General features: G+C 61.3%; 40 protein-coding genes and 1 other RNA gene (1 of these 41 running past the window's edge). 22 read left to right on the forward strand and 19 right to left on the reverse strand.

The window, feature by feature from the left end; translation table 11 throughout:
* Nucleotides 1-193, forward strand: partial view of a 2-methylcitrate dehydratase gene (gene prpD, locus ACYZUM_RS05630; RefSeq protein ID WP_142579803.1) — the 3' portion only. It extends 1,292 nt beyond the left edge of the window; the window shows 193 of its 1,485 coding nt (coding positions 1,293-1,485); its start codon lies beyond the left edge, outside the window; it ends in the stop codon at nt 191-193.
* A 24-nt stretch (nt 194-217) separates the two neighbouring features.
* Here prpD and ACYZUM_RS05635 read toward each other — a convergent pair whose 3' ends face one another.
* The 3 genes from ACYZUM_RS05635 to ppsR form a co-directional block, all read right to left on the reverse strand.
* Nucleotides 218-1,540 carry an ABC transporter ATP-binding protein gene (locus ACYZUM_RS05635; protein ID WP_108182151.1) on the reverse strand — a complete coding sequence of 441 codons (1,323 nt, stop codon included), beginning with the start codon at nt 1,538-1,540 and terminating at the stop codon, nt 218-220.
* 14 nt (nt 1,541-1,554) lie between these two features.
* Complete coding sequence (locus tag ACYZUM_RS05640; RefSeq protein WP_108182152.1) at nt 1,555-3,300, reverse strand: ABC transporter permease; 1,746 nt, start codon at nt 3,298-3,300, stop codon at nt 1,555-1,557.
* Between the two features lie 442 nt (nt 3,301-3,742).
* Entirely contained in the window at nt 3,743-4,561 is an 819-nt protein-coding gene (gene ppsR, locus ACYZUM_RS05645; protein ID WP_007960912.1) for a posphoenolpyruvate synthetase regulatory kinase/phosphorylase PpsR, read from the reverse strand.
* Between the two features lie 174 nt (nt 4,562-4,735).
* On the opposite strand from ppsR, the gene ppsA reads away from it, so the two are divergent.
* From ppsA to ACYZUM_RS05685, 8 genes are all read left to right on the forward strand, one after another.
* The gene (gene ppsA / locus ACYZUM_RS05650) at nt 4,736-7,111 is read left to right on the forward strand and encodes a phosphoenolpyruvate synthase (RefSeq protein WP_041067660.1); all 2,376 of its coding nucleotides are present in this window, start codon (nt 4,736-4,738) and stop codon (nt 7,109-7,111) included.
* 197 nt (nt 7,112-7,308) lie between these two features.
* The gene (locus tag ACYZUM_RS05655; protein WP_108182153.1) at nt 7,309-8,298 is read left to right on the forward strand and encodes an alpha/beta fold hydrolase; all 990 of its coding nucleotides are present in this window, start codon (nt 7,309-7,311) and stop codon (nt 8,296-8,298) included.
* Nucleotides 8,299-8,524: 226 nt separating this feature from the next.
* Complete coding sequence (rraA, locus tag ACYZUM_RS05660) at nt 8,525-9,016, forward strand: ribonuclease E activity regulator RraA (RefSeq protein WP_108182154.1); 492 nt, start codon at nt 8,525-8,527, stop codon at nt 9,014-9,016.
* A 22-nt stretch (nt 9,017-9,038) separates the two neighbouring features.
* Complete coding sequence (locus ACYZUM_RS05665; protein ID WP_108182155.1) at nt 9,039-10,034, forward strand: zinc transporter ZntB; 996 nt, start codon at nt 9,039-9,041, stop codon at nt 10,032-10,034.
* A gap of 63 nt (nt 10,035-10,097) precedes the next feature.
* Nucleotides 10,098-10,346, forward strand: coding sequence for a hypothetical protein (locus ACYZUM_RS05670; protein ID WP_003223293.1), 249 nt, complete (start codon nt 10,098-10,100; stop codon nt 10,344-10,346).
* Nucleotides 10,347-10,348: 2 nt separating this feature from the next.
* Nucleotides 10,349-11,173: a mechanosensitive ion channel family protein gene (locus ACYZUM_RS05675; protein WP_007916401.1), complete on the forward strand. Its 825-nt coding sequence runs from the start codon at nt 10,349-10,351 to the stop codon at nt 11,171-11,173.
* A gap of 87 nt (nt 11,174-11,260) precedes the next feature.
* On the forward strand, nt 11,261-11,851 hold the full coding sequence (gene sigX / locus ACYZUM_RS05680) for an RNA polymerase sigma factor SigX (RefSeq protein WP_011333251.1): 591 nt from the start codon (nt 11,261-11,263) through the stop codon (nt 11,849-11,851).
* A gap of 107 nt (nt 11,852-11,958) precedes the next feature.
* Complete coding sequence (locus ACYZUM_RS05685) at nt 11,959-13,008, forward strand: OmpA family protein (protein WP_027613290.1); 1,050 nt, start codon at nt 11,959-11,961, stop codon at nt 13,006-13,008.
* 96 nt (nt 13,009-13,104) lie between these two features.
* Here ACYZUM_RS05685 and cobA read toward each other — a convergent pair whose 3' ends face one another.
* The 8 genes from cobA to ACYZUM_RS05725 all read right to left on the reverse strand — a co-directional run bounded on the left by cobA (nt 13,105) and on the right by ACYZUM_RS05725 (nt 24,777).
* Nucleotides 13,105-13,872 (reverse strand): uroporphyrinogen-III C-methyltransferase, encoded by a 768-nt coding sequence (gene cobA / locus ACYZUM_RS05690; protein ID WP_108182156.1) that lies wholly within the window; start codon nt 13,870-13,872, stop codon nt 13,105-13,107.
* Between the two features lie 11 nt (nt 13,873-13,883).
* Nucleotides 13,884-16,598, reverse strand: a complete 2,715-nt coding sequence (locus ACYZUM_RS05695; RefSeq protein ID WP_108182157.1) for a nitrate reductase — start codon at nt 16,596-16,598, stop codon at nt 13,884-13,886.
* Entirely contained in the window at nt 16,598-16,915 is a 318-nt protein-coding gene (gene nirD, locus ACYZUM_RS05700) for a nitrite reductase small subunit NirD (RefSeq protein ID WP_041067740.1), read from the reverse strand. The genes ACYZUM_RS05695 and nirD overlap by 1 nt, the downstream gene beginning before the upstream one ends.
* Nucleotides 16,912-19,365, reverse strand: coding sequence for a nitrite reductase large subunit NirB (nirB, locus tag ACYZUM_RS05705; protein WP_108182158.1), 2,454 nt, complete (start codon nt 19,363-19,365; stop codon nt 16,912-16,914). Before nirB ends, nirD begins: the two co-directional genes overlap by 4 nt.
* A gap of 417 nt (nt 19,366-19,782) precedes the next feature.
* Nucleotides 19,783-21,453: a bifunctional protein-serine/threonine kinase/phosphatase gene (locus ACYZUM_RS05710; RefSeq protein ID WP_108182159.1), complete on the reverse strand. Its 1,671-nt coding sequence runs from the start codon at nt 21,451-21,453 to the stop codon at nt 19,783-19,785.
* A gap of 7 nt (nt 21,454-21,460) precedes the next feature.
* Complete coding sequence (locus ACYZUM_RS05715) at nt 21,461-22,672, reverse strand: nitrate/nitrite transporter (RefSeq protein ID WP_108182160.1); 1,212 nt, start codon at nt 22,670-22,672, stop codon at nt 21,461-21,463.
* A 302-nt stretch (nt 22,673-22,974) separates the two neighbouring features.
* Nucleotides 22,975-23,550: an ANTAR domain-containing response regulator gene (locus tag ACYZUM_RS05720; protein WP_086794916.1), complete on the reverse strand. Its 576-nt coding sequence runs from the start codon at nt 23,548-23,550 to the stop codon at nt 22,975-22,977.
* A 15-nt stretch (nt 23,551-23,565) separates the two neighbouring features.
* Nucleotides 23,566-24,777 (reverse strand): CmpA/NrtA family ABC transporter substrate-binding protein, encoded by a 1,212-nt coding sequence (locus tag ACYZUM_RS05725; RefSeq protein ID WP_108182161.1) that lies wholly within the window; start codon nt 24,775-24,777, stop codon nt 23,566-23,568.
* Between the two features lie 222 nt (nt 24,778-24,999).
* Here ACYZUM_RS05725 and ACYZUM_RS05730 point away from each other — a divergent pair, with 222 nt between their 5' ends.
* A complete protein-coding gene (locus ACYZUM_RS05730) occupies nt 25,000-26,019 on the forward strand; it encodes a quinone-dependent dihydroorotate dehydrogenase (RefSeq protein WP_108182162.1) in 1,020 nt (339 codons plus the stop codon).
* 300 nt (nt 26,020-26,319) lie between these two features.
* Here ACYZUM_RS05730 and rmf read toward each other — a convergent pair whose 3' ends face one another.
* Nucleotides 26,320-26,535, reverse strand: a complete 216-nt coding sequence (rmf, locus tag ACYZUM_RS05735; RefSeq protein ID WP_003223300.1) for a ribosome modulation factor — start codon at nt 26,533-26,535, stop codon at nt 26,320-26,322.
* A gap of 532 nt (nt 26,536-27,067) precedes the next feature.
* Between rmf and rlmKL the strand changes: the two genes are divergently transcribed.
* Together rlmKL and ACYZUM_RS05745 are read left to right on the forward strand one after the other, a co-directional pair.
* Entirely contained in the window at nt 27,068-29,338 is a 2,271-nt protein-coding gene (rlmKL, locus tag ACYZUM_RS05740) for a bifunctional 23S rRNA (guanine(2069)-N(7))-methyltransferase RlmK/23S rRNA (guanine(2445)-N(2))-methyltransferase RlmL (protein WP_108182163.1), read from the forward strand.
* Between the two features lie 148 nt (nt 29,339-29,486).
* Nucleotides 29,487-31,874: a sensor domain-containing diguanylate cyclase gene (locus ACYZUM_RS05745; protein ID WP_108182164.1), complete on the forward strand. Its 2,388-nt coding sequence runs from the start codon at nt 29,487-29,489 to the stop codon at nt 31,872-31,874.
* Between the two features lie 158 nt (nt 31,875-32,032).
* Here the strand turns inward: ACYZUM_RS05745 and dacB are convergent, their stop codons facing one another.
* Complete coding sequence (gene dacB, locus ACYZUM_RS05750; RefSeq protein WP_086794912.1) at nt 32,033-33,493, reverse strand: D-alanyl-D-alanine carboxypeptidase/D-alanyl-D-alanine endopeptidase; 1,461 nt, start codon at nt 33,491-33,493, stop codon at nt 32,033-32,035.
* 235 nt (nt 33,494-33,728) lie between these two features.
* On the opposite strand from dacB, the gene ACYZUM_RS05755 reads away from it, so the two are divergent.
* Nucleotides 33,729-34,073, forward strand: coding sequence for a YggL family protein (locus tag ACYZUM_RS05755; RefSeq protein WP_003223308.1), 345 nt, complete (start codon nt 33,729-33,731; stop codon nt 34,071-34,073).
* A gap of 128 nt (nt 34,074-34,201) precedes the next feature.
* Here ACYZUM_RS05755 and ACYZUM_RS05760 read toward each other — a convergent pair whose 3' ends face one another.
* Nucleotides 34,202-35,392 carry a benzoate/H(+) symporter BenE family transporter gene (locus ACYZUM_RS05760; RefSeq protein WP_041067769.1) on the reverse strand — a complete coding sequence of 397 codons (1,191 nt, stop codon included), beginning with the start codon at nt 35,390-35,392 and terminating at the stop codon, nt 34,202-34,204.
* Between the two features lie 355 nt (nt 35,393-35,747).
* Between ACYZUM_RS05760 and ACYZUM_RS05765 the strand changes: the two genes are divergently transcribed.
* Nucleotides 35,748-36,512, forward strand: coding sequence for a GntR family transcriptional regulator (locus ACYZUM_RS05765; protein WP_007961054.1), 765 nt, complete (start codon nt 35,748-35,750; stop codon nt 36,510-36,512).
* Between the two features lie 182 nt (nt 36,513-36,694).
* On the opposite strand, the gene guaD is transcribed toward ACYZUM_RS05765, so the two are convergent.
* From guaD to xdhA, 4 genes are all read right to left on the reverse strand, one after another.
* Nucleotides 36,695-37,999, reverse strand: a complete 1,305-nt coding sequence (gene guaD, locus ACYZUM_RS05770) for a guanine deaminase (protein ID WP_108182165.1) — start codon at nt 37,997-37,999, stop codon at nt 36,695-36,697.
* Nucleotides 38,000-38,012: 13 nt separating this feature from the next.
* Nucleotides 38,013-38,870 carry a xanthine dehydrogenase accessory protein XdhC gene (gene xdhC, locus ACYZUM_RS05775; protein WP_108182166.1) on the reverse strand — a complete coding sequence of 286 codons (858 nt, stop codon included), beginning with the start codon at nt 38,868-38,870 and terminating at the stop codon, nt 38,013-38,015.
* A 143-nt stretch (nt 38,871-39,013) separates the two neighbouring features.
* A complete protein-coding gene (gene xdhB / locus ACYZUM_RS05780; RefSeq protein WP_108182167.1) occupies nt 39,014-41,413 on the reverse strand; it encodes a xanthine dehydrogenase molybdopterin binding subunit in 2,400 nt (799 codons plus the stop codon).
* A complete protein-coding gene (gene xdhA / locus ACYZUM_RS05785; protein ID WP_108182168.1) occupies nt 41,406-42,860 on the reverse strand; it encodes a xanthine dehydrogenase small subunit in 1,455 nt (484 codons plus the stop codon). Before xdhA ends, xdhB begins: the two co-directional genes overlap by 8 nt.
* A 267-nt stretch (nt 42,861-43,127) precedes the next feature.
* Here xdhA and ACYZUM_RS05790 point away from each other — a divergent pair, with 267 nt between their 5' ends.
* The 7 genes from ACYZUM_RS05790 (at nt 43,128) to ACYZUM_RS05820 (ending at nt 54,664) form a co-directional block, all read left to right on the forward strand.
* Entirely contained in the window at nt 43,128-43,787 is a 660-nt protein-coding gene (locus ACYZUM_RS05790; protein ID WP_041067784.1) for a GntR family transcriptional regulator, read from the forward strand.
* Between the two features lie 2 nt (nt 43,788-43,789).
* Entirely contained in the window at nt 43,790-47,278 is a 3,489-nt protein-coding gene (gene smc, locus ACYZUM_RS05795) for a chromosome segregation protein SMC (RefSeq protein WP_108182169.1), read from the forward strand.
* Nucleotides 47,279-47,537: 259 nt separating this feature from the next.
* Nucleotides 47,538-48,401, forward strand: coding sequence for a cell division protein ZipA (gene zipA / locus ACYZUM_RS05800; RefSeq protein ID WP_047293036.1), 864 nt, complete (start codon nt 47,538-47,540; stop codon nt 48,399-48,401).
* A gap of 147 nt (nt 48,402-48,548) precedes the next feature.
* Complete coding sequence (gene ligA / locus ACYZUM_RS05805; protein ID WP_108182170.1) at nt 48,549-50,906, forward strand: NAD-dependent DNA ligase LigA; 2,358 nt, start codon at nt 48,549-48,551, stop codon at nt 50,904-50,906.
* A 171-nt stretch (nt 50,907-51,077) separates the two neighbouring features.
* Nucleotides 51,078-52,241 carry a zinc-binding metallopeptidase family protein gene (locus ACYZUM_RS05810; RefSeq protein WP_108182171.1) on the forward strand — a complete coding sequence of 388 codons (1,164 nt, stop codon included), beginning with the start codon at nt 51,078-51,080 and terminating at the stop codon, nt 52,239-52,241.
* 147 nt (nt 52,242-52,388) lie between these two features.
* An RNA gene (gene ffs / locus ACYZUM_RS05815) (signal recognition particle sRNA small type) lies at nt 52,389-52,485 on the forward strand.
* A 229-nt stretch (nt 52,486-52,714) separates the two neighbouring features.
* A complete protein-coding gene (locus ACYZUM_RS05820; protein WP_108182172.1) occupies nt 52,715-54,664 on the forward strand; it encodes a hypothetical protein in 1,950 nt (649 codons plus the stop codon).
* Between the two features lie 38 nt (nt 54,665-54,702).
* Here the strand turns inward: ACYZUM_RS05820 and ACYZUM_RS05825 are convergent, their stop codons facing one another.
* Entirely contained in the window at nt 54,703-55,452 is a 750-nt protein-coding gene (locus ACYZUM_RS05825; protein WP_108182173.1) for a substrate-binding periplasmic protein, read from the reverse strand.
* Nucleotides 55,453-55,595: 143 nt separating this feature from the next.
* Between ACYZUM_RS05825 and dnaX the strand changes: the two genes are divergently transcribed.
* Nucleotides 55,596-57,662 carry a DNA polymerase III subunit gamma/tau gene (gene dnaX, locus ACYZUM_RS05830; protein WP_108182174.1) on the forward strand — a complete coding sequence of 689 codons (2,067 nt, stop codon included), beginning with the start codon at nt 55,596-55,598 and terminating at the stop codon, nt 57,660-57,662.
* Nucleotides 57,663-57,671 lie beyond the last annotated feature (9 nt).

A 57,671-nucleotide genomic window follows, 5' to 3' on the forward strand; every position in this document is an offset into this window, starting at 1 on the left:
GGTGGTCGAATACCCGATCGGTCACCGTCGCCGCCGCGCCGATGGCATCCCGTTGCTGGAGGACAAGTTCAAGGCCAACCTGGCGACGCGTTTCACCGCGCAGCGCAGCAACGAGATCTTCACCCTGTGCAAGGATCAGCAAGCGCTCGAAGCCACACCGGTCAATCGCTTCGTCGATCTGTTCGTGATCTAGACGCAGTGCCCGAGATGACGAGGGCTACAGGCTGCCCTCGACATCCTCCAGGCTGAAGGTTTCGGTGTGGTCGTCGTAGGAGAAAATTTCCGCGTAACGGCCCCAGGCGATCACCACTTCCAGGGTTTTCTCGACGAACGCTTCGGTCAGCGAATCCTGCAGTTCCTGCTCGAAACGCACCCGTGGCGCGCGGTGACCGTTGCGCTCCAGCAGTACCTGGCGGATGCGCGCGGCCAGCGGCACATGGCGAATCAGATGTTCGGCGAACAGGGTTTTGCGCTCTTGGGTGCCGTAGTCAGCGAACAGTTTGCCGGCCTCGGTCAGGGTGATGTCGGCGCCCTTGAGTTCGGCAAAACCGAGGTGTTCGATCATTTCGGCCACCGGAAACAGGTCATCGACCTCCAGCAAGCGCCGTTCGGCCACGGTGGGCAGGCCGGCATGGCCGTTGTAGGGTTCGGCGGCGATCGTTTCGATCAGGCCGGCCATCAGGTTGGTCGAGACCTCCGGCAGCGGGCTGCTCATTTTCAGCTCGGGCTTGCCGGCGCTGGCGTCGGCGCTGCGGCGGTCGGTCATCTGCGCGTAAATGTCATCGACCATCTGCCGGAAAGTCGGATCGAGACGATTGCGTGGGTGGGTGAACGGTACCTTGATTTCCGCCACTACACGTCCGGGGTTGGACGACAGCACCAGAATGCGGTCGCACATCAGCACGGCCTCCTCGATGTTGTGGGTGACGATCAGGATCGATTTGATCGGCAATTGCTTGCCGCTCCACAAGTCCAGCAGATCGGTCCTCAAGGTTTCGGCGGTCAGAACGTCCAGCGCCGAGAACGGTTCGTCCATCAGTAACAAAGTCGGGTTGACCACCAGGGCGCGGGCGAATCCGACGCGCTGGCGCATGCCACCGGACAGCTCGCGAGGGTAGGCGTTTTCGAACCCGTCGAGGCCGATCAGGTCGATGGCGGCCAGCGCGCGCTTGCGCGCAGCTTTGCGTTCGACCTGCAAGGCTTGCAGGCCGGCCTCGACGTTTTCCAGTACGGTCAGCCACGGGAACAATGCAAAAGTCTGGAACACCATGGCCACGCCTTCGGCCGGGCCGTGCAGCGGCTGGCCGTTGTACAGGACTGTGCCTGACGACGGTTCGATCAGTCCGGCGATAATCCGCAGCAACGTCGACTTGCCGGAGCCGGAGCGGCCGAGCATGCCGACGATCTCGCCTTCGCGCAGGGTCAGATCGACCCCGCTGAGCACTTGCAGTTCTTCCTTGCCCTTGCCAAACACCCGGTTCACGTCGTTGAGCGCATAGATTTCCGGGCTGGCGGCGGTTGGTTCGGTGTAGGTATTCATCGCAGCGAATCCCGTTAATTCAGTCGGAGTTTGTTTTCGGCGACGGCGTACATCGGTCGCCAGACCAAGCGATTGAAGGCCACGACGAAGATCGCCATCACCACCACGCCCAGAGTGATTTTCGGAAAGTCGCCGGCGGCGGTGGTCTGGGCGATGTAGGCGCCCAGACCGTGGGCGACGACCTTGTCCTGCCCCCAGGAAACGAATTCGGAAACGATGCTGGCGTTCCACGCACCGCCCGAAGCGGTGATGGCGCCGGTCACGTAGTACGGGAAGATCCCCGGCAGCATCACCTTGCGCCACCACAGCCAGCCGCGAATGCGGAAGTTGGTTGCGGCCTCCTTGTAATCATTGGGGAAGGCGCTGGCCCCGGCGATCACGTTGAACAGGATGTACCACTGGGTGCCGAGCACGATCAGCGGGCTGAGCCAGATGTCCGGGTTCAACTGGTAGCGCAGGATGACGATGACGAACACCGGAAACAGCAGGTTGGCCGGGAACGCGGCGAGAAACTGCGCCAGCGGCTGGATCTTCTCCGCCAGCGCCGGGCGCAGGCCGATCATCACGCCAAGTGGCACCCAGATCAGCGAGGCGATGAAAATCAGCCCCGCGACCCGAAGCAGGGTGAAGAACCCCAGCAGCAACACGTGACCGACTTCAGCGATCGTCACCTCGGTGCCGACATACAGCACGATGTGGTACAGCGCATAAGCGGTCAGCAGCGCGATCAGCGCGCCCCAGATCCAGTCGATTCTCCTGGATGTCGCCGGGTTGTCAGAGGTCATCGCCTGACGCGCCGCGCGCGGCAGGTTCAATCGCATGTTGCCCAGCCGGCTGATGGCGCGGCTGAACGGGCGCAGCAGGCGTTGGATCAAGCGGGTGCGCTGGATCAGGTTCAGCACCCACGACTCCGGTGCGGCGGTCTGCGAGGCGGTGTTCTCCATGCGGAACTTGTCGGCCCAGGCCACCAGCGGGCGGAACAGGAACTGGTCGTAGATCAGGATCACCACGATCATCGTCAGGATTACGCAGCCCACCGCGTGCAGGTCTTTCTGTGCGATTGCCAACGCCAGATACGAGCCGATGCCTGGCAGGGTGATGGTCTGGTCACCGACGGTGATCGCTTCCGACGCCACCACGAAGAACCAGCCGCCGGACATGCTCATCATCATGTTCCAGATCAATCCGGGCATGGCGAACGGCACGTCGAGTTTCCAGAATCGCTGCCAGCCTGACAGTTGCAGGTTGGTCGACACCTCCACCAGATCCCGCGGCAGCATGCGCAGCGACTGGTAGAAGCTGAAGGTCATGTTCCACGCCTGACTGGTGAAAATCGCAAAGATCGCGGCGAACTCTGCGCCGAGCACCCGGCCGGGAAACAACAGCAGAAAGAAGGTCACGGTGAACGAGATGTAGCCCAGCACCGGCACCGATTGCAGGATATCCAGCACCGGCACCAGCAGTTTTTCCGCGCGGCGGCTTTTTGCGGCCAGGGTGCCGTAAAGCAGGGTGAACACCAATGCCGCGACCATCGCCGCAAGCATGCGCAGGGTAGTGCGCATGGCGTATTCCTGCAGGTTGCCTGGGTCGAGGGAAATCACTTCGCTCTGCAAGGTGGCGATGGGCGCCCAGGTTTCCCGGGCGGTGATCGAGAAAAACAGCAGGAAGCCGATCACCAGCGGCATGGCGATCAGGTCCCAGCGATTGGGCAGCAAGCGCCGGGCCGTGGCCGGGATGTAGTGACGGAACACTTTCTTCATACGCAGTGATTCCAGCGGTTTCCAAAGGGGCGCGGCAGTCTGAGCGTAGCTTCTGTCTGCACGACCCACCGAGAATGAGCGGATGCTCGTTCTTCAGGTTCAAGTGGGAAGTGGATGTTGCGGACCTGGCGCATTCGACAGGCCGGAAGGGCAGGCATAGCGGGGTTTTCAGCCCGGATGCGCTGCTTGCGCGGATTGTATGTTTTGCGATGTTACAAAGACGTAAAGAACCTGTCGGTTTTGGGTGAAGAAATTTTCACGTGCAGGGTGCCGCGTCGCGAGCCGCCGGACCGACAGCGGCATGGCCGAGGGCTTGCTGAATGAGCGGATCAGCGAGATTGGCCGTGGCGAGCAAGCCCCCTCCCGCGGTTTGATCGAGTGGAATGCGGTCCAGTGTGGGAGCGAGCGTGCTCGCGAAGGCGCCAGAGCAGGCACCGCAACGCTATTTGAAACGCCGCTCGACGCCTTTCTCCACCAGAATCTTCGCCGAAATCTCTTCCACCGAAAAATGCGTGGAGTTGATGTGCGGGATGTTCTCGCGGCGGAACAGGTTTTCCACTTCGCGCACTTCGAATTCGCATTGGGCGTAGCTCGAATAGCGGCTGTTGGGCTTGCGTTCGTTGCGAATCGCGGTGAGGCGGTCCGGGTCGATGGTCAGGCCGAACAGTTTGTGCTGATGGGCGCGCAGGGCGGTTGGCAGGGTCAGACGCTCCATGTCGTCTTCGGTCAACGGGTAGTTGGCCGCGCGGATGCCGAATTGCATCGCCATGTACAGGCACGTCGGCGTCTTACCACATCGCGACACGCCCACTAGTATCAGGTCGGCCTTGTCGTAATAGTGGGTGCGTGCGCCGTCATCGTTGTCGAGGGCGAAGTTCACCGCCTCGATACGCTCCATGTAATTGGAGTTGTGGCCGATCGAATGCGACTTGCCGACGGTGTAGGAGGAATGCTCGGTCAGCTCCTGTTCGAGCGGGGCGAGGAAGGTCGAGAAGATGTCGATCATGAAACCATTGGACGTTGCGAGAATCTCACGGATGTCCTGATTGACGATGGTGTCGAAGATGATCGGGCGGAAGCCGTCGGTTTCAGCGGCTTTGTTGATTTGTTGTACCATGGCCCGCGCTTTGTCCGCGTTGTCGATATACGGCCGCGTGAGCTTGGTGAAGGTAATGTTTTCGAACTGCGCCAGAAGGCTTTGACCCAGGGTTTCGGCGGTAATGCCGGTGCCATCGGAGATAAAGAAAGCAGATCGTTTCATTTGCACCTTGGGCCTTAAGCTAATGAGCATTCTTGGATATGATAGGCGCGATTTGCCGGCCGCCATTGGCCCGCATTCTCACTTATTTTCCAGGTCCAGGCCATACAGCCGGCCAACGCTCCCCCGAGCTGCCGGTTTCTGAGCTTTTCCAACACAGTTAGTGGAGAGATCACCTTGGTAGAGTACGTAGTTTCCCTCGATAAGCTCGGCAAACACGATGTTGAGCATGTGGGGGGCAAGAACGCATCCCTGGGCGAGATGATCAGCAACCTGGCAGGTGCCGGTGTGTCGGTCCCCGGCGGCTTTGCCACCACCGCGCAGGCCTATCGCGACTTTCTCGAACTGAGCGGCCTCAACGACCAGATCCACAAGGCTCTCGACGCCCTGGACGTCGATGACGTCAACGCGCTGGCCAAGACCGGTGCACAGATCCGTCAATGGATCATGGAAGCCGAATTCCCCGAAAAACTGAATACCGAGATCCGCACCGCGTTCGCTGCGCTGTCGGCCGGTAACCCTGACGTGGCCGTGGCCGTGCGCTCTTCCGCCACCGCCGAAGACTTGCCGGACGCCTCGTTCGCCGGTCAACAGGAAACCTTCCTGAACATCCGTGGCGTGGAAAACGTTATCCGCGCCGCCAAAGAGGTGTTCGCTTCGCTGTTCAACGACCGCGCCATCTCCTACCGCGTGCACCAGGGCTTCGACCACAAACTGGTCGCCCTGTCGGCTGGCGTGCAGCGCATGGTGCGTTCGGAAACCGGTACCGCCGGTGTGATGTTCACTCTCGATACCGAATCCGGTTTCCGTGACGTGGTGTTCATCACCGGCGCCTACGGTCTGGGCGAAACCGTCGTCCAAGGCGCGGTCAACCCGGATGAGTTCTACGTGCACAAAGGCACGCTGGAGGCCGGTCGCCCGGCGATCCTGCGGCGCAACCTGGGCAGCAAAGCCATCAAAATGATCTATGGCGACGAGGCCAAGGCCGGTCGTTCGGTGAAGACCGTCGATGTCGACAAGGCTGAACGCGCACGTTTCTGCCTGACCGACGCTGAAGTCAGCGAGCTGGCCAAGCAGGCGATGATCATCGAGAAGCACTACGGCTGCCCGATGGACATCGAGTGGGCCAAGGACGGTGACGACGGCAAGCTGTACATCGTGCAGGCCCGTCCGGAAACCGTGAAGAGCCGCACCCAGGCCAACGTCATGGAACGTTACCTGCTGAAAGAAACCGGCACTGTGCTGGTGGAAGGTCGTGCCATTGGCCAGCGCATCGGCGCCGGTAAAGTGCGGATCATCAAGGACGTCTCGGAAATGGACAAAGTCCAGGCCGGTGACGTGCTGGTCTCCGACATGACCGACCCGGACTGGGAGCCGGTGATGAAGCGCGCCAGCGCCATCGTCACCAACCGTGGCGGCCGTACCTGTCACGCGGCGATCATCGCCCGTGAACTGGGGATTCCGGCGGTGGTGGGTTGCGGCAACGCCACCCAACTGCTGAAGGATGGCCAGGGCGTGACCGTGTCCTGCGCCGAAGGCGACACCGGTTACATCTTCGAAGGCGAACTGGGCTTCGACGTCAAGAAAAACTCCGTGGACGCCATGCCGGAGCTGCCGTTCAAAATCATGATGAACGTCGGCAACCCGGACCGCGCCTTCGACTTCGCGCAGTTGCCGAACGCCGGTGTCGGTCTGGCGCGTCTGGAGTTCATCATCAACCGCATGATCGGCGTACACCCGAAAGCGCTGTTGAACTACGACGGCCTGCCGCAGGAAATCAAGGACAGCGTCGACAAGCGCATCGCCGGTTACCACGATCCGGTCGGTTTCTACGTCGAAAAACTGGTGGAAGGCATCAGCACCCTCGCGGCCGCGTTCTGGCCGAAGAAGGTCATCGTGCGTCTGTCGGACTTCAAGTCCAACGAGTACGCCAACCTGATCGGCGGCAAGCTGTACGAGCCGGAAGAAGAAAACCCGATGCTCGGCTTCCGTGGTGCTTCGCGCTACATCAGCGAATCGTTCCGCGATTGTTTCGAGCTTGAGTGCCGCGCGCTGAAACGCGTGCGCAACGAGATGGGCCTGACCAACGTCGAAATCATGGTGCCGTTCGTCCGTACCCTGGGCGAAGCCAGCCAGGTGGTCGATCTGCTCGCCGAAAACGGCTTGGCCCGTGGCGACAACGGCCTGCGCGTGATCATGATGTGCGAACTGCCATCCAACGCGATTCTCGCTGAAGAATTCCTCGAATTCTTTGACGGTTTCTCCATCGGTTCCAACGACCTGACCCAGCTGACCCTGGGCCTGGACCGTGACTCCGGGATCATCGCGCACCTGTTCGACGAGCGTAATCCGGCGGTCAAGAAGCTGCTGGCCAACGCGATTGCCGCGTGCAACAAGGCCGGCAAGTACATCGGCATTTGCGGTCAGGGCCCTTCGGATCACCCGGACCTGGCCAAATGGCTGATGGAGCAGGGCATCGAAAGCGTGTCGCTGAACCCGGACTCCGTACTGGAAACCTGGTTCTTCCTCGCCGAAGGCCAAGCGCAGGCGTAATCAGGTGTGAACGGCCCGTTCCCCTTGTGGGAGCGAGCCTGCTCCGGGCGGCGTTCCGACGAAGACGTAGCAACATTCATCAGTGATGTTGGCTGACACTCCGCTTTCGCGAGCAGGCTGGCTCCCACGGGAGGCGGGTTTGAGATTTTAGTAGGGCGGGCTCCTGTAGATGCCGCCCTTTTTTGTGCAAGAGCATTATGCAAAGCAGCAGCAACCTGTTTCCTGTCGCCCTGATCAGCGCCGAACGTCGCGGTGATCTGAGCGAAGATGTCTATCGACTCAAACCCGGCAACAGTCCCGACTGGTCCGTGGAGATCGCCGTGACCCGCTTGGGCATGGCGGATGACACGGCGCCGCGCGGCGTGCCGGTGATTTTGCTGCATGGCAGTTTTTCCAACCGGCGCTTCTGGTTTTCCCCCAAAGGCCTGGGCCTGGGCGCTTACCTGACGCGTCTGGGCTTCGACGTGTGGATCCCGGAGATGCGCGGCCACGGCCTGTCGCAACGCAACGAGGACTACCGGCGCAACCGCGTGGCCGACTACGCCCGTTACGATCTGCCGGTGATTGCCGCGTTCGTCCGTGAGCAGAGCGGGCAGGTCCCGCACTGGATCGGTCATTCGCTGGGTGGCATTACCCTGGCGGCGGCGCTCGGTGGCGAATACCTCGGCGAGCCGGCGGTGGCCTCGGCGGCGTTTTTCGGCACGCAGGTCAGCCGCACTTATTGGCCGTTGAAGATTCCGCCGGTGGAGTGGAGCGGGCGCTTCATTCTCAAGCGTTTCGCGCAATTGTCCGGCTCGCGCCTCAAGCGCGGCCCGGAAGACGAACCCATCGGTCTGGCGCTGGAAAGCATGCGCTGGTACGGCCTGTTCGGGCGGTTTGGCGACAAGGACAAGGATTGGTGGGCAGGGCTTGCCGAGGTGCAGGTGCCGGTGCTGGCCGTGACGGCAGCGGGGGATCACCAGGATCCGGCGTGGGCCTGTCGCAAACTGTTCGAGCAGATCGGCTCCGAGCACAAACAGTTCGTCAATCTGGGGCGCGAGCAGGGCTTCAGCGACAACTTCGGGCATGTCGAGATGCTGGTGAGCAAAGCGGCGCAGGCCGAGGTCTGGCCACTGGTGGCGCGTTGGTTGAGCGATCAGCAGACGCCGTTGCTCGGCGACAAGCCGGATCTTGCTGCTGCGGTCTGAGCCGGGTGCTCTGAAAAGGGCATTTCGTTCAGGTCGGCTTGCGGCTAAGATATGACGCATTGTGCGGTTCTGGTCATATTTGGTGGCTGTTTAGCTATTACGTTTCAGCGTTTGTTCAGGTTCGTTCAGCGACCATTGCATGAACTAAGGTAAACAGCGACCGCCGGGACTCGTTTCAACAGAGTGCGACATCCTAGATCGTCTTCCTTTTTACAGGAGTTTTTCGATGAACCATTACCTTACGCCTGACCTGTGCGACGCCTATCCGGAGCTGGTTCAGGTGCTGGAGCCGATGTTCAGCAATTTCGGCGGCCGTGATTCCTTCGGCGGCGAAATCGTGACCATCAAATGTTTCGAAGACAACTCGCTGGTCAAGGCGCAAGCCGAACTCAAGGGCAGCGGCAAGGTGCTGGTGGTCGATGGCGGCGGTTCGCTGCGCCGCGCGCTGCTGGGCGACATGATCGCCGAGAAAGCCGCGAAAAACGGCTGGGAAGGGATGGTCATCTACGGTTGCATCCGTGATGTCGACGTTATTGCCCAGACCGATCTCGGCGTTCAGGCGTTGGCCAGCCATCCGATGAAGACCGAAAAACGTGGCATCGGTGACCTCAACGTAGCGGTGACTTTCGCCGGCGTGACGTTCCATCCGGGCCATTACATCTATGCGGACAACAACGGCGTGATCGTTTCGCCAAGTCCGCTGCAGATGCCCGAATAAGTTTTTCGACAAAGGGATGCGGATGTTCGAGGAAGAAAACGCGCAGTGGGGGCTGGTGCACGCCCTGGTGCTGGACGGTAAAGGCGGTGCGCGTTCGATTGCCCGGACTGAACTCGACGATCTGCAGCTGCAGGCCCATGAGAGCCTGTGGCTGCATTGGGATCGCAGTCATCCGCAAACCCAGACCTGGCTGCGCAAATCCAGCGGCCTGAATGAATTCGCCTGCGACCTGCTGCTGGAAGAGAACACTCGGCCGCGCCTGCTGCCGTTGCCGGATGCCGAGTTGCTGCTGTTTCTGCGCGGGGTCAACCTCAACCCGGGGGCCGAGCCGGAAGACATGGTCTCGGTGCGGATTTTCGCCTCCGCCCAGCGCGTCATCTCGCTGCGTCTGCGCCCGTTGCGCGCCACCGATGAACTGCTGGCGCTGCTGAACGAAGGCAAAGGCCCGAAAACCTCCTCTGAGCTGATCCTGTATCTGGCGCAATTCCTCACCCACAAGGTGCAGGATCTGGTCACGTGCCTGTCGGAACTGGTCGATGAAGAGGAAGAAAAGCTCGATGCCGACGAACGGTATACCCCCGAACATGGCTCGATTTTGCACATCCGTCGCAGGGCGGCCGGACTGAAGCGTTTTCTGGCGCCGCAGCGGGATATTTTCGGACAACTGACGCGGATAAAACTGCCGTGGTTTGTCGATGATGATGCTGACTACTGGAACGAATTGAACAACAGCCTGACCCGCTATCTCGAAGAGCTGGAACTGACCCGAGAGCGCATGGGGCTGGTGCTGGAGGCCGAAGACCGGCGTTTGAACGTGCGCATGAATCGCACGATGTACCGCTTCGGCATCATCACCTGCATCTTTTTGCCGATGAGTTTTCTCACCGGTCTATTGGGTATCAACGTGGGCGGCATTCCGTTCTCGAGCAGCCCTTATGGTTTCCTGATTGCCTGTCTGACAGTGCTGGCGATGGCCATCGGTCAATGGTGGTTATTCCGCCGTTTGCGCTGGGTGTGAATATGCAACATGTGACCCGACCAAATTTGCCCGCGTCTTTCACAGACATCACGAGAGGTGCGTATGCACGATCCGTTTGAACAGTCTTTGCGCGACATGCTCAACGCCTCGCCGTCCAGCCGCGACGACGATGCCTGCCTGGGTCGCGTACTCAAAACCGCCAACCGCCAGGTGGGCGCCGGTGATCTGTTCAGCCTGCTGGGCCGCTGGTTGCCCGCGCTGATGATCGCCCTGAATAACGGATCGGCCCACGTTTCGCCGGTTTCCCGTCTTCGTAAAACTACTGCACGCACTGCTGATAAGGCTGATTGAATATGGAACTTGATCTCTGGACTCAGAGCCTCGTCACTGCAATGACTGCGTTGTGGACCAAAGTCGCCAATTTCATCCCGAACCTGTTCGGCGCACTGGTCGTGCTGCTGTTGGGCTTCGTGGTGGCCAAGTTGCTCGATACCCTGCTGTCCAAGCTGCTGGCCAAGCTGGGCCTTGATCGCCTGATGGGCGGCACCGGTCTGACCAAATTGATGTCGCGAGCCGGCCTGCAAGTGCCGATCTCGACCTTGATTGGCAAGATCGTTTACTGGTTCGTTCTGCTGATTTTTCTGGTTTCTGCAGCAGAGTCCCTTGGACTTGAGCGAGTTTCAGCTACGCTGGACATGCTGGCGTTGTATTTGCCGAAAGTTTTCGGCGCCGCGCTGGTGTTGCTGGTGGGTGTTTTGCTCGCGCAATTGGCCAACGGCCTCGTGCGCGGGGCGGCAGAAGGTGTAGGGCTGGACTACGCTTCGGGTTTGGGCCGCATTGCCCAGGGGCTGGTGATCATCATCAGCATCTCGGTCGCGATCAGTCAGCTTGAGGTCAAGACCGACCTGCTGAACCACGTAATCGTCATCGTATTGATTACCGTTGGTCTGGCCGTAGCGCTGGCCATGGGGTTGGGAAGCCGGGAAATTGCCGGTCAGATTCTTGCGGGAATCTATGTGCGTGAGTTGTACCAGGTTGGGCAACAAGTGCGTGTTGGTGAGGTCGAAGGCCAGATCGAAGAGATCGGCACGGTTAAAACCACATTGCTGACCGATGAGGGTGAGCTAGTCTCACTTTCCAATCGGATCCTGCTGGAACAGCATGTGAGTAGCCGCTAACCCGGCAAACCCTGCTAATGTATGCCGCCGCAAAATGCCCTGAAAGGGGTGCGGCGGACATTGACCTGACTGTCGGCACGACTTGTTTTGAATAAAGCCCAAACGCTATCCACGCGCTATGACCCCCGTGAGCTCTCTGATGAGGAGCTGGTCGCGCGCTCGCATACCGAGCTGTTTCACGTGACGCGCGCCTATGAAGAGCTGATGCGGCGTTACCAGAGAACATTATTTAACGTTTGTGCGAGATATCTTGGGAACGATCGCGACGCAGACGATGTCTGTCAGGAAGTGATGCTTAAGGTGCTGTATGGCCTGAAGAACTTCGAGGGGAAATCGAAGTTCAAAACCTGGCTCTACAGCATCACGTATAACGAATGCATCACGCAGTATCGGAAGGAACGGCGAAAGCGTCGCTTGATGGACGCCTTGAGTCTGGACCCGCTGGAAGAAGCGTCGGAAGAAAAGGCGCCGAAACCCGAGGAGAAGGGCGGACTCGATCGCTGGCTGGTGTATGTGAACCCGATTGACCGTGAAATTCTGGTGCTACGATTTGTCGCAGAGCTGGAGTTTCAGGAGATCGCAGACATCATGCACATGGGTTTGAGTGCGACAAAAATGCGGTACAAACGTGCTCTAGACAAATTGCGTGAGAAATTTGCAGGCATTGCTGAAACTTAGTTCAGCGCAAATATCTCTTACGTGTAGGCAAGTTCTGATAGACTTGCCGCCGAGTTGTCCCCCGGTTTGCGGGACTGCTTCACAATCACCAGATGGGGATTTAACGGATGAAACTGAAAAACACCTTGGGCTTGGCCATTGGTTCTCTTATTGCCGCTACTTCGTTCGGCGCACTGGCACAAGGCCAAGGCGCAGTTGAAGGCGAGATCAACTACAAGAAGCAGTACAACGACAGCATTGATCATGTCGAAGACGGCTTCAACCCAGGCGCCAAAATCGGTTACTTCCTGACCGATGACGTCTCGATCAACTTCGGCTGGGATCGTAACAACCACACCCGTTCGAACGACGGTACCGGCAGCCAGAAACTGCGTGGTGACAACTTCGGTCTGACCGCTCAATACCACTTCAACAACGCTGGCGACGCTCTGCGTCCATACGTTGAAGGTGGCGTTAAGCATGGCAACCTGACCAACGTAGCTGCTGACGGCCACACCGGTCGCGACCAGTCGACTTTCCTGACTGCTGGCGCTGGCGTTAAGTACTACTTCGCCGAAAACTTCTTCGCCCGTGCTGGCGTAGAAGCTGACTACAAACTGGACAACGGCCGTTGGGACTACGCTCCATCGGTTGGTCTGGGTGTGAACTTCGGTGGCGGCGGCAAGCCAGCTGCTGCTCCAGTTCCAGCTCCGGCTGAAGTCTGCTCCGACAGCGACAACGACGGCGTTTGCGACAACGTTGACAAGTGCCCGGACACCCCAGCCAACGTAACTGTTGACGCTGATGGCTGCCCAGCAGTTGCTGAAGTTGTTCGTGTAGAGCTGGACGTGAAATTCGACTTCGACAAGTCGGTCGTCAAGCCAAACAGCTACGCTGACATCAAGAACCTGGCTGACTTCATGAAGCAGTACCCAGCCACTCACACCACTGTTGAAGGTCACACTGACTCCGTCGGTCCTGACGCTTACAACCAGAAACTGTCCGAGCGTCGTGCAAACGCCGTTAAGCAAGTTCTGACCCAGCAGTACGGTGTTGAGTCGTCCCGCGTTCAGTCGATCGGCTACGGCGAATCCCGCCCAGTTGCTGACAACAAAACTGAAGCTGGCCGTGCTGTTAACCGTCGCGTAGAAGCGCAGGTTGAAGCTCAAGCTAAGTAATTAGCTGCCGCTACGAGAAAAGCCCGGCTCAGGCCGGGCTTTTCTTTGCCTGCGATTTGGCTTTGAAGCTATAAAGATCGCAGCCTGCGGCAGCTCCTACACGGTATCCGCACACATCCTGTAGGAGCTGCCGAAGGCTGCGATTCTTTGATTTTCAGCAACTGCGGCCACCGCGCCAATGACCAGAATGGCCGGGCTCTTCAGTCCAAACCTGCAAGCGTCGTCACCCATGCTCATCAGATCACTGCGGCACTCGCGCTGTTCTGGCAGAGAGGCATTTTCGATCATCGCCACTGGCATATCCGCCGCCATCCCGCCCGCCAACAACTGATCGCGGATCTCGTCCAGTTTGGCCACCCCCATGTAGATCACCAGTGTCGTACCGCCTTGCGCCAGCGCCTGCCAGTTCAATTGGCTATCGTCCTGGGTATGCGCGGTGACTAGCGTCACCCCGCGCGCCACACCGCGCAACGTCAGCGGAATATCACACTGTGTCGCGCCAGCAAGGCCGGCGGTAATGCCGTTGACCAGCTCGACCTCAACCCCACGTTCGCGCAACCACTGCGCCTCCTCACCACCACGGCCGAAAATGCACGGGTCACCGCCCTTGAGCCGCACCACGCATAGGCCTTGGCGGGCATAACGCAGCATCAGCCGATGGATGAAGGCCTGCGGCGTCGAGCGACAGCCACCGCGCTTGCCCACGGCAATGATTCGCGCCGTAGGGCAATGCTCCAGCAGGGCGTCATTGACCAGGTCGTCAATCAACACCACCTTTGCTTCGCGCAACGCGCGTACCGCTTTGAGCGTCAGCAACTCGGGATCACCGGGGCCTGCGCCCACCAGCCAGACTTTTGCATTCATGGTGTTTTCCTTCAGATGACCGATACCGGCTGCAGATCAGCGGCCAGCAAACGCTTGATTTCAGGGACACACGAGCCGCATTGCGTGCCGCACCCCAGTTGTTGTTTGAGACCTTGCAGATCCAGGCCTTGGCGAATTCCGGCACACACCGCGCTGTGACTGACGTTTTTGCAGTTGCACAGGGTTTTGCCCGGATTGGCCTGAATGCCGGCATTGCCGGGTGGCGCACTCATCGGCGCCAGAAGCCAGCGGCGCAGTTGTTCATCGGCGCGACCCTCCAGCCACAAGCCTTGCAGCCAGTGCTGAGCCAGGGTTTCGCCCGCGAGGCGGATTGCGGTGATTCGGCCGTTTTCGATGCGTACCCGTTTGCCAATGGCGCGGCGCGGGTCGTCGTAGGCCAGCACTGGACCGTCGAGCAGCGTCAGGCACTGGTCGATGTCGCGCAGCCGTTGCGGCTCTGGCGGCGTGACGCTGGCAGCGCGTATCAGCAGCGCGGGCCGCTCACGTCCGACAAGGCTGAGGCTCACATAGGAAAACGCCTCGCAGAGAGGTCGTAGCGTCTCGAAATGCCGTTGAACATCGCCCTCGATCAGGGCGAACAAGTGCCATGGCAGATTTACCGCTTCCAGACGCACGCCGCTGTGTTTGAGTTCGGGCTGTTTCGACAAAGGATCGAAGGCCGGCAAGGTCAGACTGTTGACCCCGCCCTTGAGAAACCGGTCGCCCCAATGCATCGGCAGAAATGCCTGACCGGGGCGCACGCCGTCATCGCTGTCGACCGCGACGATCACGGCACCGCGCCGACTCTTCAGGTTGACCAGATCCCCCGGCTGCAAGCGCTGCCGGCGTAACTCGTCCGGGTGCAGGCTTAACACGGCTTCGCTGACATGCCCGAACAATTGCGCTGCCGTGCCGGTGCGGCTCATGCCGTGCCATTGATCGCGCAGGCGGCCGGTGATCAGCGTCAGTGGGAACCGTGCATCGCGTTGTTCTTTGGCGGCGCGATAAGGATCGGCGACGAACTGCGCGCGACCGTTAGCCGTGGGAAAAATCCCGTCGCCATACAAGCGTGCCGTGCCTTGCCGGGCGCCGGCCGGAAAAGGCCATTGCTGCGGTCCCAGTTCATCAATCAATTGATGGCTGAGGCCCGACAAGTCCAGATCGCGTCCACGGGTCAGTTGTTTGTATTCGTCGAACAACTGCGCCGGCTGCTCGAAAGCAAACAGGCTCGGCTGAAGTGGGCGCAGACGTTTCTCCAGCCGCTGTGCGAAATCCACGGTGATCGCCCAGTCCGGCCGTGCTTCGCCCGGTGGGAGAATGGCCTGCCGTACGTGGGAAATGCGCCGTTCGGAGTTGGTCACTGAGCCTTGCTTCTCGCCCCAACTGGCTGCGGGTAACAACAGGTCGGCGAAGGCGGCGGTCTCGGTGGTGCGGAAGGCTTCCTGCAACACCACGAACGGGCAGGTCTGCAGCGCCTCGCGCACCGCCTGTTGATCAGGCATGGACTGTGCGGGATTGGTGCAGGCAATCCACAGCGCCTTGATCTGCCCGCTGCGCATCCGCTCGAACAGCTCGATAGCGCTGAGGCCGCTGGTTTGAGGCAGTTGATCGACACCCCAACAGGCTGCCACTTCGTCGCGATGCTTAGGATTGGCCGCTTCACGATGACCGGGCAGCAAATTGGACAGGCTGCCGGTTTCCCGCCCGCCCATGGCATTTGGCTGACCGGTCAAAGAGAAAGGTCCTGCACCCGGGCGGCCGATTTGCCCGGTGGCCAGGTGCAGATTGATCAGCGCGCTGTTTTTTGCGCTGCCAGCGGTGGACTGATTCAGGCCCATGCACCACAGCGACAGGAAACTTGGCGCGGTGCCCACCCATTCGGCGCACTGCTGCAATTGCTCGACACTGATCCCGCACAGTTGCGCAACCATTTGCGGGGTGTAGTCGCGCACCAGATTTTTCAGCTCAGGCAAACCGTCGGTGTGCGCCTTGATGAAGTCGCGGTCGATCCAGTCTTCCCACAGCAGCAGATGCAAAATCCCATGGAACAGTGCGACATCGGTGCCGGGCAGAATCGCCAGATGCAAGTCGGCCAACTCACAGGTGTCGGTGCGCCGGGGATCAATGACGATGACTTTCATCTGCGGCCGGCGCGATTTTGCCTCTTCCAGGCGTCGGAAAAGGACTGGATGGGCGTAGGCCATGTTACTGCCGGCGATCATCACGCAATCGCTCAGCTCCAGATCCTCGTAACTGCACGGCGGCGCATCGGCGCCGAGGCTGCGCTTGTAACCGACCACCGCCGACGACATGCACAGCCGGGAATTGCTGTCGATGTTGTTGGTGCCGACCAGTGCTCGTGCCAATTTGTTGAAGGCGTAATAGTCCTCGGTCAGCAACTGCCCGGAAATGTAAAACGCCACGCTGTCCGGGCCGTGTTCGGCGATGGTTTGGGCAAAGACCTGAGTTGCGTGATCCAGCGCCGTGTCCCAGTCGCAACGGCTGCGCGCCAGGCCTTTGCCCAGGCGCAGCTCCGGGTACAGCGCCCGGGCAGCCAGATCGCCGGTCACGTGCAGGGTCGAGCCTTTGCTGCACAGTTTGCCGAAGTTGGCCGGGTGCGCCGGATCGCCGCTGACGCCGAGGATGCGCTCGCCGTCATGCTCGATCAGCACGCCGCAGCCGACGCCGCAGTAGCAGCAGGTCGAGGCGGTCGTCTGGCGGTTCATCAGACCGCTTCCCGCAGTGCCAATTGCACGCGGCCGTTTTCGACCCGGGCCGGATGATGGTGCGCGCAGCCGATGTCCGGAGCCTGGGCCTCGCCGGTTTGCAGGTCGATCTGCCAGTTGTGCAGCGGGCAGGCCACGCGTTTGCCGTAGATCAAACCTTGTGACAGCGGCCCACCCTTGTGCGGGCAGCGGTCGTCAAGGGCGAAAACCTCGTCATCGCTCGTCCGAAAAATCGCGATGTCGCCTTTCGGCCCGGCAATGATCCGCGAACCAAGGGCATTGATCTCTTCCAGGGCACAGATATCGAGCCAGTTCATGCCGGCACCTCCAGGTTTTTCACGGGGATCACCTCGAATTCTTTCTTCAGTTGCGGCTGCGCGAGGCGCTCTTTCCACGGGTCTTGTTCGAACGACAGGGAGAACTGCAGGCGCTCATTCAGGGCCTTGCGGCGCTCGGGGTCTTCCAGCACGGCTTTCTTGATGTGCTCCATGCCGACCCGTTGCAGGTAGTGCACGGTGCGTTCGAGGTAGAAGGCTTCTTCGCGATAGAGCTGCAGAAACGCGCCGTTGTACTCGCGGACTTCCTCGGCGGTTTTCAGCTTGACGAAGAACTCGGCGACCTCCGTCTTGATCCCGCCGTTGCCGCCGATGTACATCTCCCAGCCGGAGTCGACGCCGATGATTCCTACGTCCTTGATCCCCGCTTCCGAGCAGTTGCGTGGGCATCCGGAGACAGCGAGTTTCACTTTGTGTGGCGACCACATGTTGAACAGGTCGTGCTCAAGCTCAATGCCCAACTGCGTCGAATTCTGCGTGCCGAAGCGGCAGAACTCGCTGCCGACGCAGGTTTTCACGGTGCGGATGGATTTGCCGTAGGCGTGGCCGGAGGGCATGTCGAGGTCTTTCCAGACGCCCGGCAAGTCCTGCTTCTTGATCCCCAGCAGGTCGATGCGCTGACCGCCGGTGACCTTGACCATGGGTACGTTGTACTTGTCGGCCACGTCGGCGATGCGCCGCAATTCCGCAGGGTTGGTCACGCCGCCCCACATCCGTGGCACCACCGAATAGGTGCCGTCCTTCTGAATGTTGGCGTGGGCGCGTTCGTTGATCAGGCGCGATTGCGGATCGTCCTTGGCTTCGCCGGGCCAGGTGGAAATCAGGTAGTAGTTCAGCGCAGGACGGCAGGTGGCGCAGCCATTCGGGGTGCGCCAGTTGAGGTAGCTCATGGTGTCGGCGATGGTCAGCAGATGCTGTTCGCGGATCGCCTGGCGGATCTGCCCGTGGTTGAGGTCGCTGCAACCGCAGATGGCTTTTTCGCTTTTCGGTTTGACGTCCGCCGCGCCGCCGACGGTGTTGATCAGGATCTGCTCGACCAGCCCGGCGCAGGAGCCGCAGGAACTTGCAGCCTTGGTGTGCTTCTTCACGTCATCGACGCTGAACAGGCCGTGTTCCTGAATCGCCTTGACGATGGTGCCCTTGCACACGCCGTTGCAGCCGCAGACTTCGGCGGTGTCGGCCATGGCCATGGCTTTGTCCTGGCCCTGATGTCCTACGTCGCCGATAGAATTTTCACCGAACATCAGGTGATCGCGGATCTCGCCGATGGCGTGATTCTCACGAATCTGTCGGAAATACCAACCGCCATCTGCCGTATCGCCGTACAGACAGGCGCCGACCAGCACGTCATCCTTGATCACCAGTTTTTTGTACACGCCGCCGATCGGGTCGGAGAGGGTGATGGTTTCGGTGCCTTCGCCGCCCATGAAATCGCCGGCGGAAAACAGGTCGATGCCGGTGACTTTCAATTTGGTTGAGGTCACCGAACCCTGATACCGGGCGAAACCCAGTTGCGCGAGGTGGTTGGCGCACACCTTGGCCTGTTCGAACAGCGGCGCCACCAGGCCATACGCGATGCCGCGATGGCTGGCGCACTCGCCAATGGCATAGATGCGCGGATCGTAGGTTTGCAGGGTGTCGTTGACCAGAATCCCGCGATTGCACGGGATGCCGGCGCGCTCCGCCAGTTCGGTGTTGGGGCGGATGCCGGCAGCCATCACCACCAGATCGGCAGGGATGATCTCGCCGTTCTTGAACTGCACCGAGCCGACCCGGCCATTGCCCGCGTCGTGCAGGGCCTGGGTCTGCTCGCACAAGCGAAAGTGCAGGCCACGGGCTTCGAGGGCGCTTTGCAGCAGTTGCCCGCTGGTCTTGTCCAGTTGCCGCTCCAGCAGCCATTCGCCGATGTGCACCACCGTGACGTGCATGCCGCGCAGCATCAGGCCGTTGGCGGCTTCGAGGCCTAGCAGGCCGCCGCCGATGACCACCGCGTGCTTGTGGGTTCTGGCGGTGTCGATCATCGCCTGGGTGTCGGCGATGTCGCGGTAACCGATCACACCCTGCAAGTCATTGCCGGGGATCGGCAGGATGAACGGTGTCGAACCAGTGGCGATCAGCAGGCGATCATATTCGGCCTCGGTGCCGTCTTCGGCAATCACCCGGCGTTTGACCCGGTCGATCTGCACCACCTTGCGGTTGAGCAGCAACTTGATGTGGTTTTCCAGGTACCAGTCGAGGTCGTTGAGCACGATCTCTTCGAAGGTCTGCTCACCGGCCAGCACCGGCGACAGCAGGATGCGGTTGTAGTTGGTGTGCGGTTCGGCACCGAAGACCGTGATGTCGTACAGCTCGTTGCTCAGCTTGAGCAGTTCTTCCAGGGTGCGAACCCCGGCCATGCCATTGCCGATCATCACCAGTTTGAGTTTTTTCATCAGGTTCTCCGGGGAGCGGTGGCTGGCCTCTTGTGGGCAGTCAGGCCGTGCTCGACAAATGTTGCGCAAACAAAAAAAGGCGTCCCGCTAGTTGCCTAGCGAGGACGCCTTTGTCCTGGTCCCGTTCTCTCGGGAAGCGCAACCTTCGTCGTTGAAGGTTGGGCTTTATGTATGGTGAAACGGGTAATGCAGTGGTTGTGCCAAGTGGCAGGATGGCGTGTTTATTAGGCGGAAGCGGTTATAGACGGGATTTTTTGCACCGAATCGACGCGGGTTGCTCGTTCGCGGGGCATTCAGGCAGACAGAATTGCTGTGATTGGAGTGGCCTCTTCGCGAGCAGGCTCGCTCCCACAGTGGATCGGTGTCGTTCACAAATCCCCTGTGTGCGAGCCTGCTCGCGAAGGGCGCGACGCGGTATCAGCGGTGAAACACCACCACCAGCAGCACCAGATTTCCCAACAGCGCCAACAACGCCACCGTCCGCCAGACCTTCAACGGCTCGCGCTCCAATAAAGGTCTGGGCCGCACACTCAAACTGCGTCGCTCACCCTGTTCCAGCACCAGCAACCATTCTTCAGCCGTTTCAAAGCGCTGTTGCGGATCGGCAGCCACGCCTCGCTCCAGACTCTGCGCAAGCCATTCCGGCACGTCCGGGCGGTAGCGACCGGCACTCACCGGCACGCCGAAGCGCGGCCGTTGAAAGGCTTCGATTTCGCCATAGGGAAAATGCCCCGTGAGCAGGAAGTACAAGGTCACGCCCACCGCGTACAGATCCTGTTGCGCACTCGGTGGCTCACCGCGAAACGCTTCCGGGGCGATATAACTCGGGGTTCCCGGCAGCGTTGACGGTGCGTCTTCGGACAGGCCGGGGCAATACGCCAGACCGAAATCCAGCAGGCGCAACTCGCCATCGTCGCCCAGGTGCAGATTCTCCGGTTTGATGTCGCGGTGCAGAATCTGCCGCCGATGCAGCAGGCCCACCGCCCGCAGCAGACGCTCGGCAATGTCCTGCCACTGTGCCAACGGTAACGGGCTGCTGTGTTGAAACAGCCGCGCCAGGGTCATCCCGGAATATTCGCGCATCACATAGTACAAATGCTGACGCTGGGTGCCGCTGTGGACTTCAGGAAAATGCCGCCCGGCGACACGCCTGAGGAACCATTCTTCCGACAACAAGGCCTGCCCGGCCTGTGGATCATCGGCCAGCCGTGGCGGCAGGGTTTTCAACAACCAGCTCCGACCTTGCCCGTCCAGCACTCGATACAGCAGCGATTGCTGGCTCTGAGCGACAACGTTCTGCACCTGCCAGCCTTCGAACATCTGCGCGGTTTTCAACGCTGGCGGCAGTGGCCATTGCTGCAAATGGATCAGCGCGTCGCCAATGCTCGCCTCGCCCAGCACATCGACCCGCACCAGCAACGCACTGGCGTTGTCCTGGCTGCCGGCCAGATGCGCGGCATTGACCAGCGTGTGTGCGGCACGGTCGAGATCCGGTTGATCGCGCAGGATCGCCGCGATTGCGGTATCGCCCAAGGTCGACCACACGCCATCGCTGAGCAGCACGAAACATTCGCCCTCGCGTAATTCACCGTCGAGAAAATCCAGCACCAGATGCTGATCCAGCCCCAGCGCGCGTTTGAGCACGTGCTGCATGCCCGGCTGCTCCCAGACATGATCCTGCGAAATCCGCTGCAAAGCGTCGGCCTGCCAGCGATAGACCCGGCAATCGCCGACGTGGGCCAGGGTGAAACGCCGACCGCGCAGAACCAGCGCGCTGACCGTGGTCAGCAACGGTTGCCCGCCGCCATTGGCCTGTAACCAGCGATTTTGCGCGAGCAGCAGGCGATCCAGCGCCTGCGGCACGCTCCAGGTTTGCGGTGTGGCGTAGTAATCCAGCGCCAGTGCCTGCAGGGTCGAGCGTGCAGCCAGGCCGCCGTCGGCGCATTGGCTTACGCCGTCGGCAATGGCGACCAGATAGCCTTTGCTCGCGGCCAGCGCCGGGGCGGGTGTCACCAGGCGCAGGGCGTCCTGGTTTTCCGCGCGCGGTCCGGTGGCGCTGGCCTGGGCAAAGCTCAGTTGCAGGGGCATTGCCGCCTCACACGCGTGCAGCAGTGACCGCCGCCGAACCCCAGGTGGTTCTCCAGCGACGTTTGACCCCGTGCAGGCCGAACCACGCCAGCACGCCGAGGCTGGCGAACAACCACAGCGCCAGTTGATAGCTGCCGGTGCTTTGCTTGATCGCGCCCATGCCGGCCGCCAAGGCAAAACCGCCGATGCCGCCGGCCATGCCGATCAGCCCGGTCATCACGCCGATCTCCAGACGGAAGCGTTGCGGCACCAACTGGAACACCGCGCCATTGCCGGCGCCGAGCCCGAGCATGGTGCAGACGAACAGCGCCAGTGCGGCGTAGGAGCTGGGCAGGTTGAAACCGACGGCGGCGATGCAGATCGCCGCCACGGTGTACATCGCCAGCAAGGTGCGGATGCCGCCGAAGCGATCCGCCAGCGCACCACCCAGCGGGCGCATCAGGCTGCCACCGAACACACAGGCAGCGGTGTAGTAACCAGCGGTTACCGGGCTCAGACCGTACTGATCGTTAAAGTAGCCGGGCAGGGCGCTGGCCAGGCCGATGAAGCCGCCGAAGGTCACGCTGTAGAAAAACATGAACCACCAACTGTCGCGGTCGCCGAGGGCCTTGAAGTAGTCGGCCATGGCTTTGGCCCTGGGCCGCTGCGGCGCGTTTTTCGCCAGCCAGGCGAACAGCACCAGCGTCAGGATCAACGGAATCAGGGCAAAACCGAACACGTTGCTCCAGCCGAACGACGCGGCCAGCACCGGGGCGATCAGCGCGGCGAACACGGTGCCGGAGTTACCGGCGCCAGCGATGCCCATCGCCTTGCCTTGATGTTGTGGTGGATACCATTGCGAGGCCAGCGGCAGGGCCACAGCAAACGAGGCACCGGCCATGCCGAGGAATAGCCCCAGCAGCAGCGCCTGTTCATAACTGTGGATACCGAGTTTCCACGCACCGAACAGCGCGCAGATCACGATCACCTGGCCGATCAGCCCGGCGGTCTTCGGCGACAGACGATCAGCCAGCATGCCCATCACAAATCGCAGCACCGCACCGGCGAGTATCGGCGTCGCCACCACCAGCCCGCGTTGTTGGGTGCTCAGGTGCAGGTCGGCGGCGATCTGCACCGCCAACGGGCCGAGCAGGTACCAGACCATGAAGCTCAGGTCGAAATACAGGAACGCTGCGAACAGGGTCGGGGTGTGGCCGGATTTCCAGAAGCTTGAATTCATCGCGCACCTCAGCTGAAAAGAGTCTCGAAAGGAGTCACAGCAGGTGGCGCGCCGCCACGGCCGCACCACCGGCCCCGGGCTGTGGGGCCAAAACGCAAAAACGCCGCTACCTGGTTCGCCGATGGGGCGAGCGGGGTGAGCGACGTCTTTGTCGTGGGTGGGGCAACCGCCGTTGGTTACCTGTGCTGAATGCTTAGCCAGATTTGTGCCAAGGATCAAAAGATCGCAGCCTTCGGCAGCTCCTACAGGAAATTGCGTGCCTTTGTAGGAGCTGCCGAAGGCTGCGATCTTTTGCTCTTCAATCAGCCGAGCAACTCACTCATGGCAATGATTTGCTCCGCCACCTGAATCAGTTTCTGCTGGCGGCTCATGGCCTGGCGGCGCATCAGGGTGTAGGCCTCTTCTTCGTTGCAGTCCTTCATCTTCATCAGCAGCCCTTTGGCCAGCTCGATGCGTTTGCGCTCGGCCAGTTGCTGGTCGCGGGCCAGCAGTTGCGCGCGCAAGGCCTGATCGCTTTCGAAGCGGGCCATGGCCACATCGAGAATCGGCTGCAGGCGCTGGGCGTGGATGCCTTCGACGATGTAGGCGCTGACCCCGGACTTGATCGCCTGACGCATCACCCCCGGGTCGTGTTCGTCGGTGAACATCACGATCGGTCGGGGCTGGTCACGGCTGACCAGCACCACTTGCTCCATCACATCGCGGCCCGGTGACTCGGTATCGATCAGGATCACGTCCGGGCGCACCGTTTCGACGCGGGCCGGCAGGTCGATGATCAGGCCGGACTCATCGATGACCTCGAAACCCGCCTCGATCAGCGCGGCTTTCAGGCGCCCGACTTTTTTCGCGGTGTCGTTGATCAGCAGAATGCGCAGCATATTGGCGGTCTCCTGTCAGCGGCGGGCGAGCAGAGGAGCGGCGTCGCTCAGGGCGTGCAGCTTGAAACTGCGGGCGTAAGCGGCCGGATCACTGCCGTCCCAGACTTTGCCATCGAGCAACTGGCTGCTGCGCATCTCTTTGCCCCACGCGGCGACACCGACGGCGGTGGCGGCTTCGCGGTAGATGTCCAGTTGCTGAACCTGGCGGGCCACCGCGAGGTAGTCGGGATCCTCGCGCAACAGGCCCCAGCGACGGAATTGGGTCATGAACCACATGCCGTCGGACAGATACGGCAAATTTACCTCGCCGTTGCCGTGAAAACGCAAGGCGTGCGGGTCCTGCCAGCGGTTGCCGAGGCCATCGGCGTAATCCCCGAGAAAACGCGGTTCGATGCAGGACAGCGGGGCGTCGAGATATTCCGGGGCGCTCAGCAACTGCGCGGTGCTGCGGCGGTTTTCCGCGCTTTGTTCAATGAAGCGGCTGGCCTCGAGAATCGCCATTACCAGCGCCCGGGCGCTGTTGGGGTATTGTTCGACGAACGCGCGGGTGCAGCCGAGGACTTTCTCCGGATGATCGGGCCAGATGCTCTGGCTGGTCGCCAGGGTGAACCCCAGATCCTGCTGCACGGCGGCTGCCGCCCACGGCTCACCGACGCAGAAACCATCGATGCGCCCGGCTTGCAGGTGCGCGACCATTTGCGGCGGCGGCACCACCACGCTGTCGACGTCCTGCAACGGATGAATGCCCTGACTCGCCAGCCAGTAATACAGCCACATCGCGTGGGTACCGGTGGGAAAAGTCTGGGCGAAGGTCAGTTTTGCGCGGGTTTGGTGCGCGTGCCGATCCAGCGCTTCAGGACTGGTCACGCCCAGTTGCTGCAAGCCGTGGGACAGGTTGAGGCTCTGGCCATTCTGGTTCAGCCCCATCAGCACCGCCATGTCACTCGGCGCCACGCCGCCGATGCCCAGATGCACCGCGTAAATCAGCCCGTACAGGCTGTGGGCGACATCCAGTTCACCGCTGACCAGTTTGTCGCGCAACGTCGCCCAGGACGCCTGACGCTTGAGGTTGATTGTCAGGCCGTAGGGCTGGGCAAAGCCTTGCGTGGCGGCCACGACCACCGAGGCGCAGTCGCTCAAGGCCATGAAACCGAGATTGATCACGCTTTTTTCCGGGGCATCACTGCCGTTGACCCAGGCCAGTGGCCCGACGGACGAATCACTCATATAAAGCCACCCTCAAAAAAACGCCGTCCCAGGTTTTGCTCAGGCAAAACCTGCGAACGACGCCATTGTCCGTGCCCGCACGCCGTCATTGGCCTGGGGGCTGATAACCCTGAAAGTGCAAGGCATATGCCAGTCAGGCTGATTTGCCTGTGCGCCTCGCGCCGGGGGGCGATGCCCGGCTATAATCGCCGCCTCTTTTCGCCGCCCGAGTCATCGCCGCCCATGTACACCCTGGCCCGTCAGCTGTTGTTCAAACTTTCCCCGGAAACCTCCCACGATCTGTCGCTGGATCTGATCGGCGCGGGTGGGCGTTTGGGCCTCAACGGCATGCTGTGCAAGAAGCCGGCGAACCTGCCGGTGACGGTCATGGGCCTGGACTTCCCGAATCCGGTGGGTCTGGCGGCGGGTCTGGACAAGAACGGCGCGGCCATCGACGGTTTCTCGCAACTGGGTTTCGGCTTTGTCGAAATCGGCACCGTGACCCCGCGTCCGCAGCCGGGCAACCCGAAACCACGGATCTTCCGCCTGCCGGAGGCCGAGGCGATCATCAATCGCATGGGCTTCAACAACCTCGGTGTGGATAACCTGCTGGCGCGGGTCGCGGCGGCCAAATACAAGGGCGTGCTGGGGATCAACATCGGCAAAAACTTCGACACTCCGGTCGAGCGCGCGGTAGATGACTACCTGATTTGCCTGGACAAGGTGTATGCCCACGCCAGCTATGTCACGGTCAACGTCAGTTCGCCCAACACCCCGGGCCTGCGCAGCCTGCAGTTCGGTGATTCGCTCAAGCAGTTGCTGGCGGATCTGGCCACGCGCCGTGCCGAACTGGCCCTGCGTCACGGCAAACATGTACCGCTGGCGATCAAGATCGCTCCGGACATGACCGACGAAGAAACGGCGCAGGTGGCTCAGGCGCTGATCGAAACCGGGATGGACGCGGTGATCGCCACCAACACCACCCTGAGTCGCGTCGGCGTCGAAGGCATGGAGCACGGTGACGAGGCGGGCGGTTTGTCCGGCGCCCCGGTGCGCGACAAGAGCACGCATACCGTGAAGGTGTTGGCTGAGGAACTGGGTGGTCGGTTGCCGATCATTGCGGCGGGTGGCATCACTGAAGGCAAGCATGCGGCCGAGAAAATCATGGCGGGTGCGAGTCTGGTGCAGATTTACTCGGGCTTCATCTACAAAGGCCCGGCCTTGATTCGTGAATCGGTCGACGCGATTGCCGCGCTGCGCTGAGGCTGTTGAGGACTCGTGATGAGGGGCTTTTGTGGCGAGGGGATTTATCCCCGATCGACTGCGCAGCAGTCGTAAAATTTGCATCCGCCGTTCGCCTGGCTCACTCGGGTGGATGGATTCGGGGCCGCTTTGCAGCCCATCGGGGATGAATCCCCTCGCCACAGGGATCTGTATCGTCCGGGGCAAGCATAAAAAAGGGCTCCTCGAAGGAGCCCCTGGGCCGTAGCCCGCCGTCCGGGAAGGACGTGCATGGTAAGTCGCTAGAAATTCAGATTGTCGTGTTGCAATAAGTGCCCTGTGTCAGCCGACGGCGTGAAGTTCGTTGAGTCTGTGGATCCCCGCAGTGCCGGTCATACCGTCCCAGTTGTCGCCGCGTCCTTCTCGCCAGCCGTTGATCCAGGCTTGGCGTACCGACGGTAGAGTAAATGGGCAAAGCTCGCGGGATTTGCCACCAACGCCATATTGATATCCGCGCAAAAATGCTCTTTCCAACGGATCACGCTTAAGTCTTCTCATAGGGTGTTTCCCTCACTTGTTGACTGTTTTCGTCGCGTTGACCTCAATCGAGGTCTGGCAGAAAAAACTCTGCCGTTGGGCGGCTCGCTGCCGGCGTGGCGAGCCAAGGTGTTGACGCCGTTGCGACGTCAACCTGTGGTCAGTTCTAACCAATGAGTCACAGCGAGGGAATGATCGTTTTGTCATAAGGACGTAACGAAAGTAGTGCTACAGCCATAAGTAACGACGGGTTTCATGAAGGTTTCTGCAGCAAACCCCGGTATGATCGGCCCCGCGCTGGATGATGGGGTTAATCCTTTAGTGAGAATGACCCACGTTTGCGCTTGGGTAATATGCGACGAAGGGTCGCTTTAAGACTTTTTGTTTCATCAACTTTTTTATCTGTCCCGGCATCTAAGCTCTTTTAACCCGAGCAGCGGGGATGGAACGGCACACCTTCGTGCCACGCGGGCGTTCTTGTGGAAAAGCGCCTGATTGAAAACCGGATCGGCAATGTGTTGCCGGTTCACTAGCCAAAGGCTCTGGAAATACCATGTCCGATCGTTTCGAACTCTTCCTCACTTGCCCCAAAGGCCTTGAAGGCCTGCTCATCGAGGAAGCCGTCGGGCTTGGCCTTGAAGAGGCCCGCGAGCACACCTCTGCCGTGCGTGGCATGGCGACCATGGAAACCGCTTATCGCCTGTGCCTGTGGTCGCGTCTGGCCAACCGGGTGCTGCTGGTGCTCAAGCGTTTCCCGATGAAAGACGCTGAAGACCTGTACCACGGCGTGCTTGACGTCGAGTGGCAGGATCACATGCTCGCCGACGGCACCCTGGCCGTGGAATTCAGCGGCCACGGCTCGGGCATCGACAACACCCACTTCGGCGCGCTGAAAGTCAAAGACGCCATCGTCGACAAACTGCGTACCCCGCAAGGCGACCGTCCGTCAATCGACAAGCTCAACCCGGATCTGCGCATTCACCTGCGCCTGGATCGCGGCGAAGCGATTCTGTCCCTCGACCTGTCCGGTCACAGCCTGCACCAGCGCGGCTACCGCCTGCAGCAGGGCGCGGCGCCGTTGAAGGAAAACCTCGCGGCAGCGATCCTGATCCGTTCCGGCTGGCCGCGCATTGCGGCCGAAGGCGGCGCGCTGGCTGACCCGATGTGCGGTGTCGGTACGTTCCTCGTCGAAGCCGGGATGATCGCCGCCGACATGGCGCCGAACCTGCGCCGTGAGCAGTGGGGCTTTACCGCCTGGCTGGGCCACGTCCCGGCGCTGTGGAAAAAACTCCATGAAGAAGCCGTCGAGCGTGCCGCTGCCGGTCTGGCCAAGCCGCCGCTGTGGATTCGCGGTTACGAAGCCGACCCGCGCCTGATTCAACCGGGTCGCAACAACGTCGAGCGTGCCGGTCTGAGCGAGTGGATCAAGATCTATCAGGGCGAAGTCGCGACCTTCGAGCCGCGTCCGGACCAGAACCAGAAAGGTCTGGTGATCTGCAACCCGCCGTACGGCGAGCGTCTGGGCGACGAAGCCAGCCTGCTTTACCTCTATCAGAACCTTGGCGAGCGACTGCGTCAGGCCTGCCTGAACTGGGAAGCGGCGGTGTTCACCGGCGCGCCGGATCTGGGCAAGCGCATGGGCATTCGCAGCCACAAACAGTATTCGTTCTGGAACGGCGCGTTGCCGTGCAAACTGCTGTTGATCAAAGTGCTGCCGGATCAGTTCGTCACCGGCGAGCGGCGGACCCCGGAACAGCGTCAGGCCGAGCGTGAGCAAGCTGCTTACGATCAAACCCCGAACGAGCCGCAAGAGCGCAAGTTCAACAAGAACGGCAACCCGATCAAACCGACGCCAGCCCCGGCCCCGGTGATCGAGCAGCCGCGCCTGAGCGAAGGCGGGCAGATGTTTGCCAACCGCCTGCAGAAAAACCTCAAGGCGATGAGCAAGTGGGTCAAGCGCGAAGGCATCGACTGCTACCGCGTCTACGATGCCGACATGCCGGAATACGCCATGGCCATCGACCTGTATCACGACTGGGTGCACGTGCAGGAATACGCCGCGCCGAAGTCGATCGATCCGGAAAAGGCCTCGGCACGCATGTTCGACGCCCTGGCCGCGATCCCCCAGGCGCTGAACGTCGACAAGAGCCGCGTGGTGGTCAAACGCCGCGAGCGCCAGAGCGGCACCAAGCAATACGAACGTCAGGCGGCGCAGGGCAAGTTCAATGAGGTCAGCGAAGGCGGCGTCAAGCTGCTGGTGAACCTCACTGACTACCTCGACACTGGGCTGTTTCTCGATCACCGGCCAATGCGCATGCGCATTCAGAAAGAGGCGGCCGGCAAGCGCTTCCTCAATCTGTTCTGCTACACCGCGACCGCCAGTGTGCACGCGGCCAAGGGCGGTGCGCGCAGCACCACCAGCGTCGACCTGTCGAAGACTTACCTCGACTGGGCGCGGCGCAACCTGTCGCTGAACGGCTTCTCCGACAAGAACCGTCTGGAGCAGGGCGACGTGATGGCGTGGCTGGAAAGCAGCCGCGACGAGTACGACCTGATCTTCATCGACCCGCCGACCTTCTCCAACTCCAAGCGCATGGAAGGCATCTTTGACGTGCAGCGTGACCAGGTGCAGTTGATCGACCTGGCCATGGCACGTCTGGCTCCGGGTGGCGTGCTGTACTTCTCCAACAACTTCCGAAAGTTCCAGTTGGAGGAGAACCTCGCCGAGCGTTACGCGGTCGAGGAAATCAGCGCGCAGACCATTGATCCGGATTTCGCCCGCAATACCAAGATTCACCGCGCCTGGAAAATCACGGCGCGTTGACACTTGCCATGGTTGGATCCACAGAGCCTTGATTTTTAAAGGCTCTTGGATCCGATCAGCGCTAGCCAAATTAATGGCTAATAGCTATAACTCAACGCATGGCCAATGGGGTTTTCCCCCCGAAACAATGGCGTCGTGAGTTGCCCCTATGTCGTTGCACCCCGTGCGCCCAAAGATTCTGGGTTTTATCAGTGAAGACGTCTCGGCCTGGCTGGTCGCGATACTGGTATTGCTCGCCGGCGGGATTCTCACGGGGCTGCTCGCCTGGGCCACCCTCAATCAGTTTCACCATCAACTGCGCCAACGCTTTCAGCTGCTGGCCAATGAGCGTTACAGCCGCATCGAAGAACGTTTCCAGGATCAGGAACAGCGTCTCGACGGCCTGCGCCGTTTTTTCGCCAACTCCGATTCGGTCTCACGTAGCGAATTCGACGGCTATGCCAAACCGCTTCTGTTACGCACCCAGGCCTATTCCTATGCGCCGCGGGTCAGCCATGCCGAGCGTTCGGCGATCGAACAAGCGGTGCGTAGCGAAGGGTTCAGCACCTTCACCTTTCGCGAGCTGAATGCTGACGGCCAGTTGCAGACCGCCGGTGATCGTCCCGAATACGTTCCGGTGATCTACACCCAGAGCCAGAGCCGCTTGCCCACCCCGCTGGGCTATGACCTGCTGGCGCAACCGTTGCGCCGGGCGACGCTGGAACGCGCCGACCGCAGCGGGCACATGGCGGTGTCGCAGCCGTTGCATCTGGTGGGGATTGATCCGGCCTATGCCCGGGGCGTCTTGCTGCTGGCGCCGGTCACCGAGGAGGGCGCGGCGAAAGGTTCTGCGCAAGGGTACGTGATGGCGGTGATCAGCATGCAGCAGTTGCTGGCCGACGGACTGCCGGAGGAAACCCAGGATTTCCTCACGGTGCGTATTCTCGACCTGTCCACCGACGATCAGCATGAAGTGCTCTACGAGTCCGCCAACAAGGCCGGGGCCAGCGACCTGTCCGCGACACGTCTGGTTCGCATGGCCGACCATGATTATCAAGTGGACATTCAGCCCAGCGAGGCATTTTTACAGGCCAACCATTCTTCCATCAGCAGCCTAGTGGTGCTGGGCGCGCTGCTGAGCCTGTTGCTCAGCGCGTTGCTGTATGTGCTGGTCAGTCAACGCCAGCGCGCCCTGCGCATGGTTGAACTGCGCACGCAGGAACTGCACGCCCGCGAGCAGGAGTTGCGCGGCACCCACGGTCAGTTGCGCGGGGTGCTGAATGCCGCGACCCAGGTGGCGATCATTGCCACGGATCTGCGCGGGGTGATCAACACCTTCAACCCCGGCGCGGAACAGATGCTCGGCTACAGCAGCACCGATGTGGTCGGCCACATGACCCTGGAAAACCTGCATCTGCCGCGAGAGCTGGCTGCGCGTTCCGCGGAGTTGAGTGCGCGTTACGGCAAGAGCATTCCGACCTGCCACGCGATGTTGGTCGAGGGCGGTGAAGTGGGCGGTCACGAGGCGCGCGAGTGGACGCTGGTGCGCAGCGACGGCAGTTATCTGCCGGTGAACATGCTTGCCACCCCGGTACTGGATGAGCAGGGTTTGTGGGTCGGGCATCTGGCGATCTGCATCGACATCACCGAGCGCAAGCGCGTGCACGAAGCACTGGCGGCGCGCGATGTATTGCTGAAAAAACTCAGTGCTCATGTGCCCGGCGGCATCTACCAGTTCAAGATGGAGTTCGACGGGCGTTTCAGCGTGATTTATGCCAGCGACGGCATCCGCGAGATCTACGAGCTGGAGCCGGACGTGCTGCTGCTCAATGCCGAGGCGATTTTCACCCGCATTCATCCGCAGGACGTCTCGCGAGTGCGCAGCTCGATCCGCGCTTCGGCGGACAGCCTCAGCCCATGGCGCGAGGAATACCGCGTGCAGTTGCCCGAGCGTGGCCTGCGCTGGGTGCGCGGCGAGGCGACGCCGGAGGAACTGCCGGGCGGCGGCGTGCTGTGGCACGGCTACATCTCGGACATTTCCGACTTGAAACGGGTGGAAGAGGAACTGCGGGCGCTGTCGGTCACCGACTCGCTGACCGGCATCCACAACCGCCGCTACTTCCAGGAACGCCTGACCACCGAAATGGCCCGGGTCGAGCGCGGCGGCGGTGAGCTGTCGGTGATCATGCTCGACATCGACCACTTCAAACGCATCAATGACCAGTACGGTCATGCCGTCGGCGATCGGGTGCTGCAGGCGGTGTGCGAGCGCATCGGCCATCGCTTGCGGCGGACCGATGTGTTCTGTCGTCTCGGTGGCGAGGAATTCATGGTGCTGTGCCCGGACATCGACGGCGAGCACGCGTACATGCTGGCGGTGGAATTGTGGCAAGGCCTGCGCAGCGCGCCGGTGGACGTGGTCGGGGTGGTGACGGCCAGTTTCGGCATCGCCAGCTGGCGTCCGGGGGAAGGCGCGGATGCGCTGCTGCTGCGGGCGGATTCCGGGGTGTATGCGGCGAAGCAGGGTGGGCGCGATCGGGTGGAGCAGATGAGCTAAGCCGTTACACCAATCCCCTGTGGAACCCTGTTTTGTGGCGAGGGAGCTTGCTCCCGCATGAGTGCGTAGCGCTCACAAAATCATTGGGGCCGCTGCGCAGCCCAGCGGAAGCAAGCTCCCTCGCCACAGAGAGTTGCGTCCACAGGTTCAACGGTGGTTTACAGGGCCGAAGCGGTCTGCGGCAAACGTGGCTGCTTGTACAGATCCAGCAGCACCTGATCCAGCACCGACGACGCGCCGAACGGGGCTTTGTCGTTGAGGATCGCCACCACCGCCCAGGTATTGCCGTTGACGTCGCGGCTGAAGCCGGCGATGGCGCGCACGGTGTTCAGGGTGCCGGTCTTGACGTGGGCTTCGCCGCGCATCGCGGTGGTTTTCAGGCGTTTGCGCATGGTGCCGTCGGTGCCGGCAATCGGCAGCGAGCTGATGTACTCGGCAGCGTATGGGCTGTGCCAGGCCGCTTGCAGCATGTTGGCCATCTCGCGGGCGCTGACGCGTTCGGCGCGCGACAGCCCGGAGCCGTTTTCCATCACCAGGTGCGGCGCGGTGATGCCTTTCTTCGCCAGCCACTGGCGGACTACGCGTTGTGCGGCCTTGGCGTCGTCACCGTCGGCTTCGTTGCGGTACTTCTGACCGAGGCTCAGAAACAGCTGCTGGGCCATGGTGTTGTTACTGTATTTGTTGATGTCGCGGATGATTTCCGCCAGATCCGGCGAGTAGGCGCGGGCCAGCAGCTTGGCGCTGCTCGGGGTCGCGGCGAGGCGATCCTTGCCCTGGATGCTGCCGCCCAGTTCTTTCCAGATCGCGCGCACGGCGCCAGCGGTGTAGGTCGCATGGTCGAGCAGTGACAGATAAGTCTGCGAGCTGCAGCCATCGCCCAACTGACCGGCGACGGTCACGGTCACGCTGCCGTCAGGCTGGGTCACCGGGTTGTAGCGCACGCCGCCGGTGCATTGCTTGGAGTTGAGCGCCTTGACCGTGTTTTCGATGCGCACGCTGGCAATCGGCGGTTCCACCGAGATCAGCACCCGGCCACCGTCATTGCGCGCGACGAAGCGCAGGGCCTTGAGGTTGACCAGCAGCGAGTCGGGTTTGACCAGGAACGGTTTGTTCTCGTCGTTGCCGTCGTCGTTGAATTCCGGCAGTTGTGGCTGGATGAAGAAGCTGCGGTCGAGGATCAGGTCGCCGGTGACCTGGGTCACGCCGTTGGCGCGCAGGTCGCGCATCAGCAGCCAGAGTTTTTCCATGTTCAGCTTCGGATCGCCGCCACCCTTGAGGTACAGGTTGCCATTGAGGATGCCGCCACTCAGGTCGCCGTCGGTGTAGAACTCGGTTTTCCACTGATGGTTGGGGCCGAGCATTTCCAGCGAGGCGTAGGTGGTGACCAGTTTCATGGTCGAGGCCGGGTTGACCGAGACGTCGGCGTTGTACACGGTCGGATTGCCCGGGCCGTCGAGCGGGATCATCACCAGCGACAGCGCGGTCGGCTGCAGTTTGCTGGCCTTGAGGGCTTTTTCGACGTTAGGGGTGAGGGCGGTATTGATAGTGGCAGCGGCAACCGGCAGGGCCAGGGGCAGAAGAAGGCCGGCAAGAAACAGAGGACGCAACGATTTGATCATATGAAATAAAACCCTGCAGAAGAGGGGAAAAATAACGAGGGCATGGATGAAAAAGCCCTCAGTGGTCATGAAAGTGTCGGCATTATGCCCCAAGGTGTAACAGCTTGTGCCTTGCCCGGAGCGGCCATTTCGTTATTTTTTTTACAGGCGGTCGGCCACCGTACCCAGAGAGTCGGGCAATTGACCGCTTAAACTGGTAAAGTGCCGGCCGTTATTACTTAAGAGGATTGTTCCAATGGCGACTAACCGTTCCCAGCGTCTGCGCAAAAAACTGTGCGTTGATGAATTCCAAGAGCTGGGTTTCGAACTGAACCTGGACTTCAAAGAAGACTTGTCCGAAGAAGCCATTGACGCTTTCCTCGAAGCATTCATCAAAGAAGCCATGGAAGCCAACGGTCTGGGTTATGTTGGCGGCGATGACTTCGGTCTGGTTTGCCTGCAGAAGCGTGGCTCGGTCAACGAAGAGCAGCGCGCTGCCGTTGAAGCCTGGCTGAAAAACCGTAGCGAACTGACCGGCATGACCGTCAGCCCGCTGCTGGACGTCTGGTATCCGGAAAAGCCGATCAACGCGGCCAAGTGATACTGAAAAAAACGGCGACCTTCGGGTCGCCGTTTTTTTGCAAGATCAAAAGATCGCAGCCTTCGGCAGCTCCTACATCGGGATATGCGTTTCCCTGTAGGCGCTGCCGAAGGCTGCGATCTTTTGCTTTAAGCTTTACGCCAGTTGAGTATCAGCAAGGTCAGCACTCCAGCAACAATTCCCCAGAACGCCGAACCGATGGAAAACAGCGTCAACCCCGACGCCGTGACCATGAACGTGATCAGCGCCGCCTCGCGTTCTTTCACCTCGGTCATGGCAATGCTCAAACCGTTGATGATTGAACCGAACAGCGCCAATGCGGCAATCGACAGCACCAGTTCTTTCGGCAGCGCGGCAAACAGCGCCGCCAATGTCGCGCCGAACACCCCGGCAATCCCGTAGAAAATCCCGCACCAGACCGCGGCGGTGTAGCGTTTGTTGCGATCTTCATGGGCGTGCGGCCCGGTGCAGATGGCTGCGCTGATCGCCGCGAGGTTGATGCCGTGGGAGCCGAACGGCGCCAGCAACAGCGAGGCGATGCCGGTGGTGGTGATCAGTGGCGAGGCCGGGACGTTGTAGCCGTCGGCGCGCAGCACGGCGATGCCGGGCATGTTCTGCGAGGTCATCGCCACCACGAACAGCGGAATGCCGATGCTGATGGTCGCCGCGAGGGAGAAGTGCGGCGTGGTCCAGACCGGCGTCGCCACTTCCAGATGAAAGCCGCTGAAATCCAGCAGCCCCATGAAGCCCGACAGCGCGGTGCCGATCAGCAATGCAGCGAGCACCGCGTAACGCGGCGACAGGCGCTTGACCAGCAGATAGGTGAAAAACATCCCCAGCACCAGCCCGGTACGGTGTTGTGCGGCGACGAAGATTTCGCTGCCGATCTTGAACAGAATCCCCGCCAGCAACGCCGCCGCCAGCGATGCCGGGATTTTTTTCACCAAGCGTTCGAAGCTGCCGGTCAGCCCACAAATGGTCACCAGTACTGCGCAAGTGATGTAGGCGCCGATGGCCTCACCGTAGCTGACACCGCCCAGGCTGGTGATCAGCAGGGCTGCACCGGGGGTCGACCAGGCGATGGTGATCGGTGTGCGATAGCGCAGCGACAAGCCGATCGAACACACCGCCATGCCGATCGAGATCGCCCAGATCCACGAGGAAATCTGTCCGCTGCTTAGGCCCGCCGCTTGCCCGGCCTGGAACATCAGCACCAGCGAACTGGTGTAGCCGGTCATCATTGCAATGAACCCGGCAACGATCGCTGAGGGCGAAGTGTCGGCGAGAGGGCGCAGGCGGGTGTAGGTGGCGTCGTTCATGACGGCGGTGTTCCTTATACAGATGAAGATCCCCGCAATTACGCTGAACTGTGTAGGAGCTGCCGAAGGCTGCGATCTTTTGATTTTGATGTTTGAAAGCAAGATCAAAAGATCGCAGCCTTCGGCAGCTCCTACATAAGAGCAGGTGTGCGCAAAGGCGGATTCTGCGATCAAGCCTAAACTCAATCGTAACGGATCGTTGCAATACAGCCGTGGTCACAAACAGCCATACAGTCGTGTTGCCACCATCCATTGTGTACAATCGCGCTGTTTTTTACGCGATACTTGCCAGCGACCTACTGTGCCGTATTACAGTCACGGTCTATTCGCCGCAGTTCTCCCGACTCGAGTGCCCATGAACGAACAGTTGCAACCCCTCAAGAAACAACCGCGAGCAGGCAAAGCCGGCCGCAGCGGAACCCAGGACGATATTGTCTACGCGCATATCTTCGAGGCCATCCTCGAACAGCGTCTGGCGCCCGGCACAAAATTGAGCGAAGAAGCGCTGGGGGAAATCTTCGGGGTCAGCCGCACCATCATTCGCCGCGCGCTGTCGCGTCTGGCCCATGAAGGCGTGGTGCTGTTGCGGCCGAACCGTGGCGCCGTCGTCGCCAGCCCGAGCGTAGAAGAAGCGCGCCAGGTGTTCATGGCCCGCCGTCTGGTGGAGCGCGCGATCACCGAACTGGCCGTGCAGCACGCCACCGCCGAGCAGATCGCCGAACTGCGCCAGATGGTCAACGACGAGCGTGACAGCTTCTCCCGTGGCGATCGTGGTGCCGGTATCCGTCTGTCCGGCGAATTCCACCTGAAACTGGCCGAAGCGGCGAAGAACGCGCCACTGATCAGCTTCCAGCGCAGCCTGGTCTCGCAGACCTCGCTGATCATCGCCCAGTACGAAAGCGGCAACCGCTCGCATTGCTCCTACGACGAGCACACCCAGTTGATCGACGCCATCGAAGCGCGCAACGGTGAGCTGGCGGTGGACCTGATGATGCACCACATGGATCACATCGACAGCAAGCTCAACCTCGATGAGGAAAGTGCGTCGGATGACCTGCATGCGGTGTTCTCGCATCTGTTGCAAACCAAGAAGCCTGGGCGCCCGGCGGCCAAGCTTTGAGCTGACACCGAGTCGCCCCAATCGCTGGCAAGCCAGCTCCCACAGGGATTTGTGGTGTTCACCGAATCTGCGATACACCGGAAAACCTGTGGGAGCTGGCTTGCCAGCGATAGCAATCTGACAGGCAACAAAAATCCCCCAGGCTGAAAAGCGCTGGGGGATTTTTTATGCCTCGGAAAAACTCAGCGCTGATGCACCAAAGCCCCCGCCGCATACGTCTGCTGCACCGTGCGGTCATCCCCGAGCGTCATCAGCACAAACAACGTTTCGGCAATGTTGTTGGCCTGTTTCAGGCGATAGCTCAGCAGCGGCGTGGCGTTGTAGTCGAGTACCAGGAAGTCCGCATCAGAACCCGGTTGCAGGTTGCCGATCTTGTCTTCCAGGCGCAGTGCCCGCGCACCGCCCAGGGTCGCCAGGTACAGCGACTTGAACGGACTCAACCGCGCACCCTGCAATTGCATGACTTTGTAGGCTTCGTTCAGGGTTTGCAGCAGCGAGAAACTGGTACCGCCGCCGACGTCAGTGCCCAGACCGACGTTCAGTTTGTGCTTCTCGGCCATCGGCAGGTTGAACAGGCCGCTGCCGAGGAAGAAGTTCGAAGTCGGGCAGAACGAGATCGCCGAGCCGGTTTCCGCCAGCCGCGCGCATTCGTCGTCGCACAGGTGCACGCCGTGGGCGAATACCGAGCGCTCGCCGAGCAGCTGGTAGTGATCGTAGACGTCCAGATAGCCCTTGCGCTCCGGGAACAGTTCCTTGACCCACTCGATTTCCTTGAGGTTCTCGCTGATGTGGGTCTGCATGTACAGATCCGGGTATTCGGTCAGCAGTTGGCCGGCGAGGGTCAGTTGTTCCGGGGTGCTGGTCGGGGCGAAGCGCGGGGTAACCGCGTAATGCAGGCGGCCCTTGCCGTGCCAGCGCTCGATCAGCGCCTTGCTCTCGACGTAGCTGGATTCGGCGGTGTCGATCAGATAGTCCGGCGCGTTGCGGTCCATCATCACCTTGCCGGCGATCATCCGCAGGTCGAGCTTCTCGGCGGCCTCGAAAAACGAATTCACCGACTGCGGATGCACGCTGCCGAACACCAGCGCAGTGGTGGTGCCGTTGCGCAGCAGTTCCTTGATGAAGATATCGGCCACGTCGTCGGCGTGGGCCTTGTCACCGAACTGGCTTTCGCACGGGAAGGTGTAAGTGTTGAGCCAGTCCAGCAGTTGCTCGCCGTAGGCCCCGACCATACCGGTTTGCGGCAGGTGGATGTGGGTGTCGATGAAGCCCGGGGTGATCAGCGCGTCCTGATAGTGGGTGATCTCGATGTCCGCCGGCAGGGTCGGCAGCAATTCGCTGGCGTGGCCGAGGGCACTGATCTTGCCGCCATCGACCACCAGCAGGCCGTCCTCGAAATATTCGTAGGAGGCTTCGATCCCGACCTCGGCGGGGTCGGCGATGCTGTGCAGGATGGCGGCGCGGTAGGCTTTGCGAGTCAGAGGCATGAGGGTTCTCTAATCAGTTTGAGGCTTTGAGTGTGGCGGCCTGACTGCGCCGGGAAACCGGCAGCAGTTTGGCAATCGGTTCGGCGCTGGCGCTGTGCTGGCCGAAATTGGCGTTATAGGTGGCGATGATTTCGCCGGCGATGGAGATGGCGATTTCCACAGGCAGTTTGCCTTTGACTTCGCCAATGCCCATCGGGCAGCGCATGCGTTGCACGACGCCGCTGTCGAAACCGCGATCCCGCAGGCGATGTTCGAACTTGGCCCGTTTGGTCTTCGAACCGATCAGGCCGAAGTAAGCGAAGTCGTTGCGCTTGAGGATCGCGGCAGTGAGTTCCAGGTCGAGCTGATGGTTGTGGGTCATGACGATGCAGTAGCTGCCGGCGGGCAGGTCATCGATTTCATCCACAGGCTCTTCGGCGACGATTTTACGCACGCCATGGGGGATCTGTTCGGGGAATTCCTCTTCCCGCGAATCGATCCAGCGTACCCGGCACGGCAGGCTGGCGAGCAGCGGCACCAGCGCGCGGCCGACATGCCCGGCGCCGAACACGGCGATCTGCGCCTGCACCTGGCCCATCGGTTCGAACAGCAGCACGGTTGCGCCGCCGCAGCACTGGCCGAGGCTGGCACCCAGGCTGAAACGCTCCAGATGGGTGTCCTGCTTGCCGCTGGCGAGCATCTCGCGGGCGATCTGCATGGCTTTGTATTCCAGATGCCCGCCACCGATGGTGTCAAAGGTCTGTTTCGCGCTGACGACCATCTTCGAGCCGGCGTTGCGCGGGGTCGAGCCGAGTTCTTCGATGATCGTCACCAGAACGCAGGGTTCACCCTGGTTCTGCAGGTCGGCGAGGGCGTCGATCCAGTTGTACATGTTCACCTCGACATCTGTCGTTGTCTGTTCGGGCCGCATCGCTGGCAAGCCAGCTTCCACAGGTTTTGTGGTGTACCGCAAATCCTGAAATCACCACGGATCACTGTGGGAGCTGGCTTGCCAGCGATTGGCCGCGCCTCGGTCTAGAGCGGAGCCAACTCGGTTTCAGCTTCGACCGCTTTCACCGTCTTGAGCTGGCGCATCTGCTCACACCCCCACAACACCCGCTCCGGGGTCGCCGGTGCGTCGATCTGCGGCTGATGCTTATAGTCACCGAGGCTCGCCACCGCGTCCTTGATCGCGCACCACGCGGCAATCCCGAGCATGAACGGCGGCTCACCCACAGCCTTGGAATGGAACACCGTGTCTTCCGGGTTCTTGCGGTTTTCCACCAGCTTCACCCGCAGGTCCAGCGGCATGTCCGCCACGGCCGGGATCTTGTAGCTGGCCGGGCCGTTGGTCATCAGCTTGCCCTTGTTGTTCCAGACCAGCTCCTCCATGGTCAGCCAGCCCATGCCCTGGACGAAACCACCCTCGACCTGACCGATGTCGATCGCCGGGTTCAGCGAGGCACCGACGTCGTGGAGGATGTCGGTACGCAGCATCTTGTACTCGCCGGTCAGGGTGTCGACGATCACTTCGCAGCACGCCGCACCGAAGGCGAAGTAGTAGAACGGCCGACCACGGGCCTGGCTGCGGTCATAGTAGATTTTCGGGGTCTTGTAGAAGCCGGTGCTCGACAGCGAGACCTGATTGAAATACGCCAGTTGAATCAACGCTTCGAAGGTCATGATGTGGTCACGCACGCGCACATGGCCGTTGTGGAATTCCACGTCTTCTTCGCTGACCTTGTAGTGCCGCGCGGCGAATTCCACCAGACGCTGCTTGATGATCTCGGCGGCGTTCTGCGCAGCCTTGCCGTTGAGGTCGGCACCGCTGGAAGCCGCAGTCGGCGAGGTATTCGGCACTTTGTCGGTGTTGGTCGCGGTGATCTGCACCCGATCCATTTCCACCTGGAACACTTCGGCCACCACCTGCGCGACTTTGGTGTTGAGGCCCTGGCCCATTTCCGTGCCGCCGTGGTTCAAGTGGATGCTGCCGTCGGTGTAGACGTGGATCAGCGCACCGGCCTGGTTGAGGAAACTGGCGGTGAAGGAAATGCCGAATTTCACCGGGGTCAGCGCCAGGCCTTTTTTCAGGATCGGGCTGTTGGCGTTGTAGCGGCGGATCGCTTCGCGGCGCTCGGCGTACTGGCTGCTTTCTTCCAGCTCGGCGGTCATCTCTTCGAGCATGTTGTGCTCGACGGTCTGGTAGTAGTGGGTGACGTTGCGCTCGGTCTTGCCGTAGTAGTTAGCCTTGCGCACCGCCAGCGGATCGAGGTTGAGATGACGGGCAATCGCGTCCATCACTTCTTCGATGGCGACCATCCCTTGCGGGCCGCCGAAACCACGGTAAGCAGTGTTCGACGCGGTGTTGGTCTTGCAGCGGTGACCGTTGATGGTCGCGTCGCCGAGGTAATAAGAGTTGTCCGAGTGGAACATCGCCCGGTCAACGATCGAGGCGGACAGGTCCGGCGAACAGCCGCAGTTGCCGGCCAGGTCCATGGCGATGCCGTGCAGGCGCCCGCTGCTGTCGAAGCCAACGTCGTACTCGACATAGAACGGGTGGCGCTTGCCGGTCATCAGCATGTCTTCGACCCGTGGCAGGCGCATCTTGGTCGGCTGGCCGGTGAGGTGCGCGATCACCGCGCACAGGCACGCCGGGCTCGCGGCCTGGGTTTCCTTGCCGCCAAAACCACCGCCCATGCGGCGCATGTCGACGACGATCTTGTTCATCGACACGTCGAGCACTTCGGCCACCAGCTTCTGCACTTCGGTGGGGTTCTGCGTCGAGCAGTAGACGATCATGCCGCCGTCTTCGGTGGGCATGACCGAGGAGATCTGGGTTTCCAGATAAAAGTGTTCCTGGCCGCCGATGTGCAGCGTGCCTTGAATGCGGTGTTCGGCGGTGGCCAATGCCGAGGCCGAATCGCCGCGCTGATGGGTGTGGCTGTCGAGCACGAAGTGACGTTTGCGCAGGGCTTCGACCACGTCGAGCACCGGTTCGAGATCTTCGTATTCGATGATCGCCGCCATGGCCGCTTTGCGTGCGGTTTCCAGGTCTTTCGCCGCCACGGCCAGTACCGGTTGCCCGACGAACTGCACGTCATCGATCGCCAGCAGCGGATCGCCCGGCAGCAGCGGACCGATGTCTTTCAGGCCCGGCACGTCTTCGTGGGTGATCGCAATGCGCACGCCTTCGAAGGCGTAGCAGGGGCTGGTGTCGATGCGGAGGATTTTCGCGTGGGCGCGGTCCGACAGCCGTGCGTAAACGTGCAGTTGATTGGGGAATTCCAGGCGATCATCGATGTACTGCGCTTCACCGGACACATGCTTGGCGGCGCTGTCGTGCTTGACGCTGCGGCCGACGCCGGTGGTCAGGTCCCTGGCGAACAGTTCCGCCAGTTCGGCTTGAGTCTTCTCTACGGCGTGATGGTTAGACATAAGCGGTCACCCGAGTCTCGATGTGCGGTGTTTGCAGTTCGATGAAGTATTTGCGCAGCAGGTTCTGCGCGCTGAGCAGGCGATATTCCTTGCTGGCGCGGAAGTCCGAGAGCGGCGTGAAGTCTTCGGCCAGTGCGGCGCAGGCGCGTTCGATCACAGCGTTGTTGAACGGCTGGCCGAGCAGCACGGCTTCGCAATGCGCGGCGCGTTTGGGGATCGCGGCCATGCCGCCGAACGCCACGCGTGCGTCAGTGATCACGCCGTTTTCGACGCGCAGATTGAAGGCGGCGCAGACGGCGGAAATGTCATCGTCCAGACGCTTGGAGACCTTGTAGGCGCGGAAACGCTGCTCGGCCGTGGCGCGCGGGACGATGATCTTCTCGATGAACTCGCTTTCCTGACGGGCGGTGACCTTGTAGTCGATGAAGTAATCTTCTAGGTTCAGCGTGCGCCGGGTTTCACCTTTGCACAGCACCACCTGCGCGCCGAGGGCGATCAGCAGCGGTGGCGAGTCACCGATCGGCGAGGCGTTGCCGATGTTGCCGCCGAGGGTGCCCTGGTTGCGGATCTGCAGCGAGGCGAAGCGGTGCAGCAGTTCGCCAAAGTCCGGATATTCGGCAGTCAGCGCTTCGTAGCAATCGGAGAGGGCGGTGGCGGCGCCGATTTCGAGGCGGTCATCGAAGCTTTCGATGCGCTTCATTTCGGCGACGTTGCCGACGTAGATCATCACCGGCAGGGTGCGGTGAAACTGGGTGACTTCCAGCGCCAGATCGGTGCCGCCGGCCAGCAGTCGCGCTTGTGGGTAAGCGTCATACAGATCGGCCAGATCGGCGACGGTCAGCGGCACCAGGCAGCGCTTGTCGCCACTGTTGAGTTCACCGATATCGGTCGGGGCGATGGCTTTGAGGCGGGCGATGGTCTCGGCTTCGCGGGCGTCGAACTGGTCCGGTTGCTTGCCACAGCACGATTGCTCGGCGGCGGCGAGGATCGGCCGGTAGCCGGTGCAGCGGCAGAGATTGCCGGCCAGCGCTTCGTGCGCCTTGGCCTGATCCGGTGCATCGCTGTTCTTTTGCAGGGCGAACAGCGACATGACGAAACCGGGGGTGCAGAAGCCGCACTGCGAGCCGTGGCACTCGACCATGGCTTTCTGCACGCTGTGCAGTTCGCCCTGGTGCTTGAGGTCTTCGACGCTGATCAGTTGTTTGCCATGCAGCGACGACACAAAGGTCAGGCACGAGTTGAGGCTGCGATAGCGAATGTATTCGCGGCCGGCGTCATCGGTTTGCAACTCGCCGACCACCACCGTGCAGGCGCCGCAGTCGCCGCTGGCGCAGCCTTCTTTGGTGCCGGATTTACCTACATGCTCACGCAGGTAATTGAGCACGGTCAGATTCGGGTCCAGGGCGTGCTCGCTACGGAGTTCCTGGTTAAGTAAAAACTGGATCACGGAAGGCCTCGCAGACTCATTATTGTTGTTAACCGACGTGAGCCGAATTTAGCAGGTCTGACTTTTCGGTCAATGGTTTTCTGACTTAAAGGTCAGGAAAATCGGTTTTGTCGATTAACGCGTGCTCTATTGAGTATTGACCCTGAGCGGAACCACTGCTTTTTTGCTTGAATCGTGCCAAAAAGCGCCGTGCGGGCACTCCGCCATGCACGTGCATTTGCGCTACACTGCGCCGCTTGTGCAGATCGAAGAGTTTGAAGGACAACCATGACGTTCAAGGCGCCGGACAGCCTCGCCGAGCAAATCGCTCACCACCTCGCCGAACGCATCATTCGCGGCGAAATGAAGCCGGGAGAGCGCATTCAGGAACAGAAGGTCACGCTGGCCCTCAATGTCAGCCGCGGATCGGTCCGCGAAGCCTTGCTGATCCTCGAACGCCGCCACCTGATCGCGATCCTGCCGCGACGTGGCGCCCATGTCACCGAACTCACCGCGCACAAGGTGCAGAGCCTGTGCACGCTGATGAGCGAGCTGTACATCCTGCTCGGCAATGCGGTTGCCAACGGCTGGCAGACCCAGGCCGACATGGCGCCGTTCGTGCAGATCCAGCAGCGCCTGACCGCCAGCTACGAGCGTCAGGACATCCGCACCTTCGTCGACGACAGCTTCGCCGTGATGCGCGCGGCGTACCCGTTTGCCAACAACCCGTACCTGCAAGAGACCGTCGAGAATCTGCAGCCGGCCATGAGTCGCGCCTACTTCCTCGCCCTCGAACAGCGCAAGGCCGAAATGAGCGAGTTCCTCGAACTGTTCGAACGCCTGCTGGCCGCTGTGCTCGCCCGTGATTTGCCGCAGATTCGCATCGTGCTGACGGCTTATGCCCAGCGCAGCAGCGATCTGGTGGTCTCCGCCCTGACGGTTGCCTGAGCGTGCGGCTAAAGTGCATCAAACTGGCGGGGTTCAAGTCCTTCGTCGACCCGACCACGGTGAACTTCCCCAGTAACATGGCGGCAGTCGTCGGGCCGAACGGTTGCGGCAAGTCGAACATCATCGACGCCGTACGCTGGGTGATGGGCGAGAGTTCGGCGAAGAACCTGCGTGGCGAGTCGATGACCGACGTCATCTTCAATGGCTCGACCAGCCGCAAACCGGTGAGTCAGGCGAGCATCGAACTGGTGTTCGACAACTCCGACGGCACCCTGGTCGGCGAATACGCGGCGTACGCCGAGATTTCCATTCGCCGCAAGGTCACCCGCGACAGCCAGAACAGCTATTTCCTCAACGGCGCCAAATGCCGCCGTCGCGACATCACCGACATCTTCCTCGGCACCGGCCTCGGCCCGCGCAGCTACTCGATCATCGAGCAGGGGATGATCTCCAAGCTGATCGAAGCCAAGCCGGAAGACCTGCGTAACTTCATCGAAGAAGCGGCGGGCATCTCCAAGTACAAGGAGCGTCGGCGCGAAACCGAAAACCGCATCCGCCGCACCCACGAAAACCTGGCGCGTCTGACTGACCTGCGTGAAGAGCTGGAGCGCCAGCTCGAACGCCTGCACCGGCAGGCCGAGTCCGCCAAGAAGTATCAGGAATACAAAGCCGAAGAGCGCCAGCTCAAGGCGCAACTGTCGGCCCTGCGCTGGCAGGATCTGAATGATCAGGTCGGCCAGCGCGAATCGATCATCGGCAACCAGGAAGTCAGTTTCGAAGCGCTGGTCGCCGAGCAGCGCAATGCCGATGCCGCCATCGAGCGCCTGCGCGACGGGCACCATGAACTGTCCGAACGCTTCAATCTGGTGCAGGGACGCTTCTATTCGGTCGGCGGCGACATCGCCCGGGTCGAGCAGAGCATCCAGCACGGCCAGCAGCGCTTGCGTCAGTTGCAGGACGATCTGAAAGAAGCCGAGCGCGCGCGTCTGGAAACCGAATCGCACCTGGGCCACGACCGCACGTTGCTGCTGACCCTCGGCGAAGAGCTGGACATGCTCATCCCCGAGCAGGAAGTCACCAGCGCCGCCGCCGAAGAAGCCGCCGCCGCGCTTGAAGATTCCGAAAGCGTCATGCACGGCTGGCAGGAGCAGTGGGACACCTTCAACCTGACCGCCGCCGAACCCCGGCGTCAGGCCGAAGTGCAGCAGTCGCGGATCCAGCAACTGGAAACCAGCATGGAACGGCTGGCCGATCGGCAAAAGCGTCTCGCCGAGGAGCGCGACTTGCTCTCCGCCGACCCGGAAGACGCGGCGATCATGGCACTCAACGAGCAGCTCGCCGAATCCGAAGCGACCCTCGAAGATTTGCAGACCAGCGAAGAAGCGCAGGTCGAAAAACTTGAACAACTGCGTCAGGAATTGCAGCAGGCACTGACCGCGCAGCAACAGGCGCAGGGCGATTTGCAGCGGCTCAACGGACGACTGGCCTCGCTGGAAGCCTTGCAACAAGCCGCGCTCGACCCGGGCACCGGCACCGCCGAATGGCTGAAGGAACACAACCTCGCCGAACGGCCGCGTCTGGCCGAAGGCTTGAAGGTCGAGGCTGGTTGGGAACTGGCGGTGGAAACCGTGCTCGGCGCCGATCTGCAAGCGGTGCTGGTGGACGACTTCAACGGTTTCGATCTGTCCGGTTTCACCCAAGGGGATTTGCGCCTGCTCAGCCCCGCCAGTGATGGCGTGCGCGTCGCGGGCAGTTTGCTGGATAAAGTCGAGGCGCAGATCGATCTGTCGCCATGGCTCGGCCAGGTCAAACCGGTCGACAGCCTCGAACAGGCGCTGGCCCTGCGCGGGCAGTTGAGTGCCGGGCAGAGCCTGATCAGTCGCGACGGTTACTGGGTTGGCCGACACTTTCTGCGCGTACGTCGCGCCAGTGAAGCCGAGAGCGGCATGCTCGCCCGTGGCCAGGAAATCGAGACGTTGCAGGCCGAGCGCGAAGAGCGCGAAGCCACGGTCGAAGCCATGGAAACCCGCTTGCAGACTTTGCGTGCGCAACAGCGTCAGCAGGAAAACGGCCGCGAACATTTGCGTCGCCTGCTGCAGGATGAAGCCCGTTCCCAAGGTGAATTGAAAGCCCAGTTGTCTGCCGGTAAAGCCAAGGCTGAACAACTGACGCTGCGCCGCACGCGGCTTGACGAAGAGCTGATCGAGCTCGCCGAGCAGCGCGAGCTTGAGCACGAACAGGTCGGCGAAGCGCGCATGCAATTGCAGGAAGCGCTCGATGCCATGGCGCTGGACACCGAGCAGCGCGAGTTGCTGCTGGCCCAGCGTGACAGCCTGCGCGAACGCCTTGATCGCGTGCGTCAGGAAGCCCGGCAGCACAAGGATCACGCCCATCAACTGGCGGTGCGTCTCGGTTCGCTGCGTGCGCAGCACGATTCCACGCGTCAGGCGTTGGAACGTCTGGAGATGCAGGCCGAGCGCCTGACCGAAAAGCGTGAGCAGTTGAGTCTGAATCTGGAGGAGGGCGAGGCACCGCTGGAAGAGCTGCGCCTGAAACTCGAAGAACTGCTCGACAAGCGCATGACCGTCGACGAGGAGCTGAAGACCGCGCAGATCGCGCTGGAAGACGCCGACCGCGAACTGCGCGAGGCGGAAAAGCGCCGGACCCAGGCCGAGCAGCAATCGCAATTGATCCGTGGCCAGCTCGAACAGCAGCGCATGGAATGGCAAGCACTGACCGTGCGGCGCAAGGCGTTGCAGGATCAATTGCTCGAAGACGGCTACGATCTCAATGGCGTGCTCGCGACCTTGACGCCTGAGGCCAGTGAACGCGCAGCCGAAGAAGAACTCGAACGGATCAATGCGCGGATTCAGCGCCTGGGCGCGATCAACCTCGCGGCCATCGACGAATACACCCAACAATCCGAGCGTAAACGTTATCTGGATGCGCAGGACGCCGATCTGGTCGAAGCATTGGAGACCCTGGAAAACGTCATTCGCAAGATCGACAAGGAAACCCGTAACCGCTTCAAAGATACCTTTGATCAGATCAATGGCGGTTTACAGGCGCTTTTCCCGAAAGTTTTCGGTGGCGGCAGCGCGTATTTGGAACTGACGGGCGAAGATCTACTCGATACAGGGGTGACGATCATGGCGCGGCCGCCAGGAAAGAAGAACAGCACCATCCATTTGCTCTCTGGCGGGGAAAAAGCCCTGACCGCACTGGCACTGGTTTTTGCGATCTTCAAATTGAATCCGGCGCCGTTCTGCATGCTCGATGAAGTTGACGCGCCACTGGATGACGCTAACGTTGGACGCTACGCACGATTGGTTAAAGAGATGTCGCAGACTGTGCAGTTCATCTATATCACCCACAACAAAATCGCCATGGAAATGGCCGATCAACTGATGGGCGTGACGATGCACGAGCCGGGTTGTTCGCGACTGGTTGCAGTGGATGTCGAGGAGGCAATGGCGATGGTGGACGCCTGAGTCAGCGTGGTGTCGGAAGGGTATAAGTAGTCTGTAGGACTTTTTTACCGACTTCGACTTGCTGGCCAATCGACATATTCGCGCAAGCCAACGTGACAGACGGTGTAAAGTTGTCTTTGGTCGTGCTAGTTTAATGTCAATTTTTCGTATACGTGGGCAAAACGCCTGTCAGAACATAGAGTTGGCGCCACGTTTTAAAGCGGTTTGCACAATGTAAACCCCTTATTTTTCAGCATTTTTTATAGAGGCACGGGATTACATGGAAATCGGTCTGCGCGAGTGGCTGATCGTCATCGGCATCATTGTGATAGCCGGTATTCTTTTCGATGGCTGGCGCCGTATGCGCGGCGGCAAGGGAAAACTGAAATTCCGTCTTGACCGAAGTCTGTCCAACCTGCCGGACGAGGACACCAGCGCTGAGCTGTTGGGCCCGGCCCGCGTGCTGGATACGCATAAAGAGCCGCAACTGGACGAACACGATCTGCCGTCGGTGAGCATGCCGGCCCGCGAAGCACGCGAGCCTCGCGAATCCGGCTCCAAGCGTGGCAAGCGCGGCAGCAATGGTCCGGCCCAGGGCGACCTGAACCTCGACCTGGATCTGGACGGCGGCCCGAGCTTCAGCAGCCGTGATGATGACTTCGTCGAAGACAGCAAGCCGGCGCCGGCCGTGGCCGACAAGGATCAGCCGCAAGCCGAAGAAGTCCTGGTGATCAGCGTGATCTGCCGTGACGCCGCCGGCTTCAAAGGCCCGGCCTTGCTGCAGAACATTCTCGAAAGCGGTCTGCGTTTTGGCGAGATGGATATTTTCCACCGCCACGAAAGCATGGCCGGCAACGGTGAAGTGCTGTTCTCCATGGCCAACGCGGTCAAGCCGGGCATCTTCGATCTGGACGACATCGACCATTTCAGCACCCCGGCGGTGAGCTTCTTCCTCGGTCTGCCAGGCCCGCGTCATCCGAAGCAGGCCTTCGACGTGATGGTGGCGGCAGCGCGCAAGCTGTCCCAGGAGTTGAACGGCGAGCTGAAAGACGACCAGCGCAGTGTGCTGACCGCACAGACCATCGAGCACTACCGTCAGCGCATCGTCGAATTCGAACGCCGCGCCCTGACCCAGAAGCGCTAAGGCCGAGATCAAAAGATCGCAGCCTTCGGCAGCTCCTACAGAGGAACGCGATCCCTGTAGGAGCTGTCGAGTGCAACGAGGCTGCGATCTTTGAATGATGAAACTGGAGCAGCCTCGGCTGCTCTTTTGCTTTATGAGAGAACACCCATGACTGCCGCCAAAAACCGCATTCTAGAGCTGCGCGCTGAACTCGATCAGCACAACTACCGGTACCACGTCCTCGACGAGCCGAGCATTCCGGACGCCGAGTACGACCGGTTGTTCCACGAGCTCAAGGCGCTGGAGGCGGCCAATCCCGAACTGATCACCAGCGACTCGCCGACCCAGCGTGTCGGCAGCGTGGCGTTGACTGCCTTCACCCAAGTGCGTCACGAAGTGCCGATGCTCAGCCTCGGCAACGCTTTCGAAGAAACCGACATGCGCGAGTTCGACCGCCGGGTGACCGAAGGTCTGGATCTGCCGGCCGGTGATCTGTTCGGTGGCGGCGCGGCAGTGGAATACAGCTGCGAGCCGAAACTCGATGGCCTGGCGGTCAGCCTGCTGTATCAGGACGGTGTGCTGGTACGCGGCGCTACCCGTGGCGATGGCACCACCGGTGAAGACATCAGCGTCAACGTGCGCACGGTGCGCAACATTCCGTTGAAGCTGCATGGCGACGGCTGGCCGGCGACCCTCGAAGTGCGTGGTGAAGTGTTCATGTCCAAGGCCGGTTTCGAGCGCCTCAACGCCTCGCAACTGGAAGTCGGCGGCAAGACCTTCGCCAACCCGCGCAACGCTGCGGCCGGCAGCCTGCGCCAGCTGGATTCGAAGATCACCGCCAACCGCCCGCTGGAATTCTGCTGCTACGGTATCGGCCAAGTCTCCCACGATATTTCCGACACCCACATCGGCAACCTCAAGCAGTTGCAGAAATGGGGCCTGCCGATCAGCCACGAGCTGAAACTGGCCAAAGGCATCGGCGAGTGCCTGGATTACTACCGCGACATCGGCGAACGGCGTAACGCGCTGGCCTACGAAATCGACGGTGTGGTGTTCAAGGTCAACAGCATCGCCGATCAGCGCGAGCTGGGCTTCCGTGCCCGCGAACCGCGCTGGGCGATTGCGCACAAATTCCCGGCCATGGAAGAGCTCACCGAGCTGCTCGACGTGGAATTTCAGGTCGGCCGTACCGGCGCGGTCACCCCGGTGGCGCGGCTGAAACCGGTCAAGGTGGCGGGCGTCACCGTGGCCAACGCCACCTTGCACAACATGGATGAAGTGGCGCGCCTGGGCCTGATGATTGGCGACACCGTGATCATCCGCCGCGCCGGAGACGTGATCCCGCAGGTGGTGCAAGTGGTCACCGAGCGTCGCCCCGAGAATGCGCGTCCTGTAGCGATTCCAGAGAGCTGCCCGGTCTGTGGCTCCCATGTCGAACGCACGCAACTGGTCAAGCGCAGCAAAGGCAAGGAAACCATCAGCGAAGGTGCGGTGTACCGCTGCGTTGGCCGTCTGGCCTGTGGTGCGCAACTGAAGCAGGCGATCATTCACTTTGTCTCGCGTCGGGCGATGGACATCGAAGGCCTTGGCGACAAGAGCGTCGAGCAACTGGTCGACGAAGGTCTGGTCAATTCGCCGGCCGATCTGTATGCGCTGAAGTTCGACGACATTGTTGATCTGGAAGGCTTCGCTGAAGTCTCCAGCAACAAGCTGCTGGCGGCGATTGAAGACAGCAAGCAGCCGGGGCTGGCGCGTTTCATCTACGCCCTTGGCATTCCCGATGTCGGCGAAGAGACGGCCAAAGTCCTGGCGCGCTCGCTGGGTTCGCTGGAGCGCGTGCAACAGGCGCTGCCACAGGTGCTGACCTACCTGCCGGACATCGGTCTGGAAGTGGCGTACGAGATTCACAGCTTCTTTGAAGATGCGCACAACCAGCAGGTGATCAGCGAGTTGCTGGGGCATGGCCTGCAAATTCAGGATCAGGGCGATCTGGGCGCCGAATTTGCCGCCAGCACCACCCTCGGCGGTCTGCTCGACAAACTGCACATTCCCTTTGTCGGCCCGGGCGGCGCGCAGAAACTGGCAGACAAGTTCGGTTCGCTGGACGCGGTGATGAATGCCGACTGGCTGGACATGCGCCAGGCGCTGCCGGAGAAGCAGGCCAATTCGGTGCGCGATTTTTTTGCTGTGGCCGAGCACCGGCAGATTGCCGAAGCGGCGGAGCAACAACTGCGTGATTTCGGCATGCACTGGCTGAGCGAGAAGAAAGTCGTCGAAGGCTTGCCGCTGTCCGGCGAAACCTGGGTGTTGACCGGCAAGGTCGAGCTGATGAGCCGCGATGTGGCCAAGGAACACCTGGAAAGCCTCGGCGCCAAGGTCGCCGGCTCGGTATCGGCGAAAACTCATTGCGTGGTCGCAGGGCCCGGTGCCGGCTCGAAACTGACCAGGGCCAATGAGCTGGGCGTGAAGGTGATGGACGAAGAGGCGTTTATCGCTTTCCTGAAGGGACACGGCCTGTCCGTTTAAGAACAAAAGATCGCAGCCTGCGGCAGCTCCTACAGAATTAGTGTCTTGCCACATTGACCCCCTGTAGGAGCTGCCGAAGGCTGCGATCTTTTGCTTTTCCCCACACAAAGCGTGGGAACGATCAGCGCACGAGGATGATCTAGTCTTGGCAAGCCCCAGGGAGAGATCGCCATGTACCGCTTTTTCGAGCAGCTCAGTTCTCGCATCGTCGCGCCGTTCATGGGCGAATCTTCACGCAACAGCAAAATCTGGCCGTGCCGCTGCGGCCAGTCGCTGTTCTTTCGCAACAGCCAGTGCCTGGCTTGCAGCGCCATGCTCGGCTATCAGCCTGAAGCAAGTCGCCTGACCTCGCTGCAACCGGGGCCACAGGACGGCAGTTGGACACTCGATGCCGATCCTGACGCCGGATTGTTTCGTCGCTGCGCCAATCTCGACACCCCCGCCGCCTGCAATTGGCTGCTGCCGGATAACGGCCGCGACAGCCTGTGCGTCGCCTGCAGCCTCAATCGCACCATCCCCGACCTCTCGGTGCCGGAAAACCCTGAGCGCTGGCGCAAAGTCGAAATCGCCAAACGCCGGCTGGTGGCGCAACTGATCACCCTCGGGCTGCCGGTCATCCCGAAAACCGTGGATGAAGAGCGCGGCCTGGCCTTTGATTTCATCGGCGTCGACCTCGAAGGCAACGCGCCAATGACCGGCCACGCCAACGGCCTGATCACCCTCGACATCAAAGAAGCCGACGACGCCCATCGCGAGCAGGTGCGGGCGGCGATGCATGAACCCTATCGCACGCTGCTCGGGCATTTCCGGCATGAGGTCGGGCATTATTATTGGGATCGTCTGATCGCCAACGGCCCGTGGCTTGAACCTTTCCGCAAGCTGTTCGGCGACGAGCGCGCCAGTTACGCCGAAGCGCTCGACCGTCACTACCAGCAAGGCGCACCGCTGGACTGGCCGCAACACTACGTCAGCGCCTACGCGACCATGCACCCGTGGGAAGACTGGGCCGAGACCTGGGCGCATTACCTGCACATGATGGACGCGGTGGACACTGCACTGGGTTTCGGCATGAGTGCGCGGGAAATGGACTTCGACTATCAGCCGTTTCCACCGAGCACGCTGTATGACCCGGAGCATCCCGGCGGCGCGGCGTTCCTGTCGTTCGTCAATGCGTGGATCGAACTGGCGGGCATGCTCAACGAGCTGTCACGCAGCATGGGCCAGCCGGATTTCTACCCGTTCGTGCTGCCGGCGGCGGCGATTGCCAAGCTGCACTTCATTCATCTGGTGATCCAGCAGGCAGGCGGCAAAGCGGACGAGGTGCTGACCCTGTAGGAGCTGCCGCAGGCTGCGATCTTTTCAGGCGCAGCGCATGTCCTTGAACCCGTTCATATTTTTTATCTGAAACCAACGGTTGTAACTTCATCTCAGATAGGTACAATGGCGCGGCTCGCCGACAGGTGAGTGTCGTTATGGTGACCCCATCGGTCCCCCCGCAACGATTACCCGTGAACCTGGTCAGATCCGGAAGGAAGCAGCCACAGCGGGAACATTGTGTGCCGGGGTGTGGCTGGTGGGGTTACCACCTTAACGAACAAAGAACGCTTCAACAGAACTGCATGGGTTTCGCCCACTGCGGTTTTTTTATGCCCGCGATTTGAGCTATCACGCCAGCCCCTGTAGGAGCGAGCCTGCTCGCGAAGGCAGCCGCCCCGATGCCTGTTCAGCCACCAAGGTTGAACAGTGGCATACTCCACCGTCTTGCTGCGCGCGCCGTTGACAAGTTCGCGTCCTGGCTACGAGGTTGTATGCACCCGGAACATCACGATTTATCCACCGCCGTTTATTTGCCCGTGACGGACGAGACCTGCGCGAGCCTGTTGCAGTCCGATGGCGTGACAATCCTCGACACGCTGACAGATGCGCAGCTCGCCGCCGTCCTGGTCATCCAGAATCTGGCCCAGGCCACCGAAAAGGATCTCACTGCCGCTGCGGCGGAGAAGGTGTTGGCGCGGCTGATTGCGTGGGCGGTCGATGGCCGGACAGGGCTGCTGTCCGAGGCGCAACGCCTGTTCGATCCGCGTCAGCTGTATTTCGGCCTGAACGCCATCAGGGGATTGAATCTGCGTTTGCTGTTGGCTGACGAGGTGTCGGCGCAGGATTACCTGCTGCCCGATGGCAAGTGGGATGACGAGTTCAAAACGCGCCACCACGCGGCCAACAATCCGTTCAGCCAGCAGATGATCAGCCCGGCACACCGCGAGCGCTGGCTCAGCGCCGCGCAAGACAAACTGGTCAGAACCTTCCGCGCCAACCTCGATGAAGACCTGCACGTCCAAGGCTACGCCGGGATCGGCAAGAGTCATCTGATCGGCGCCTTGACCGAGTGTCTGGGTCCCGGGAAAACCCTGCTGCTGGCACGCACACCGGAAAAACTCGCGACCCTGTGTCAGCGCATGGGTGTTGCCAGTGAGCGCAAGCCCGGCATCACCTTTGAGGCGTTCGCGCGCGGGCTGATTTATGGGCGCAAGCCACAGCCGGCAAGCGCCGCTGGCCGAGTCGCGAGCAAACAGAGTCTGGCGCAGGCGCTGAACATCCTGGGCTTTCGCGAGCACGATGCGCAACGCACCCTGAGCGTCTGTCTGGAAACCCTCGAGCGCTATTGCCAATCCCGGGACTACAGCCTGTCGGCGCATCATCTGCCGTATTTCAAGCTGTCCTTGTCCAGCCTTGAGTCCAAGGTGTTGCTGGAGTATTCGAGCCGCGTCTGGACTTATCTCGAGGCCAACCCGGCGTGGGGCCGGCAGAGCGGCTTCGAAGCCTTGTTACTGATCAAGCGGGCAAGCCTCGCGGGCTGCGTGGTGCCGCCGCGGTATACCCACGTGCTGATCGACGAGAGCCAGGACATTCCTGCGTCGCTGCTGCAGATTATCGAGCGCGGCCGGCAGGTGCTGATCACGCTGGGCGATGAGTACCAGCATGCCGAGCGTGATCTGGTGAAAAGAAAGCGTGAAGTGCGCCAGAGCGATATCACTTATTCAGTGCGTTCGGGGCGCAACGTCGAGCGTCTGGTCAATCCGCTGATTTCCCGGCACTCGGAAAAGAGCAAGATACCCTTCGAAGGCGCGCGTGAGGCGGACGTCGGCATCGAGTTTTATCCACAGGGCTTTGTCCCGCCGCAAGGTTGTGTGGTGCTGACGGCGTCACTCTGGGACACCATGAAGTGGGCGATGCAGTTGCACGATGCCAATTGCCCGTTCAGCTTTGCCGACATGAAAGCGCAGCGCGACCTCGAACACTTCATGATCACCGCCATCGAACTGTTCAGGGTCGACTTCTACAGTGCCGAACACAGCGAGAAGGGCCCGCATCGCTATTTCAGCGACGTGCCGAAGTGGCAGCAGGTGCGCGAGGCCAACCAGTACGACGAGGCGTTTCTGTGGGTCGAGGCCGAGCTGGAGAAGGGCTTCAAGGTGGCTGACCTGACCCGGCTCAACCGGATGATCGGCAGCCCCGGCAAAAGCTGCTTGTTGATGCAGGCCCAGGAGGCGGGCGGCATGGAGTTCGACCGCGTTCTGCTGACGCCCGAGCTGCTGACCAACGTGCAGTTCAAGGACGCCTACGCGTTCGATCAGCGGATCTGCGCCGTGTACATCGCCATCTCCCGCGCCCGCCAGCAGCTTTACCTGCCGTACGATGTGGTCGAGTGGATCGAGTTTCACGACTACCAGAAATTCCGTGAGTCGCACGGTTACTGAATAATTCTCTGTGGGAAATTTCCTCCCAAAAAAAGGGGTTATGGGGTGGTTTCCGAGGATCCGGTATACAGCCGGATGATGTCATCAATCTCCCCCGACATTTTCATCCGCAGCAACGTGCGCAGGATCCGCTGCACCGGCACCTGCGGGTCATTCCTCACATAGCAGCCGACATGCTGTTCCTGCAGCACCGCCACCCCCTGCAGTTGCTGCGTGGGCAGCAGGCGCTGATTGAACCAGTCCAGCGTCCATTGATTGCTCACCGCATAGCGATAACGCCCGGCCAGGAGTTTTTCCAGCACTTGTTCCTGATTGCGCGCGTCGTCGCGTTGCAGGTGGTCGGCGTCGAACAGCGGCTGCAGAGTCGGGTAGGTGTAGCCGAGCACGGTGCCGATCGATTGGCGGGGCAGGCGGGCGGGATCGACGTGGAGCGGTTGATCGTCGCGGCTGATCAGCAGATCGCGCTGGAACAGCAGCGGAAGGCTCCAGATGTAGTCTCCGGACTGATTCGGCAACCATGATTGTGCGGCATAGCAGCGCACGTCGACTTCACCGTGTTCCATGGCGTTCTGCACCCGGGCGCGCGGCAGCACATGGAATTCGGCGGGTACGCCGACCTGTGTCGCCAGGCTGAGCATGATGTCGTGGAGAATGCCCTGGGTGGGGCGGCCGTGCTCGATTTGCACCATGGGCATCGCCCAGCTGTCGGCCACGACGAAGCGCAGCGGCGGTTCGGCGGCGTTCACGCTCAGACTGATCCCCAACAAAGCTCCCAAGGCCCAACGCATAAATGCTCCGATGAGTCCCGACCACGAGCGAAATTTCCTCGCCAACAGCAGCTTAGCCAGATTAGACGAGCACACCGGATGCAATTTTGCCCTTGCTCCGCTAGCATTAGCCGCTTCAGCTTCCTTCGTTGCGACGGTTTTCGATGAGTTATCAGGTTCTTGCACGTAAATGGCGTCCGCGCTCGTTCCGCGAAATGGTCGGCCAGACCCATGTGCTCAAGGCTCTGATCAATGCCTTGGACAGCCAGCGGCTGCACCACGCGTACCTGTTCACCGGTACCCGCGGGGTCGGCAAGACCACCATTGCGCGGATCATTGCCAAATGCCTGAACTGTGAGACAGGTATCACTTCCAGCCCCTGCGGAGAGTGTTCGGTGTGCCGCGAGATCGATGAAGGGCGCTTCGTCGACCTGATCGAGATCGACGCCGCGAGCCGGACCAAGGTCGAGGACACCCGCGAACTGCTCGACAACGTGCAGTACGCGCCGAGCCGTGGGCGCTTCAAGGTCTACCTGATCGACGAAGTGCACATGCTCTCCAGCCATTCCTTCAATGCGCTGCTGAAAACCCTTGAAGAGCCGCCGCCATACGTCAAGTTCATCCTCGCGACCACCGACCCGCAGAAACTTCCGGCAACGATTTTGTCGCGTTGTCTGCAGTTCTCGCTGAAGAACATGACGCCCGAGCGCGTGGTCGAGCATCTGACCCACGTCCTGGGCGCCGAAAATGTGCCGTTCGAAGACGACGCGCTGTGGCTGCTGGGCCGCGCCGCTGACGGCTCGATGCGTGACGCCATGAGCCTGACCGACCAGGCCATCGCCTTCGGTGAAGGCAAGGTATTGGCCGCTGATGTGCGGGCGATGCTCGGCACGCTGGATCACGGCCAGGTCTTCGACGTGCTGCATGCACTGATCGAAGGCGACGCCAAGGCGTTGCTCGAAGCCGTGCGCCACCTGGCCGAGCAAGGCCCGGACTGGAACGGCGTGCTCTCGGAAATTCTCAACGTGCTGCACCGCGTCGCCATCGCCCAGGCCTTGCCTGAAGGTGTCGATAACGGCCATGGCGACCGTGACCGCGTATTGGCTTTGGCTCAGGCGCTGCCGGCCGAAGACGTGCAGTTCTATTACCAGATGGGCCTGATCGGCCGCCGCGACTTGCCGCTGGCGCCGGACCCGCGTGGCGGTTTCGAGATGGTGCTGCTGCGGATGCTGGCCTTCCGGCCCGCAGACACCGCGGACGCCCCGAGGCAACCGCTAAAGCCAGTGGGGATCAGCCAGGCCACAGTTGATTCCGCAAACTCCGTGGCTGCCGCGCCCAAGCCTGCGCCGGTAGTCGCTGCGGCCGTTGCGCCAACGCCAGCGGCGGTTGCTGCGCCGGCACCGGAGGCAGCGCCTGTGGTGACCGCCGCGCCGGAACCAGAGCCAGTCGCCGAAGCGGTGGTCGATCTGCCGTGGAACGATCCGGTCGAACCTGAGCCGGACCCCGCACCTGTGCAGCAACCGGCCGTTGAGCCGGTACTGGAAACCGCCAGCGAGCAGCCCGAATTGCCGCCGATGCCGCTGCCGACCCCGGACAGCGTGGTGCCGGATGCGCCGGAGTGGGCCGCTGCGCCGATTCCCGAACCGTCGGTCGCCGACGTCGATGCCGCCACGCCGGGCATGGACCTCGACGATGAGCCGCCGCTGGACGAAGACTACATCGAGCCGGACATGGATTCGGCTTACAGCTACCTCGACGACCTGGCCAGCGAACACACCGCCGAACCGGCCCCGGAACCCGAGCCGGAGCCTGCCGCCGCGCCGGCCACCGGTCTGGCGTTGCAATGGCTGGAACTGTTCCCGCAACTGCCGATCTCCGGCATGACCGGCAGCATCGCCGCCAACTGCACGCTGATCGCGGTCGATGGCGATCATTGGCTGATGCACCTGGACCCGGCGCACAGTGCACTGTTCAACGCCACGCAACAGCGGCGCCTGAACGATGCGTTGAACCAGTTCCACGGTCGCACGCTGAGCCTGACCATCGAGCTGATCAAGCCCGAGCAGGAAACCCCGGCGCAGGCTGCTTCGCGGCGTCGGGCCAACCGTCAGCGCGAGGCGGAGGAATCGATCCACGGCGATCCGTTCATCCAGCAGATGGTCCAGCAGTTCGGTGCGGTCGTGCGACACGATACTATTGAACCTGTCGATGCCTTGGTCGCCCAAGGCTAATAACTGAGG

Source organism: Pseudomonas sp. m6p (assembly GCF_055760375.1).

Excerpts from the sequence above, each read along its gene's own strand:
- ACYZUM_RS05635 (WP_108182151.1), bottom strand. The coding sequence starts at position 1,540 with ATGAATACCTACACCGAACCAACCGCCGCCAGCCCGGAAATCTATGCG.
- ACYZUM_RS05640 (WP_108182152.1), bottom strand. The coding sequence starts at position 3,300 with ATGAAGAAAGTGTTCCGTCACTACATCCCGGCCACGGCCCGGCGCTTG.
- ppsR (WP_007960912.1), bottom strand. The coding sequence starts at position 4,561 with ATGAAACGATCTGCTTTCTTTATCTCCGATGGCACCGGCATTACCGCC.
- ACYZUM_RS05655 (WP_108182153.1), top strand. The coding sequence starts at position 7,309 with ATGCAAAGCAGCAGCAACCTGTTTCCTGTCGCCCTGATCAGCGCCGAA.
- rraA (WP_108182154.1), top strand. The coding sequence starts at position 8,525 with ATGAACCATTACCTTACGCCTGACCTGTGCGACGCCTATCCGGAGCTG.
- ACYZUM_RS05665 (WP_108182155.1), top strand. The coding sequence starts at position 9,039 with ATGTTCGAGGAAGAAAACGCGCAGTGGGGGCTGGTGCACGCCCTGGTG.
- ACYZUM_RS05670 (WP_003223293.1), top strand. The coding sequence starts at position 10,098 with ATGCACGATCCGTTTGAACAGTCTTTGCGCGACATGCTCAACGCCTCG.
- ACYZUM_RS05675 (WP_007916401.1), top strand. The coding sequence starts at position 10,349 with ATGGAACTTGATCTCTGGACTCAGAGCCTCGTCACTGCAATGACTGCG.
- ACYZUM_RS05685 (WP_027613290.1), top strand. The coding sequence starts at position 11,959 with ATGAAACTGAAAAACACCTTGGGCTTGGCCATTGGTTCTCTTATTGCC.
- cobA (WP_108182156.1), bottom strand. The coding sequence starts at position 13,872 with ATGAATGCAAAAGTCTGGCTGGTGGGCGCAGGCCCCGGTGATCCCGAG.
- ACYZUM_RS05695 (WP_108182157.1), bottom strand. The coding sequence starts at position 16,598 with ATGAACCGCCAGACGACCGCCTCGACCTGCTGCTACTGCGGCGTCGGC.
- nirD (WP_041067740.1), bottom strand. The coding sequence starts at position 16,915 with ATGAACTGGCTCGATATCTGTGCCCTGGAAGAGATCAATGCCCTTGGT.
- nirB (WP_108182158.1), bottom strand. The coding sequence starts at position 19,365 with ATGAAAAAACTCAAACTGGTGATGATCGGCAATGGCATGGCCGGGGTT.
- ACYZUM_RS05710 (WP_108182159.1), bottom strand. The coding sequence starts at position 21,453 with ATGCCCCTGCAACTGAGCTTTGCCCAGGCCAGCGCCACCGGACCGCGC.
- ACYZUM_RS05715 (WP_108182160.1), bottom strand. The coding sequence starts at position 22,672 with ATGAATTCAAGCTTCTGGAAATCCGGCCACACCCCGACCCTGTTCGCA.
- ACYZUM_RS05720 (WP_086794916.1), bottom strand. The coding sequence starts at position 23,550 with ATGCTGCGCATTCTGCTGATCAACGACACCGCGAAAAAAGTCGGGCGC.
- ACYZUM_RS05725 (WP_108182161.1), bottom strand. The coding sequence starts at position 24,777 with ATGAGTGATTCGTCCGTCGGGCCACTGGCCTGGGTCAACGGCAGTGAT.
- ACYZUM_RS05730 (WP_108182162.1), top strand. The coding sequence starts at position 25,000 with ATGTACACCCTGGCCCGTCAGCTGTTGTTCAAACTTTCCCCGGAAACC.
- rmf (WP_003223300.1), bottom strand. The coding sequence starts at position 26,535 with ATGAGAAGACTTAAGCGTGATCCGTTGGAAAGAGCATTTTTGCGCGGA.
- rlmKL (WP_108182163.1), top strand. The coding sequence starts at position 27,068 with ATGTCCGATCGTTTCGAACTCTTCCTCACTTGCCCCAAAGGCCTTGAA.
- ACYZUM_RS05745 (WP_108182164.1), top strand. The coding sequence starts at position 29,487 with ATGTCGTTGCACCCCGTGCGCCCAAAGATTCTGGGTTTTATCAGTGAA.
- dacB (WP_086794912.1), bottom strand. The coding sequence starts at position 33,493 with ATGATCAAATCGTTGCGTCCTCTGTTTCTTGCCGGCCTTCTTCTGCCC.
- ACYZUM_RS05755 (WP_003223308.1), top strand. The coding sequence starts at position 33,729 with ATGGCGACTAACCGTTCCCAGCGTCTGCGCAAAAAACTGTGCGTTGAT.
- ACYZUM_RS05760 (WP_041067769.1), bottom strand. The coding sequence starts at position 35,392 with ATGAACGACGCCACCTACACCCGCCTGCGCCCTCTCGCCGACACTTCG.
- ACYZUM_RS05765 (WP_007961054.1), top strand. The coding sequence starts at position 35,748 with ATGAACGAACAGTTGCAACCCCTCAAGAAACAACCGCGAGCAGGCAAA.
- guaD (WP_108182165.1), bottom strand. The coding sequence starts at position 37,999 with ATGCCTCTGACTCGCAAAGCCTACCGCGCCGCCATCCTGCACAGCATC.
- xdhC (WP_108182166.1), bottom strand. The coding sequence starts at position 38,870 with ATGTACAACTGGATCGACGCCCTCGCCGACCTGCAGAACCAGGGTGAA.
- xdhB (WP_108182167.1), bottom strand. The coding sequence starts at position 41,413 with ATGTCTAACCATCACGCCGTAGAGAAGACTCAAGCCGAACTGGCGGAA.
- ACYZUM_RS05790 (WP_041067784.1), top strand. The coding sequence starts at position 43,128 with ATGACGTTCAAGGCGCCGGACAGCCTCGCCGAGCAAATCGCTCACCAC.
- zipA (WP_047293036.1), top strand. The coding sequence starts at position 47,538 with ATGGAAATCGGTCTGCGCGAGTGGCTGATCGTCATCGGCATCATTGTG.
- ligA (WP_108182170.1), top strand. The coding sequence starts at position 48,549 with ATGACTGCCGCCAAAAACCGCATTCTAGAGCTGCGCGCTGAACTCGAT.
- ACYZUM_RS05810 (WP_108182171.1), top strand. The coding sequence starts at position 51,078 with ATGTACCGCTTTTTCGAGCAGCTCAGTTCTCGCATCGTCGCGCCGTTC.
- ACYZUM_RS05820 (WP_108182172.1), top strand. The coding sequence starts at position 52,715 with ATGCACCCGGAACATCACGATTTATCCACCGCCGTTTATTTGCCCGTG.
- ACYZUM_RS05825 (WP_108182173.1), bottom strand. The coding sequence starts at position 55,452 with ATGCGTTGGGCCTTGGGAGCTTTGTTGGGGATCAGTCTGAGCGTGAAC.
- dnaX (WP_108182174.1), top strand. The coding sequence starts at position 55,596 with ATGAGTTATCAGGTTCTTGCACGTAAATGGCGTCCGCGCTCGTTCCGC.